A 57,671-nucleotide genomic window follows, 5' to 3' on the forward strand; every position below is an offset into this window, starting at 1 on the left:
CGCGACAGGACCTTGTCGATACCGTCAACCGTCATGCCCAACGCCTTGGCCAGCGATTCCCCCCGAAGGTTAGCCACATATTTTAAGGTGATTAACACCTGCATTTTCGAGGACAGGCGGGGGTGCGCGCAGGCAAACAGTAAGTACATTTTGCGATCATCGAAGATATCCTCGTTCGGCTCCGCACCCTCGTCAATCGCATCATCTTCTCCGAAAGGGTTTTTAAATGATTTATTCCTTTTAAGGAAATTGAGGGCATTGTTTCTGCTGACTTTATACACCCATCCTGCAGGATTATCCGGGATGCCTGTAAGTTCCCATGTGGATAGCGCCGAATAAAAAGCATCCTGTACCACGTCTTCGGCCGTTTCAAGGTTCAAATCCCTTGAAAACTGAAGCATGGCTTGTACCATCCTCCCAAAATGGGATTTGTACAATTTGTCAACTGCCTGTTGTTCTTCCTTCATTGCCTAATTCCCTTATATCTTTCACGCCCATGAGGGGACGGACTTCAATGGCCATATCCCCGCTTTGAACAAAGCTGCAGGTTTGCGCCAGAGATGTAGCATCCTGCAAATCGGTTGCCTCCATAAACATAATGCCGCTTATGCCTTCCTTCGCCTCAATGAACGGCCCGTCGGAAAGCACCTGGCTTTTGTTTACGTAGCACCCGCTGATCCGTAATGCATCGCCGGATATATAATTGCCCTTTTCAACCAGGGACTTCACCCATTTATCCATTTCACGAATGGCATTATACCGCTCTTCTTCGTTCCACTGCTTGAGCTTGCTTAGGTCCTCCCGGATAATGAATAGGAATTTTTCCATAATGTTTTGATTTACTTTGCATTAGTGGGATAGCCCGCCCCCGAGCCACCGAAAAAGCATTCAATGGATTTTATTTTTCCATTGCTGAAGGTATAATATTCAGTGTTGCGGATAACCTTGTTGTCGGTGGTAGTGCCAGTATAGAGGGCGAATGCATGGTCACCCTCCTGGACAATGGCAATGAAATCGAACTTTTTAATGAATTTCGACTGCGGCCAGCACCGCTGTTTGTACACGTCAAGGGGGATGTGGTCATCGGGGGCGGGACTCGTGAACGTAAACCCGTCCGCAAGCTGGCTGGAAGTGATGCTCCAATCTTTCTTTTCGTACCCCAAAAAGTAAGTCTTGATAATTTTTTCAGCATTTTGGGCTTTGCAGGCGACAGTCAGGCCACAAAGCATGAAGGCCAGAAACATCGATTTCATAAGCAATTTTATACTAAGACAACCGGGAACCGATTTTCCGTACAAAATGGTCAATTATTTTTTAGCAGCGACTCAACCCGCTGTAACCGCGCCTCCTGCTATGTAGAGCGCAATATTTCTTTAAATTCGTGCATAAAGCATAGCCTTATGCCAGAGCAATGGAATAACTTTTTTGTAATGGTTGGTGGCGGCGCGGCGGCACTTGCAGGTCTGATTTTCGTCGCGATGTCGATCAATCACGAGATCATTATCCGAAACACGACACACAAAAACCGGGCAATCAACATGCTGACGGGCTTCACTGCAATTTTCATGGCAAGCAGTTTTGGGCTTATTGGGAATCAATATCTTAGAATGCTCGGCTTTGAGTGGCTTGTTCTCTGGCTCATAGCAACCGTCATCTTCATCAGGGGCTATGTTGTAGCTATCAGATCGGGTATGAGTTCTATTGGACTGAAAATGCCGCGACTTGCAGGCGGCACAATATGTTACCTCGCTGAGGTTATAAGCGCAATTTTCCTTGTTCTCGGATATAGCTCAGGGCTTTACATCGCAGCTATCGCAATCATTGTTTTATTCGCCTTCCTCATTTCGGGAGCATGGCTCCTTATGATCGGCATCTACGAAGACCGGGCCAGGTGATGGCACCGGGACAAAAAGGAACCATCAAAAACCGTTTTGATCATTTATATTTTGCAGGAGCAAAACGAAAGTGTGCTCATCTACGCGTCCGCTTTTTTGAGAAAAGAACTTATTTAGCCGGGAGGATTCCGATGGGAGGGCCTTTTTGATCGCACGTACAGTTAAATTCAATTTTTTGAAAGTACTATCGCCGGGATAAATAATATAGTATTCATAAGAATCGGTATATCGGTCAAATCTCCTGCCCGTACCAAGATACCCTTCATCTCTGTAATCTGCCACAATGAATTTTGTAATTAATCGCTTGTATAAGGAGTAGCCCTTCTCCGATTTAACCAGCGACAGCAGAAAATGAGCCTGGCTGATCAAGGGAACCCGTTCAAAGCAGTAAATGGTGTTGCTGTCCACGAGGTAAAAACTACTGATCGAATCATGTGGATAGAACCAAGTTTTACTAACCCCATCGGTAGCGAAAAGCCGCTCATTCATCTTGTCATAATTGAAAAAAAGGCCATGCCCCTGTTCCGGCAATCGTTTATGATTTGTCAGCTCAAGCATCCCCCGAAGCCAGCCCAAGGCCAAATAAGGGCTTCCCTTGGCAGAATCTTTAGCGAAAAATATGGGCAAAATGCCTAAGTGATGGTTGGGATTAGAACCGATATTGTCGAGTTCGGTATATTGAGCATGCAGAACGGTAAAACATGCCAGCAACCCTATCACGATACAGATGATCCTCATGAAAAGAAAGTTACTAAAAATTTTGTTATTTTGCCTAATACGTATGGATCAACTTATCCTCACCAGGTCACAAGCGAGAAAGATCATCCTCCACGCGGCAGGGTTGTCCCGACCGGCGCAATTTGGAAAGGGTCGCGAGGGGGTCTACAAACTCATCGACCACCTTGGTTTTATCCAGCTCGATACGAATTATACCGTTGAGCGCGCACATCATCATGCCATCGCATCACGCGTACCGGACTACAAAACCGAATGGCTTGACGAACTGCAGGCGGATGGAAGGGTTTTTGAATTCTTCACCTCCGACTCGGGATACATGCCCATGCACGACTTCCGCTTTTCACTGCCCGTGAAGCAAGGCTTTTTAACCAGCAGAAAACCCCTGACACAGGCCGAGAGCAATCTCATGACCCGGGTTCTGGACAGGATTGCACGCGAAGGACCGCTGATGGTAAAGGATTTTGAAAACGATCGCCTGGAAGCAAGTGCAGGCTGGTGGGATTGGCGGCCGTCAAAGGTGGCGCTCGAGCGGCTGTACCTGGACGGAAGACTGATGACCACGCGAACAAAAGATTTCCAGAAAGTATACGATCTGCCAAAAAATCTGGTTCCGGATGATATCGATACGACAATGCCGACGCCGGAGGAATTTGCCAGGCATGTTATCCGGCGCGGATTGAGATCCCTGGGTATCGCCTACGTAAAAGAAATGGCGTGGCGCGCCCGGTACGCAAAGGGCCACTTGGTAAGAACCGAAGTGGAAAAGCTGGTAGAAGAAGGCGAGGTTTGCAAAGTTGCGATCGAGGGTCTTAAAACCGCCCCCCTCTACATGTTACCAGGCTATAAGAAAAAAAAGATCGAATTGTCCGATGACGCCTTTATTCTTTCACCGTTCGACACACTGAATGTCTTCCGGCATCGGTTAAGGGATTTTTTTGATTTCGACTACCAGATAGAGTGTTTTGTCCCCGAACCAAAGCGGAAATATGGCTATTTCTCATTGCCCGTATTGGTCGGTGACACGTTTGTCGCCAGGATGGATTCAAAGGCCGATCGAAAACAAAAGGTGCTAGTGGTCCACAATCTTCACTTCGAGCAGGTGAAAGGGAAAAATGATGCGATCGGCAAGATCACTGATGCCATAAAAGCATTTGCCGGATTCAATCAGTGCCGGGATATTATCATTAAAAAATCAAATAACAAGCAGCATCTCAACGCTATAAAGAATGCACTCTAAACTCCAGACCTATCTGCCCCTGGCCGTCCTCTTTTTACATTCTTTCATGAGCTGTTCCGGACAACAAGGAAACAGTAAAAAGGAAGAAATGGATAGCTTGATCAACCGGGAACTAAGAAATCAGGACAACGCCAAAACAGGGAACAAGCACCCCATGATACAGGTGATCACAGATCCAAAAGAGGTTGCCCGCCTGCGACAGGAGATCGAAGAAAAGATACATATCCAAAAAATAGCCGAACTCGAAGCGAAAAAAAAGAAGAGCCTGGCGGAAGCGTATAAAAGCGGCGACAAAACCGTGGTCCCGGCCATAGTAGAGATATTAAAGGGAAATGACAAACGCAAGAAGGGGCAATTGCTGGCCGGACTCTGCAAAAAATATGATGATCCTGAAGATTATTCCATAAAAGAGCAGCGTATCATCGATCTTATTTTGAAAGCGGTGGATGATCCCGTTTTTGAAAAAGAGGCCGTACAATTGGCAGGGATAAATGCCTTGCCGGGATATGAAGAGAAGTTCGAAGCCAGGCTGCTTTCCGGCAAATCCACCGATGCGGGGAGGATATTCTTTTGGCTCGGAAAGCAGGCCAAAAGTCATAAAGCGCTGGATTACGTCGCGATGCGGGTGAGGGAAAACAGTGTGACGCCGGAAGAATTGGATGGCCTCATCGCCGGGTTGGAAGGGTTCGGCGAGAAAGGCAGCCCCGAAGTAAGAAAAGCCGTAGCCGATATCGCCCTGGCAATCTACCGGAAAAAGCTGATATCGGACGAGAGGATCGAGGACTTAAAAAACTCGGCGATGACAAGCGATGCTGCCGAGGGCTTGCTGGCATGCCTTTTCGATTACGGAGACCAACAGGTTATCCCCATCGCGAAGGACATCTTAAACCGGCATATCCGTGTTGTTGGTCCTGTTAAAGCGTTGATCCGGCTGGAGGGTCCCCGGGACATCGAAATGGTCTACCAATACCTCAAAAGCGAAAATGATTTCTATACCGGGCTTGACCTTGTTGAAAGCATCGACAGGAAATATGTGGATGATAAAATGCTGAAAGCAGTATTGGTAGAGTTCGCCAAAAGAAACGACACGGCTGATCACGCCATTCAACGGATGGTCAGGAGTTTTGTCGATCTGAAGGCCGACGATCTTCTGAAGAACAGTTCGGCCATAATATCGAATGCGGATGTGGCCAGCCGGTTAAAGAAATATTATGAGCTGAGCCATTTTTCATCCGACCAGGTTATAGCCGATCTGGTCCGCAAAGAGCTCATCGGGAAAGCGCCTGACCCTACCAGCCTCCGTAAAGCAAGGGAGGACGCTTCCAACGATCCGGAGCAGTTTATCTTGGCGATATTGGAATCACAAAACCTGTACGTGAATTTCGACGCTGAAACTGATTTTGTACCCGTGGATTATGACAAGCTGTTGCAGCGCTTTGCCGAAAAGTGCGAAGGAAAATTAAAGGACATGACGGTGTGGATGGACGACGGATCAGATAAAGGCGGAGAAAACTTCAACTATGTCATAACCGTAGTCTACAAAGGCCAGGCATTCATAGCAAAACCCCAGGATGTGGGCGACTGGTATGATATCATGACAGTCAACGCCCTGTTGGATCATTTAATGGAAAGATCCGGTTCCCCAAAACGATTCAATTCTATCGAAACAGGGGATCAGACCGTCCAGTACGTCTTTGGCGTCCCGGCAGCCGTACAGGAAATTTTTAAGAAATATAAGATTTGACTTAAACTAATTAAAATTTGGCTTTTAAAAATTAAAAAAATATTATATTTTTATGGATATCCAATAAATATGAAAAACGACGCACGGGTTGTCGTGTATCTCCTTCTTATCGTTTTCCATTATTGCAACGCCCATGGACAGACCGTCTCGGGCACAGTCAATTCCTATTACCAGGTCACGGCGGTGAATACAGCCACCAATACGGTGACAGTGAGCAATGCTGCGGGACTCACCGCGGGCCAACGGGTGTTTCTTTACCAGGCAAAAGGTGCGGTTATCACTTCTACCAATACCTCCGGATATGGGGACATCACCACGCTCAACAATGCCGGGGGCTACGAACTCAATACCATCTGTTCGATCAGCGGAAACCAGGTCTGGCTGGTAAATACCATGGTCCACACTTATGACCCTACAGGACAGGTGCAGCTGGTCACCGTCCCCTCCTCTCCTTCCCTAACGGTCTCCGGCACGGTCACCGGCGCATCCTGGAATCCGGCCACCGGTACAGGAGGCATCGTCGCGCTGGAGGCTACCGGCACCATCAACCTGAATGCAGGTATCAACGTCAGCGGCCAGGGATTCCAGGGAGGCGCCCTGGTAAACTATGCTATTCCCCCTTACAACTGCGACTGGACTGTCACCGTGAGCGACTATTACTTTGGCTTGACGGCTTCCGGCTATTACAACGGCGGTAAGAAGGGCGAGGGGATTGCTGCCTATATCGTCAATGAGGAATATGGCCGCGGAAAGCTGGCCAATGGCGGTGGGGGCGGTGATAATGGCAATTCGGGCGGGGCTGGCGGCGGCAACTATGGCGTGGGTGGCGCGGGTGGACAACGCACAGGTGAATCCTTCTTCGACTGCCATGCCCAATACCCTGGCATCGGCGGCGCTGCCCTTTCCGCCTTGGGCTATAGCACCGCGGCCAACCGCATATTCTTTGGCGGTGGCGGCGGCAGCGGACAGGAGAACAACGGGGTGGGAGAACCCGGGGCGAATGGTGGCGGGATCATCTTTTTATCAGCCCCAACCATCGTAGGCGGTGGAGGGCAATTGCTGGCCTATGGCCTTCGACCCACCAACCCAACCAACACCGATCCCCTCCAGGCGGAAGGAGACGGCGGCGGAGGCGGAGGTGCTGGGGGAACCATCGTATTGAATGCCGCTACCATCACAGGATCGATCACAGCGCAAGCCTATGGGGGCCGCGGTTCGGACGCCAGCAACCTGGTGAATGACTGTACAGGCCCGGGAGGGGGTGGCGGTGGCGGGATCATCTGGGCGGCAGGAGGTGTTTTTCCCGCCGCCGTAAGCGCGACGGTAACAGGAGGAGCCAATGGCGTCGTCAGTTCGGGCAATAGCAAGCTCTCCTGCCAGGGAGCGTCCAACGGCGCCACCAGCGGAGCAGCGGGTCTGAGTCAAAGTGGCTATACACTCCCCGTTTCCGCCGGACCGGTATGTACGATCCTCGCATCCCCGGCCTTGCAATATCTCAACGCCAGTCGCGGGGACCAGGACGTCATCCTCACCTGGGGGCTCTCTTCATCGGCAGCAGCCACCGATATCCGCAGCTTTATCATCCAGCGATCGACTGACCTGGCCCACTTTGACTCCCTGGCGACCCTTCCATGCTCGCAGGCGGTGATAGACTATCAATATACCGATGCTGCAGTCAACATCGATGGAGCCGTGGCCTACCGGCTGGCGTGGAAGGATGACGCAGGAGATTGGTCGTATTCCCGCATCGTCGCCGTCCCCGGCATGCCAGGCCCGGATGCCGCGTCTATCCGTCTCTATCCCAATCCGGCCACAGACCACCTGACCATGACCGTTATTTCCAATTCAGGAGGAGATGCGGCTATCACGGTCTCCAATGCGCTGGGCCAATCCCTGTTAATCAAGCCGGTTACGCTTCACAGAGGCTTGAACACCATATCGGTCGCCCTCAATACACTGGCCCCGGCCACCTATTTCCTCGTCCTGGAATCGGCAGGAAGGCGCCTGGTGAAGCCTTTTCTAAAGAGGAATGAATAACGCACCAGCCATTAAAGTAACGTTCGTCGGGCAAATCGTCCCTTCGTCGGGTAGAAATGAATGTTGGACGAAAAGATTCTTTTCTGCGAGCTGTTTTTATCACCTTTGTATCAGCAGCAAAAGAAAATCCAAGTCCAGCAAAACCCAATCGTCCAATTCCGAAGCAATTATCCAAGACCCTTGAAAAAACCAGGCAACTTCCAAATCCAATAAAACCGAGAGAATCCAAACCCTAAGAAGCCTTCAGAACCCAAACCCTAAAGATCAACGTCCAGTCCAGGAAAACCAAGTTGATGATTCCCTGACAAAAGATCTTTGCCGCCCTGCTCACACAGGGCGGCTTTTTTTTTGCCCTACCCTTCCTTTGGATAAACAAATCCGGTTTCCTGCTCCACCATCTTTATCGGGCGGACCTCGATCCTTGCCGTCGACGTATAGACAAATTCCGGGTTGCCTTTTGCAATGGCGATGGCCTCATCGAGATCTTTGGCAACAATATGGTAGTAGCCGACAATCACTTCCTTTGTTTCGTTAAAAGGCCCATCTTTCCAGCTTCCCTTCGACCCTGAAATGATCTTTCCCTCTCTTACAAGCGGCTGCGCACCCTTGAGCTTTCCCTGCTTCATCAGGTCGTTGATGTAGACCATGCAGTCCTTGAGAAAACGCTGCGACTCTTCCGCAGAAAGTTGGGATTTGCTGTCCATTTGATTGTGGATCAGCAACATAAATTCTTTTTCCATTTTTGTATTTTTATTGTTTGGTTATATAGACAAACAGGAGTTCCGGCAGGGGACACGGTCTCAGCTTATTTTTTCCGTACAGGAAAGAAGCTTTCTTCTTAACAGATCGGTTTCCTTTTCCAGGGTCGAAAAGGATATCGCTTTTTCCAGGCAGTCCGCAGCGGCTGAAAAACGGTTCAGCTGCATGTAGAGATCGGCCCGGGTGGAGTAAAACAGGTGATATGACGAGAGGGTTGGATCCTCCTTCAGCGGCTCTAATGCCTGCAACGCCATTTCCGGGCCATCCACCTTCGAAAGCGCGATGGCCCTGTTCAACAGGACAACCGGGGAATGCTCTATCGTAATGAGGTTGTCGTAAAGCATAAGGATGCTCTTCCAGTCGGTGGAGGCATAGTCCGGAGCCACATTGTGCTGCGCAGAGATGGCCGCGAGCAACTGGTAAACGGAGAGGTGACCATCACGGGTCGACCGGTGTAAATACTCAATGCCTTTTGCGATGAAGGAATTATCCCAAAGCGACCGGTTCTGCTCTGCCATGGTCAATAGCCGGCCTTCCGCATCCTGTCTTGCCTTGAATCTCGAAGCGTTGCAATACATCAAAGCGAGCAGTGCGCAGACATCCGACTTATCCCGGATGGCGGGATGCTGTTCCATCATTCCCGCCAGCCTTATCGCTTCCACACAAAGGTCACAACGGATGATATCGTCTCCTTCGGAAGCACTGTATCCTTCATTGAACAACAGATAGATCGTTTCCAGCACCGTGCCCGTCCGCCGGTCTAATTCCAGTCCCGCCGGTACATCAAAGGCGATGCAGGCTTCCCTGATATGCTGTTTTGCTCTTGTCAGGCGCTTTTTTATATTCTCTTCCGTAGTGAGGAACGATCTGGCGATCTCGGGTACACTAAATCCGCAAAGCGTCTTTAGCGCAAGCGCAACCTGGGAATCTTTGGAAAGCGCGGGGTGGCAGCAGGTGAAGATCATGCGCAGCTGGTCGTCCAGTATCTCCTGTTCGGAAAAGAAAGATTCCAGGAGAGATTCGCTGGACGAATCGGATGATAGGTCATGCCTGGCCCCGGACACATATTTTCGTTGGTACTTCTGTCGTTGCAGGATGTTAAGCGCCTTATTGCGGGCCACCCGGAAAAGCCAGCCGGATGGGTTTGCGGGGATGCCCCTGTACTGCCATTGGCCGAGCGCCTCCGCAAGGGAATCCTGCACCACATCCTCGGCCAGATCGATATTGTCAACCCCAAAGATGCGCGTCAGGACGGCTACCAGTTTCCCGGACTCGTGCCGGAAAAGATGGTCCACGAGCTGGTGTATGGTTGGCTGGTCCACCGCGCCAAATATAAGACAGTTATTCCCGAAATTTCTGTATTTTGACTAATGGACACGCCTTATTATCTCGAACAATTCCAGAAGGCGGCGGCAGGCCTCGACCATCACGCGCTTCAGCAGAAACAGCTGGATGTCGAAACAGGCGTGTGGCTGCAATCCGTTGCCCTGAAGCTGCATAAGCCCACCTGGTCGGACAAGGCATCCAATGCGGCCATCTTCTTTTCCATATGGGTGAATGAGCAGGCGGAAAAAGGCCACCGGCTGCTCTACAACATCCATGCGCTGAAATTGCGGGAATGGAAGGGGTATTCCATCACCAGCAGGGCATTCGCCGCCGACTTCAGGGAAGCATTCAAGCCTTACGACCGGCATTGGCCAAATGTGAGCGTAGAATTTGGTCCCCAAACCCTGATGCAAGGCTGGATACCCACCGGGGGTGGGCTGCTGCAAGAGCCTATCCATCATCTGGCAGACAAATTCCTGGAAATCGATCATCTCATCGACAACCTGCTAATCTATTGGCTGACTCGCACTCCAACATAAAACTCAGCCGTATCGACGGCAAAATCCTTTTGGGTCATCCCTTGAATATCCATCGTCTGCTCTGCCGTGGTCGGGTAAATAAAGGCAAAGCTGTCTTTTGCAGTAGTCACTTTTATGGGCATGCGAAAATCCGACACATCCGCCTCCCACTTATATTTTACACGAAGCCGGTCGCCCTCCTGCTGAAAGGTAAGCGCCAGCACCGGGATAGCCGGATGACGGAGATATTGATCGAAGAACCAGGTATAATCTTTCCCCGTGACAGTATTAAAGACCCCGATGATGTCTTCGGTTCTCACCGGCTGATAGCGGAAGCGCTGCTGGATGGTGCGGAAAATGGTGAACCATAGGCTGTCGTTGCCGATGACATCCCGCAGTGTCGTCAGCAGCAGCGACCCCTTCAGGTACATGTCCCCCATATGAAAATTGTTGACATTATAAACGCCGATGATCGGTTCTTTGTTCCCCGGATGATCCTTGAACAGGTATTTCAATGCCGCCGGCCGGCCGTTTAAAGACTCGTCGTTAAGGACTTCTGCGTAGTCGGCGAATGACTCGTGTATCCACATGTCCGCAAAATCACTGCAACCAACACTGTTGCCCCACCATTCATGGGCGCTCTCATGCCACATCATCCTTCGCAGACCGCCATCATATCGATCGCTGTTGAAAGGGTCACGGAATGATCCGATGCTCACGGCACATTGATGTTCCATCGAGTAAATGGATTCCATCACCGTAAACCCGTCGCGGCGGAAAGGATAAGGCCCGAACTCCTTTTCATAGAGCCCCAGCATCCGCTTCGCATCGGCAAAAAGTTTTCGGGCGGAGTCCAGGTTATACGGCATACAATAGAAATGGAGGGGAATGCTGTCGGCGCCACTCACATAGGTATCCGAAAATGCCACATAGTCGCCGATATTGATCACGACGTCATAGGTAACGATGGGATAGTCGACATACCATTCGAACCGCGTCTGCCCCCCGGGAAGCTCCACCCTGCTAAGCAGCCTGCCGTTGGAGATGTCCATCAGCCCTCTTGGAACGGTAACGCTGATGCGCATACTGTCGGGCCTGTCGGAAAGATGGTCCTTGCAGGGCCAGAATACGCTGGCGCCGGTGCCCTGGGTGACGGATTCGATCCATATCTTCTTTTCGCGGTTCCAGACCCAGAAGATGCCGCCTTTCAGGACATCGATATCCGGCGCCAGCGGCATACCGGAATAAACGATCCGCAACTCATCGATACTGCCTTCAGCCACCGTTGCCGGAAGGTCGATAAACACCGCATTCTCTTCCCGGCTATACCCCACTTCCCTACCATGATAGAGGATGGAATCGATATGCAGGTTGGCATAAAGGTCTATTTGCATCCGCCTGAAGGACTGCACGGTCCGCCACCGGATGAGGTTGCTGCCGCGGATAGACTTCGTGTCAGGCAGCACCACCAGGTCGAGGTCGTAAAACAGCACATCATAACAGCTGCGCAGCGGGGTAAGCGCCCCCAGCAGGGTGTCCGCATGGGTAAAACCATTGGTGCGGTTGGAGACATGGGGCAGCGTGGACGAGATCTTCGGCAGGTCGACCGGGTAATTACCGCTGGAGACGAGACGCTCCGCCCGTCCTTCCCCATTGACGGCAAACGCAAGGTCATATTGTTTTCCTTTCCAGGTATACCGAAAACGGTTGTGCCCAAGGGGTGGCAAGGGCACCTCATCCTGGTCAGCAATATGGCCGAATAGCCGGCCCGCTTTTTCTGTGATATGAAATACCCGGTAAGGGTTGGGCTGTAATTGATAGTCCCCGGTAAGGCCCGCCAACCCGTCTTCTTTGGAACCAGGACTGCTGCTTTCACCGATGCGCACCCAGGTGAAAGGGGGAAATTTCTGATGCACGCGGCAAAGGACGGTGCGCCCGGTAGTATCCTTCAGGAATTCGAGCGTCGCTTTTGGCCTTACTCCTTTCAGCACAAAACTGGTGGACGAAACGGGAATCAGGGATAATCTCCCCTGGTTCATAACCTGTAGATGGAGTTGGTCCCCGTCACGCGAGACATGGAATTCAAAGGAAAAGTCGTCTTCTGAACGATAGATCCCTACCCGGTCGTCGGCGACAGGGGCAGCCTTTTGCGCAACCAGCGTTGGCATGGATACGAGCAGGAACAGACAGTGAAGGGCAAACGATCTCATGGCATTTATTTTTGCCACAAAACAAGCCGAATCGGAGCCCGTAGCCTATTCAATTCCGGATTTGATCAGGAGTTTGCCGTTTTTTCGAGGACTTTTTGCCCATATTCTTTTGGCGTAAGACCGGTGATGGATTTAAACGCCCGCTGAAACGTAGGCAGGGAGTTGAAACCGCATTCATACGCCAGGGCGGCGATGGTCAGTTCCCGGCTTTGCGGCTGCATCAGCCGCGCTTTGACGGCAGCGATGCGGTATTCGTTGACATATTCATTAAAGGCCTTTCCCAAATGCTGGTTGAGGATGGCGGAAAGGGTTTTGGGTGCTACGCCGCACCGCTGGGCCAGCAGGGCGAGACTAAGGTCGGGGTCGAGCCAGCATTTTTCTTCCTCCATGGCCTTTTTCAGAGCCAGGACGGCCTCTTCCACCGCTTTTGGAGCCAGCGCCGGCCGTGCTGCCGGATTTTTACCGGGTGCAGGCCGGTAGCTGATAAAATAGCCTTTTATGCCCAGCCAGTAGATCAGCAGGACAATAGGCAGGTAGAGGGGATACCAGTCGAAACGGTTGATGAGCGCATCACTATAACGAGGCAACTCGTAGGGAATAAGGAAGACCAGCCAGAGAATGCTAAAGGCGATAAAAACCCGCAGCAGTGTCTTTGGCCAGGCCGCCGCCGGCCCCCCCAAAGTCCCGCCAGCCGCCCCGGAAGCCGCCGTCTTCCCCACCCTTTTCAGATAACGCGCCGACACGCACAGATAGATCACCAGCGAAAGCCAGCGAGGGATATCGGCATATTGATCATAATAGTCCATAAAATCGCCAAAATGATAATTCCTCTGAGGCAAAAGCCCGGTGATGAGGCCAATAATAAACAACAGGGCCGCAACATGCTGGAAAAGGTCGACAACCACGGAATAAAAATGGACCCGGTATTTCCGGCTCATCCTAAACTCCGGCTCGACATACGACCGGATGTAGAAATAGAACAGCGGACCGATAGGCATCGCGATCACCAGGGGGATCAGCGCAGACAGCAGGTTGCCGATCGGAGTATTCAGCAGCGCGGGCTGTTCAAACAGGTAAAGGTTCAGACAGCAAAGGGCCAGCAAAAAGATAACAATAGCCAGCAAGCGCTTAGACTGGGCGCCCGCAGGGTCCCGCCGGCCGGATGAAACAAGCAATACGCTGACGATAAACCCCTGAAGGGCCCCCAATAGGATAAAGCTGCTGAAAATTCGGGTCATTCCACCTATTTTGTATCCAATTTACGGCTGGCCGTGCGATAAAAAAAAAAGTGACCGGCAGGCTGTAACCCTTTTGCCTTTCCGCAGTAATCTATATAGAAACCTAAAATTTTATCCCGGGTGCCGGAACTATCTGACGAAAAGATAATGCTGCTGGTAAAAGAAGGACATCTGTCCGAACTGACGGTATTGTTCGACCGGTACCACGTGGCCCTATACCGGTTCTTCTTCCATCTGACGGTCGACCGGGCCGCCAGTGAAGACCTGACGCAAAACCTATTCTACCGCGTCATCCGCTACCGGCAAAGCTATGAGCCCTCACAAGGCAGCTTCCGCAGCTGGATCTACCGGATGGCACGCAATGTCCATTTCGACTTTTGTAAACAGGAACAAAAGACCCCGGGCCGGCTGACAGACCCGGCAGAAACAGAAGACCAGATAGCCGATCGGCTAACAGGCTATACCGAAGAGCAGTATCTGCGACTGGAGGAAGTCCTGGCCCGATTGCCGGTCGAACAGCGGGAGATCCTGGTGCTCAGCCGCTACCAGGGTTTGAAATACGAAGAGATCTCCAGGATCAAGGACATCTCGGTAGCGGCTATAAAAGTACAGGTGTACCGGGCCCTCAAACAGCTCAGGACCCTTTATTTTAAACAACAGTAAGCAAGAATCATGAACTGTAAGGAAGTACAAGCGGCGATGATCGAATACCTGGACGGGGCATTACACCCTCCCGCCGCCGCACAGATAAAAGCGCACATCGACGCCTGCAGCGAATGCCGCCGGGAAGCGGAGGAATTACAGGTATTGCTTACGGCAATGAAGAATAACAACCAGGAAATGCCATCGCCGGCCTTGCGCGAAAATTTCAATACGATGTTGCAGTCCGAACTCAACATGGAGGCGATGGCCAACATCCTGCAAGATCGCGGGATAGCGGAAAAACCCCGCGCCAGGGTCGTCCCCCTCTCAAAAGCAGCCATCGCCGGCCGGGTTGCCGCTGCCATTATACTTGTAGCCGGCGGGGTAGCCATCGGGATGGCGATCAGGTCAGCGCCGGACACCGGCAATACCGCCGAGATCGCAAAGTTGCGGACAGAAGTAAATAAGATGGAGAAAGAGATGAAGGAAAAGGATATGCTGTCCCTCATCGACGACGAATCGGCCAGCCAGCGCATCAAGGCCGTGAGCTATGCCGAGCAGATGGCCAACCCCGATCAGCAGGTGATCGATGCCCTCTTCAATTCGCTCAATCACGACAAGAACGTCAACGTGCGACTCGCCGCCCTCTATAGTCTTTCCCGGTTTGCCGACAGACGCCCCGTCCGGGATTCCCTGGTATCTTCCCTGGGCATTCAGACCGAACCCATCATCCAGGTGGTGCTCATCAACCTGCTGGCGGAAAAAAGAGAGACAAAGGCCATCGCACCGATAAAGGAGATCATCATCAATAAGAAGACCCTCAAAGAAGTAAAAGACGCCGCGCAAAAAGGCCTCAAAGAGCTTTGAGCCGTGGCTCACTCGTCTATAATACAGTAAAATATAAAAAACATGAAAAAAATGAAGTATACCTTCCTCCTCGTCGCGTCCCTATGCACTGCCGGTATCCTCCGTGCGCAGGAATACAAGATCCCCGTAGAGAATACAAAAGACGCCAAGCTGATCCTCGATGACTTCACCGGCGAGCTGCCTATCGAAGGCTATAGCGGTAACGAGATCATCATCACCACCGGTCATCACTTCGAACAGAACGATCGCGCAAAAGGGCTCAAACCGATCTATGCCGCCGGCACGGATAATACGGGCGTCGGAGTCGCCATGGAAAAGAACGGAAATAAGGTCACGCTTCGTTGTCTGTTGTCTATCACCCAAAGTGCGGAATATAAAATAAGGGTTCCCGAGAATATGGCCCTGGAGATCACCCGGGATTGTCCCAAGGGTGGCGAGACGATTATCTCCAACATCAAGAACGAGGTCGAATTCAAGGGATGTCACGATATCTCACTCAAGAATGTCACGGGTCCCCTCGTCATCTCCACCATCAGCGGCAATGTGAATGTCGTCTTCACCGAGGTCGCCAAAGACAAGCCCATCTCCATATCCTCCGTCAGTGGTGAGGTGGACGTGACCCTGCCTGCCAAGACCCCCTTTAGCGTGGAAATGGGTACGGTCTCTGGCAATATGTACTCGGACTTCGAATTTCCCACCAACAACGATATGAAGCGCATCGGCGGTGGCAAGCTGCGGGCCGACTTCAACGGCGGCGGTACAGCGGTAAGGCTCAATGTCGTCAGCGGGAATATCTACCTGCGCAAAAGCTGATCCGTCCCCGGCGACACACTTTTGTCAACCAGAAAATAAACCAGATTATGAAGACCAGTATTCTCATCACACTGTTGACTCTTGCCCTGCTGCCCACGCAGGCGCAGAAGATCATCGAGAAGCATATTCCTTTTTCCCCCAATAACTTCGTCGCTATGAATTTCCAGATCTCGGATTCTATCCGTATCATCACCTGGAAGAAGAACGAAGTATATGTCAAAAGCTCCATCAACGTCAACGACAACCAGAACAACGACGACTACAACATGGTCTTTGACGAGACGGGCAATACGATCAATGTGTCGGGGAAGCTGGAGACGAAAAAGTTACAGCGGCACGGCAAGGATTCAGGCAACTGCTGCTGTTGTTACTGCAACTACAACAGCACGATCATCCATGAGGTATATATCCCGGAAAATGCCGGCTTCTCCGTAGAGACGATCAATGGCAATATCGTCATCACGGGTAATACCGCCGAGATAAAGGCGCGCAGCATCAGCGGGTTTATCGATCTGTCCATCGCCCCGGACAGGAAAGCCGAAGTAAAGATGCACACCATCAGCGGGACGATGTACAGCAACATCGAATTAACCTCCACCAGCCGGCGGGTCAGACAGGTAGGCGGCGGCTCGGTGAGAGCCGATCTCAACGGTGGCGGAAAGCCCATAGATCTGGAGACGATAAGTGGAAATATCTTCTTCAGAAAAGAAAGTTAATCCGTCAGCTCTTATATTTTGAATGGTTGAAGGGTCGATCCGGTACAGCGGACCGGCCCTTTTTACGATCTCGGGCCCTTACCCTTTTTTTTATTTTTCGTTTGCATTTCACTAAGGTAATTTTCGAGCGCGTCAAACCGGGCGCTCCAGAATTGCCGGTACTGATCCACCCAATCCGAGATCTCGTGCAATTTCTCCAGCCGCGCCTCATAATAGCGTTCGCGGCCCTGCTGTTTTATGACGATGAGCCCGCACTCCCTGAGTATCTTCACGTGTTTGTAGATCGCGGTACGACTGACATCGAAATTACCCGCAACGGCATTGACATTTAGCGACTGGTGGGCGATCATGCCGATGATCTCCCGGCGGGTGGGGTCGGCTATGGCCTGGAATACATCTCTGCGCATACCAAAGGAAACCTTTTGGTTGCAAATTAAAGGATGCAACCCGCATTAACAAATTTTTCCCGGCCGCAGACGGCAAAGCACGGTAGCGTATCTTTGCCCGATGGATTATTTCAAGAACCTGACCACCCTCTTGAAAACAGAGCAGTCGGAAGACCGCCGTTTGTATGAAGAGCTCGCGCGGTCTACGACAGTAGCCCAGCGCCGGGAGGCCGGCCTGGCCTGGTTTCCCGTCGTCATCCGTGACACTGAGCTGGGTCGTGGCGACTACCTGACGGTAGAGGTAGAACGGACGACGAACCAGGACCTTCCCCATCAGCTGCGCTTTGGCGCCCAGGCGGCGCTCTTCTCCAATCACGATGCGGAAACCCATCGGGTGGAAGGAACCATCTCCTTCCAGGGCGGCAACCGCTTACGGCTGACCCTACGCACCGACGAATTACCCGACTGGTCGCGTGACGGCAGACTCGGTATCGACCTGTTGTTTGACGACAACAGCTATACTGAAATGTTTAGCGCCCTGCGGCACGCTGCCACCACTATAGAAAAGGCGGAGGAGGGACGGCTTATCCGCGTCCTCACCGGGCAGCAGGCGCCGGGCTTTGCGACCAGTGTGCTCCCCTACCCCACCGGCAACCCGACCCAGGCGTCCTACCGTCAACCCAACGGCACGGCCCCGACGACCGCCCTCAACCCTTCACAGCAAGCCGCGGTGGACAAAATTCTCGCCGCGGAAGACCTGGCCATCGTCCACGGACCTCCCGGCACGGGCAAGACGACCACGCTGGTGCAGGCCATATGCGCGCTCGTCGGCCGCGACAAAGGACCGGTGCTCGTCGTCGCACCCAGCAATACAGCTGTCGATCTCCTGAGCGAAAAATTGTCGGACAGCGGTTTGAACGTCCTGCGGGTCGGCAATCCGGCCAAAGTGTCGGAGCAGCTGCAATCGCTGACGCTGGACAGCAGGATGGCGGAACACACTGCGGTGAAGGAGATAAAACGGTTAAAAAAGAAAGCCGCGGAGTTCAGGGATATGGCGCACAAATACAAACGCAATTTCGGCCAGGCAGAGCGTGAGCAACGCAAGGCGCTGTTCGACGAAGCGCGCAAAATCCTCAGAGAGGTCGAAAGCATGGAGCAATATATCATTGATGATATCCTGACCCGGGCGCAGGTAGTTACCGCCACCCTGGTAGGCGCCAATCACTATACTGTCCGTAGTCTGCGGTATCGTACGGCCGTTATCGACGAGGCGGGTCAGGCCCTTGAGCCTGCCTGCTGGATCCCGGTGCTTAAAGCGCAGCGGCTTATTCTCGCGGGCGACCACTGCCAGCTGCCGCCGACGATAAAGTCGGAAGAAGCAGCCCGGGGCCAGGAGGCCCTCAACAACGGGAAGGACGGCGGTCTTGCCGTCACCCTGCTGGAAAAACTGGTGAACCGCTATCCCGAAGCCGTCGTCCTGCTGGAGGAACAATACCGGATGCATACGCGGATCATGGGTTATTCATCGGAAGTGTTCTACCAGCAGCGGCTAAGAGCGCACCCTACCGTTGCCGGTCACACGTTGTTTCCGGGCGACGCCCCTCTCTCCTTTATCGACACCGCGGGCTGTGGTTTTGAAGAAAGGTCCGAAGGCACGGGTATGACCAATCCCGAAGAAGGGGCCTTCCTCGTCCGGCATGCCACACAGCTGATAAAGGAACTATCCACCCACTATACCATCGACGACTTCCCTGCCCTTGCCGTCATCTCCCCCTATCGTAACCAGGTGCAGTTGTTGCAAGACCTTGTACGGCAAGCCGATGGACTGAAAGCCTATGCGGACAAGATCGCGGTGAATACCATCGACAGCTTCCAGGGACAGGAGCGCGATATCGTCTACATCGGGATGACCAGGAGCAACCCCGATAACAGGATCGGTTTCCTCTCGGAGATCCGCCGGATGAATGTGGCGATGACAAGAGCGCGCAAGAAACTGGTCGTCATCGGCGACAGCGCCACCCTGTCCCGCCTGCCCTTCTATGCGGGCTTCATCGCCTATGCCGAACGGCTGGAGGCCTACCAAAGCGCCTGGGAATTTGCCGAATGGTGAGCCGCGAACTCCCTCGATGCAACGCTTTCTTTACCGGCCTTGTCATAGGCAAAACCTTTCTCTATGCGATTATACTCCTTATTCGCAGGCCTGATCCTGGTAACCGTAGCCGCCTGTCATAAAACAAGCCATAACTCCGTCACCTTGTATGGAAAATGGCAATGGGTAGAGACAGACTGGACCTTTGGCGCAGACCATGGGATCATTCATCCCGGCAGGGACTCGATCGTGGTGCTTTTATTCCAACCTCCTGCATCCTGGTCAGCAGTGCTTGACGGCACGCTCTTGGAAAACGGACCCTACACCTCCACCACTTATTGTACGATGAGCCCGCTAGGCGGATGCGACACCATCATCACCTTTTCCAGCAGGACGCCCTCTCCCGAAGATTATCGTTTTTATATAGGAGGGCGATATTTCACCTCCATCCACAACGACACGCTGGCGCTGACATACGACCCAACGGTGATCACCCCTGCCGGAGCCTCCACCACCCTTAAATTTATTCCTTCCCCTTAAGCAAGAGTGAGCTGCCGGGTCCTGCTGCGCCGGGAAAACTTTTAAGCAGCGCCTCATATTTTGTCCGGGCGATGACAAGCCTTCCGCTCAGAAGGCTAAAGACCTCCCGGTGCTGGTCAGTCGGCCGGAAATCCGAGCCGCCGGAGATACTCTCCTTCGAAATGGTGAGAAATCGTTCGAGCAGCTGGGCCGGATTGCGGAAGATATCCTGGCGGGCGCCCGTCTGGTGCACATCATGCAGGAGCCCTTCCACTTCATACAATTGCTTCTCCCAGGCCATCAGCTTTGCCTTCTGCTTCCTGTCGGCCATCCTGGCGCCGATGGAATCAGCCTTGCTACGCAGTATCTCAAGCGTGTCGATCATGTGCAAGGTGCTTTGTATCGACTGGAAGATCTGCACGCCAAACGTATATTGTTCCCGGATATCTTCTTCTGTCCCGGCCGTATGCGGGTCTCTGAGCACCTCTACCGGCTGCCGCCATTCCTTGTTACCCACCCTGAGCACTATGGTATACGTTCCGGGCAACACTTTTGCAGTGGGCAGGCCGGCGCCAATGTCAAGGTCATAGATCACCATGGCCCGCTCGCCGTTGGAGTCCAGCTTTACCCAGTCGGCAGCTGCAGGTCGGGTACGTAAGGGCGGCAGGACATAGGGCTGAAGACCAAGATCCCACCATACGCGGTTGATGCCGCGGTGTTTCGTGCCCTGCATCTGCTGCACCGTATTGCCCGCCGCATCCAGCACGAGGACCTTCACCGTATCCTTGACATCCGTCCTCAGGTAGTAGTTGATATCGGCGCCATAAGGCGGGTTCTGCCCGGAGGTGGCCGAACGCTCGCCGTGAATGCCAGGCTTCGGCCTGAACCGATACGCTTTCCTCATCGGGAAAAGCCAGGCCTCGGAGGCCTGCACCTGTTCGCTAAAATCCCGGACAGGTGTGACATCGTCCAGGATATAAAAGCCCCGCCCATATGTTCCCAGTACCAGGTCTTTGAAATTCTGCTGGATGGCAATGCCATAGATGGGCACAGGCGGCAGGTTATTCTTCAGATGAACCCAATTGACGCCGTCATCAGGAGAGAAATACAATCCATTGTCAGTACCGGCCCAAAGCAGGCCTTTTTTGCCCGGGTCTTCCTTTATCTGGTGGACAAAAGACGAATTGCTTTTCGGAAAGCTGCCACTGATGAGCTTCCAGGTCTTTCCAAGATCCGTCGTCTTATAGATATACGGGCTGAAGTCGCCGATGAATTGGGCATCGACGGAGATATACGCAGTCCCCTCATCAAAGTTGGAGGGATCGATCGCTCGAATGGTAGCCCATTTGGGCAGACCAGGGATATTAGCGGTGACATTCTCCCAATGCTTGCCCTCATCACGCGTAACATAGACGAGCCCGTCGTTGCTGCCCGTCCAGAGAAGGCCTTCCTTCAACGGGGATTCGGCAATAACATACAGCGTGCAGCCGTCAAAGGTAAACAGGTTGTCGGTGCTGATACCGCCGGAGCTTTGCTGGTGCGACTTGTCATTGGTCGTAAGATCCGGGCTGATCACCGTCCAGGTCTGCCCCCCATCGGAGGTTACATGCACATACTGGCTGCCGATGTATACTTTGTGGCCGTATCTGGAGACGGCCATCGGGAAATTCCAATGCCAGCGATAGCGCATTTCTGCCGGAGGGTAACCATATCCTGCTTCGGGCCAGGCCCGTACATCTCTGACATCTCCCGTGCGGAGGTCGGTACGGTCGAGGCCGCCATCATAACAGCCCGACCAGATGATATTGTTATCTAACGGATCGGGCTGTGCGAAGCCGCTCTCACAGCCGCCGACCGAGGTCCACAGTCCTGTAGGGATACCCCCCAGCAGGCTGTTGCTTGGCCCGCGGTAGCTGTAGCCATCCTGCCGGTTGCCATATACGAAATAAGGTATCAGGTTGTCTACCGCGACATGGTATAGCTGGGCGATGGGCAGGTTGACGTTCTCCCAGGTCTTCCCGCCATTGTAGGTCATATTCATACAGCCGTCGTGGGCGACCATGGCGCGGCTGGGGTCCTTGGGGTCGAACCACATGTCATGGGTGTCACCTCCGGGACGATAGTCCCCATTCTCGCCCGTGCCGTTGAAGGACTTGCCCCCATTCTTCGACTCCATCACGGTGACGCAAATCGTAAAGACGTTGTTCGGGTCTCCTGTCGAGACCCGAACACGCGTATAATAGCTTGCGCGCTGAGCCATCGAATGACTAGTGAACATCTTCTTCCAGGAAGCACCGGCGTCCTCACTACGATAGAGCGCGGGGTCCTTATCCTCGATCAATGCATAGACGATATTGGGATTGCGATAGGACACGTCTACCGATGTCTTGCCGACAGGATGGGTAGCGCCGCCGGGCAGTCCGTTGCCGAGACGGGTCCAGGTTTTGCCGCCATCGGTGGTTTTAAAGATGCCACTACCCGGGCCACCACTGTTGAGCTGCCAGGTATTGAACGTGATCTGCCACATCGCCGCATACAAAGTAGTGGGATGCTGCGGATCGATGGAAAGATCGGAGCAGCCGGTGTAGGTGTCGACAAAAAGCACCCGTTCCCAGGTCTTGCCGCCATCTTTTGTTTTATAGACACCCCTTTCCTGTTGCGGCGCATGGGTATTGCCCAGTGCGGCGACATAGACGATGTTGGTATCCGAAGGGTCGACGATGACGCGGCTGATCCTCCCCGTTGCCTGTAATCCCATGTTGACCCAGCTGCGTCCCGCATTGATAGATTTATACACCCCGTTGCCCATCGCTTCGGCGGGCCGGATGAGAAAAGTTTCTCCGGTGCCGGCCCATACCTGCTGCGGATTTGAGGGCGCCACCGCCAGGGCCCCGATGGAGGAATTGTCGGTGCTGTCGAAGATGGGCCGCCATGTGACACCCGCATCTTCTGTTTTAAATATGCCGCCCGAGGCAGCACCCACATACGCTACATTTCTGTCACCAGGCACCCCGGCAACGGCAATGGCCCGGTTGCCATCGGGACCTATAAACCGGAAATGCAACTGCCGGAAGAGGCTGCTGTCAAAGGACTGCGCCGGCGCCTGTATTACGGTGACGCCCACCAGCAGTAGAGCAAGCGCTTTTTTTCTCATAGCACGCCGGTAGTGCCTCCACCGAACCACCGTCGCCACCAACAATACCAGTCCGCAAAGCTCCGAAACCAGCTTCTCCCCATCCAGCCAGTCCACCGGCCGGTCTTTGAGTTCCGGGTCCATCACGATGCCATGGATGACAAAGAGCAGCGCCGTGCCATAGGAGATGAGATGGATATTCTTCCACGCCCGGAATCCTAACCGGTTCTTCACCACTTTCTGCGTGGTGATGATGACGACAATCAGCGCATAAAGCGCAACCGAGCCAAGCATGGTCCAGAAGGCCTGGTGCGGCGCGTCGACAGGAAAGAAGATCGTAAGCACCCGGTATTTCAGCGTCTCGTCGGGCAGCAGCAAAATGGGATGCGCCAACGCCAGGACGAGGGCCACATAGGCCGTCCAGTTATGAAGCTGGTCGAGACTGATTTTTTTTATCCAGCCCGGCAGCCGCTTCCAAAGCGGACTGCGGCGATACGCCGTGCTGAGCAGGATGCCCAGCAGCAGGTTAAAGGTCAAAACGCAGGTTGCGATGAGTCCAAGGGTCGAAGAGAGGTCGAGCCAGTTGTTCTCGTTTTCCATATGGCTTACGGATTGCCTTGAGTGGATGATGGGTTTTCCTTTGCGCTGATCACCGGTATCTGCCGCTCATAGATCATCTTGTTCAGCGCCGGCAGACCGGTCTGCACCACCTGCTGCAACCGTGCAAGCTGCCCGTCGGCCTCGGCGCGCAGGACAGCAAAAACATCCCGGGCCTGTTTGCTGGGTACGGCGTTGCCGCCGGCAGCAAAGCCATACACCCCAGAGATCTTGTCGTTGATGCGGATGGGATAATTGAGCATATCTTGTCCACTCTTCGATTTGGTCTGATACAGGGCTTCCTCGATAGACGTCAGTTCATGGATCATGCTGTCTGCCAATTTCCGCACCGGTTTGGCCGTACTGTCGAGGCGGCCGTCGAGCTCCTGTAATTGCGTCCGCAGATCGCGGATGCGAAGGATGGCTTTCTGCACCTCGTTGTACTTATCGCGCACTTCCAGCAGGAACCCCACCTGTGTATCGTAATCGGCTTCTGTCATGGAATAATTCGGATCTGCTTTGATGCTGAAAGCCACCTCCGTCGAATCCTTATCATACCGGAAACGGGCCGAATACTTCCCCGGTGCGGCCTTCGGGCTGCCAGCCCCGCCGGTCCAAAGCAACATTCCTGTGATCTTCTCCGCCGGCGCGTACTGCATGTCCCATACAAAACTGTTCATCCCCGAATTGCATTCCAGGCGCGTATCGGCGTCTTTCGACCGGGTGGTGAAGGTTCGGATAGGCTTGTGCTGTTTATCGAATATCGTAATGGCGACATTTGGTGAATCCGGGGCATCTTTCAACCAGTAATAAAAGACTACCCCATTGGGCGGATTGCTACCGGCATTGTGGATGACGATGTCCCGGTTGCGCCCTCTCCCGCCACCAGGTGTCCGGAAAGCAGTATCGACGTCGAAGACGTGCAGATGCTGCCCGGCAACATCGGCCGAATGCTGCTGTACAAGACCGAGGTCGTCCAGCGCCCAGAAGGCGCGGCCCTGCGTGGCGACGATGAGATCGTTATCCTTGATGGTAAGATCGGTGATAGGCACAACAGGCAGATTGAGTTGGAAAGGCGACCAGTTTTCGCCGCCATCATAGCTGATGTACATTCCGTATTCAGTGCCCGCATAAAGAAGTCCTGGCCGGCGATGGTCGGCCCGCACGACCCGGACAAAATGCATCGGTGCAATGCCCTTTGTTATCCCCTTCCAGGTCTTACCGTAGTCTTCGGTCTTGAAGATATACGGCGTATAATCATCCAGGCGGAAGCGGGTGCCTACCACATAGGCAGTCCCTTTTTGAAAGGGGTCCGTTTCGATGCAGTTCCACAGGGTCCACTTGCCTGCACCTGGTGGCGTTACCTGGTCCCAATGGTCTCCTCCATCCCGGCTTACATGCACCAACCCATCATCACTGCCCGTCCACAGCAGATCCTTTTCCAGGGGAGACTCGGTAGCAGTAAAGATAGTACAGTAATATTCGGCGGAGGTATTGTCTTTAGTGATCGGGCCGCCGCTGGGTCCCTGTTTCGATTTATCGTTTGTCGTCAGATCGGGGCTTATTGCCGTCCAGCTCTGTCCTTCGTTTTCCGTAACGAACAAGTGGTTGCCGGCTGCATAGAGGCGATGCGGATTATGAGGGGAAAAGAAAATGGGATAGTTCCACTGAAACCGGTATTTGAGCGAATCGGCTCCGGAGCCCGTGGGGTTATCCGGCCACACGTCGATGGCGCGGTTCTCGCCTGTATGATGATTGAGGCGGCCCAGGAAACCGTCATAATTGCCACCGTACACGATGTCCGGGTTCAGGGGGTCGGCAACGATATAGCCGCTTTCAAAGCCCGCCGTCGGCTCCCAGTCGCTTTCGGTGATGGCCGGTCCGAATGTCCTGCTCTTGATACGCAGGCTGGAGTTATCCTGCTGGGCCCCTAGAATATGATAAGGAAAGGCGTTATCGGTAGAGACACGGTATATCTGGGCGGTGGGTTGATTGTCGAGCGAGCTCCAGTCGCCGCCGGCATTATAGCTCACCTGCGCGCCGCCATCATCGGCGAGGATGAGGCGATGGCCGTCCGTGGGGTCGATCCAGAGATCATGATGGTCACTATGAGGTGAGGGAACATGGGTAAAGGTCTTGCCGCCGTCGGGGCTGCGCATGAATTCCACGTTGAGGACATAAACGGTATTCTCGTTGGTAGGGTCGACATAGACCCGATTGTAATACCAGGCCCGCTGACGGATATCGTTTTCACTATTGATCTTGGCCCAGGTATCGCCCTTGTCGGCGCTGACAAAGAGCCCGCCCTGCGCATTCTCGATCATCGCATATACTTTATCGGGATTGGAGGCGGCCACCGCGACGTTGACAACACCCCAGATGCCCTTTGGCAGCCCCTTGCGCGTGGACAGGTTGGTCCAGGTGTCACCGCCATCGGTGCTTTTATACAGGCCACTGCCATCTCCCCCACTCTCCATGCTATAGGGCGTGCGCCGGACATGCCACATGCCGGCATACAATACCGAAGGGTTGCCCGGTTCCATGACGACATCCGAACAGCCGGTGCCATCGTTGACAAAGAGTACCCGCCGCCAGGTCTTGCCGCCATCCGTTGTCTTGTAAACACCCCTTTCGGTGTTGGGACCGAAGAGATGGCCCATCACGGCCACCCAAATAATATCGGGATCCTTCGGGTGGACAACGATCCGGGCGATGTGGCGGCTGTCTTTCAGACCAAGGTTTCGCCAGCTTCTGCCACCATTGTCACTGCGCCAGATGCCGCCAAGGTTTTCAGAGACGTTGTTGCGCAAAGTGGACTCGCCTTCGCCGGCATAGACGATGCTTTCATCGGAAGGAGCCACGGCTACGGCGCCAACGCCGCCGCCAAACCAGCCGTCGGAGACATTCTTCCAGTTGCTGCCGCCGTCGATGGTCTTCCAGAGACCGCCGCCGGTAGCCCCGAAATAGAAGGTATGCTTGTTGGTAAGGCTGCCGGACACGGCATCGGCGCGGCCGCCCCGGAATGGACCAATGAGCCGGTATTTCAGCGGGGCGTAAAAGGCCGAGTCGGATGTAGCCGTTGCCGGTGATACGGCCTTTTTCTGCGCAAGAAGAAAGGCCGGCAATACGAGTGCAAGAACAGTCAGTCGGAAAGTCATAATACGATGTTTAAAGTGAGGGCATCTTTTTGTAATGCGACCAGCGCTTTCCCGGCCGCAACCGCTGCCTTGGCAGTCTCGTCCAGGGCGGTTTGTACCTCTTCGGTAGGCTCCATATCGGCCTCTTCCAGGATGCCGAAAAGGGTCGAATAATCATTTGCCAATTGCGAATAGCTCTTTGGCTCGCTTTCTATTGGCGGGGGCCCCATCCTGCCCCTGCGGCCAAGACCTTCGAGGCCCGCGGCCCCGGCAGCCAGCTTCTGCAGAGCCGTCAGCCGGTCACCTGTCGCAGCCGCCATGGCTGTCTCGATATGCGACCGCAACCGACGGAGTTTTTCGATGGCCATCATAGCGCGCAGTCTTCCATTATACGCTTTCAAAGCAAGCGTGTGCTGCAGGGCGAGAGCCGCAGGCGGTGTCTTCACCCGCGGGTCCATCCGCACCGTCAGCTGCTGGATATAGTGCTTGCCATTTACCGTGAGTATCAGGCTATATACACCGGGCATCACCCAGGGGGAAGTGGCTACAGGCGCTGTATTTTGATAGACGGCGCTGATCGGGTAGGACGCCGGCACATTCAATGGTTGGTAGTGCAGGTCCCAAAGAAAGCGATGGGGTCCGGCCTGCGCCGATAACAGTTGCTGTGGCCTGATCCAATAAGTAGGGATATTGACATCCGGAATGGCATATAACGTGTCGGCGCTGGAATAATGCCTGACGACCCTACCGGTTGCATCGGTGATATCGAGCGTTACCGGCGAAGCAGCATCGGTCTTAAGATAGTAATCAATGATCGCGCCATCAGGCGGATTTTCTCCGGCAGGCTCCTCCTGTGGCAGCGGCGTATCTGTATTCATGTCCCAGCGGACCCGGATGGCCGGTTCGGGTTTGTACAGCACAACGTCCGCGGTGACGGAAGCCAGCTGGCGCAACGGGGCAATATCATCCAGTATCCAGAACGACCGCCCATGTGTCCCTACGACAACATCGGCATCCTTAAAGACCAGGTCGCGTATGGACGTTGCCGGCATATTCAACCGCAGCGATTGCCAATGAGCGCCATCATCGAAGGAGACATAAACGCAGCTTTCGGAGCCCGCCAGCAACAGCCCTTTATGATGCGGGTCTTCTCTTACCACATTGATAGGATCATCGGGCAGACCGTCCGTAATAGCCGTCCATGTATGGCCGCCATCATGGGTCTTGTAGATATGCGGATGCATGTCATCCAGGCGAATACCATTTACAGCAGCATAGGCCGTGGCAGCGTCGGAATGTCCCGCGTCAATGAGGGATATCTTCGCCCAGTCGGGGATACCCGGCGGCGTGACGTTGTTCCAGGTCTTTCCACCGTCGCGGGTGACATGAATAAGGCCATCATCGGTGCCCGCCCAGATAGTGAGGCCATCCACCGGTGAAGGCGCCACCGTATAGATGACGCCCCTGCGGGGCATCTTCTTTACTGCGTCGGTGTTGTAAATGCCCACACTGGGTGGGGTATTCCAGGTGGCGCGGCTGAGGTCGGGACTGATCACCTGCCAGGAATGCCCGCCGTTGCTTGTTTTGAAGAGCACGTTACCCGCGAAAAAAAGCGTATGCGGGTCGGTGGGGGAAAACAGCACCGGGGCCGTACGGAGAAACCGGTACTTCCCACTGCGCACTGCCTCTGGCGCAATATTCTGCACCTGCCCCGTGCGCTTGTCATAACGCGTGATCTTGCCGCCATAGATGATATTCGGGTCCAGCGGGTCAGCCGCCACATAGCCATATTCTTCCACGCCTACGGGATGCCATTCCCTGAAGGTTACCCCCCCATCATTGCCCCGGGAAGCGATCCCCACCGAGCCACTCTCCTGCTGACCACCATAGACATTATAAGGAAAGGCATTGTCCGTACTTACATGATAGAACTGGGCCGTAGGCTGGTTGTACCAGGAAGAGAAGGTCTGGCCGCCATTGACGGTGACGATGGCGCCCTGGTCGCTGGCGATGAGCAAGATCTCCGGATGGTCGGGATTGATCCAGAGGCGGTGATAGTCGTCACCACCCGGCGCACCGCGAAAAGCATTCCAGGACATCCCGCCATCCATGGATTTCCAGACGACGACATCGGCCGTATAGACGATATCCTTGTTCTTGGGGTCGGCCTTCACTTCGGCAAAATCCTCGCCACGGCCCCAGAACCGCTGGTCGCTGTTCATTTTTTTCCAGGATTCACCGGCGTCATCGCTGCGATAGATGCCGCCATAATCACCGCCTGCTGCAACGGTGGCGTATAACCGGGAGGGGTCGGAAGAGGCTATGCAGAAGCCGATTCGACTAAGTCCCTGAGCTGGTGTCGGCAGCCCCTGGGTCAGCTGCCGCCAGGTGGCGCCGCCATCCGAAGATTTAAACAGACCACTATTAGGACCGGTCCAGGCCCCGTTCTCCCAGGGCCCCTGGCGTCCCGCCCACAGGTCGGCGTAGACGACCTGTGGATTGACGGCGTCGATCGTCACCTGTACAGCTCCTGTATTCTCGTCCTTATATAAGACCTGCTCCCAGTGCTGCCCGCCGTCGGTGCTGCGATAAACACCTCGTTCGGGGTTGGGACCATACGGATGACCGAGAACAGCCACAAACACCCGGTTGGGATCATGCGGATCAATGGCCAGTCCACCCATTTGCTGACCCTCACCGAGGCCAAGATGCGTCCAGGTCTTGCCGGCATCGACAGACTTGTAAACCCCATCCCCAACCGACAGATCGGGCCGTTGGATCCCTTCACCGCTGGCCACATACACGATGTTGGGGTCGGAGGGCGCCACGGCCACATCCCCGATGGACCCGCTAGGCTGACCATCGAATATGGGTGCCCATGTCCTTCCAAGATCGGTAGTCTTCCATACACCGCCATTGTTGACGCCGATGTAAAAGACGTTCGGTTGCTGCGGAACACCGCAACCGCCCACCGTACGACCGCCCCGATGCGGACCGATCATCCGCCAGCGGAGATTGCTGAATAACGCAGCATCAGGTGTCTGTGCAGAAGAGCAGAGGGTAGCCAGAACAAAAAAGAAGGATAAATACCGCCATCGGCGGCAGATAAGCAGTTTTTTCATGTGTAGACGTTGAAGGAGGGCAGAAATTACGACATAATAGCTTTTCCGCCGAAACCGCCCATCACTTTTTATCGTCGGTGAGTTTCTATCATCTCCACGATGGCCCTGCGGCCAAAATATTGCGCCCAGCTGAGGGCCGTGCCACGATAGGCCTTATCCTTCAGATGCAGATCGGGAGCGGCGGAAAGGGCCATCCGCGCCAGCTCCTCATCGTTTCGTTCGGCAGCGAAGTGCAGCAAGGTCTTGTCCCATTCCCCATACAGGTGATTCACCGAGGCTGGGTCTTTTGCCAGCAGCTGACGCGCCCTGTCCTTCCAGTTCATATCCCAGGCATCCAGCACCGTGAATCCGGCGCCACAGCTCACCAGCCATTCACCCGCGGCCGGCTGTTGGCAATGTACGGCCAACTGCATCAGGGTCATCCCATTGGCGAGCGGCCTGTTCAGCCCGGCGGGGCTGACCAATGGCCGCAGCCGCTTCAGTGCTTCACTGTCGCCGCGGCCCACCGCTTCGGCAACTATTACTTCCTGTGGTGACGGCGGATGAGCCAATAGCCGGTCGGTGATCAGCCACCAGGTTTGACCTTCCCCCACCGTCACAAATCCCAGCTGTTCGTAGGTGCGCCGGCCCGCATCGGTTGAATTCAGGACGGCGTAGCGATAGCCTCTTTCCCGCGCATAGTGACAGGCCGCGAGCGTCACCGCCTTGCCAATGCCGATATGCCGGGCGCGGGGCACAACCCCGACATGATAGATACCGGCGGCGCCATGTGGTCCCGTGCTAAGGAACACGACGCTGTGGGCAACCACCTTTCCCTTCCATCGGGCGATGAAGCGGGTCCACTGCCCGGGCAGTTCGGCATTTTGGGGTGAAGGCACGATCACCTGCGCATAAGGCAGGTCTTTGATCCCATCGAGGGAAAGCGTATTGTCTATGACGATGCTAAGCTCTTTTGGCGTGGGATGATGGGTCTGCACCCGAAGAAGGTCAAGCCCCATCCAGCGGGGACGCCAGCCGGGTTGAAAACCACGGGCCAGCAACAGCACGCCCAGATCGGCAGGCTGTGGCGGGTCCAACGACCAGCAACCAGCGCCTTTTGGCGGATGCCGTAAGTAAAAAGTGATCAGTTCGTCCAGTTGTTTTCCTGCCTGGTCAGGCTGTAGCCGGGGGAATGGAATCATAGAGGGACTATGCGCCGACCCGCTGGTCCAGATAAGCTCACCGGCAGAAACGATGCTGCCGCCAAGCGTTATGGCCTCTTGTTTGAATAAGGTGGTATGGTTGATGGCAGCCGCTTCTTCCAATTGTCGCGGGCTGGCCTCGTCTTGCAAGAGCATGGGATGACTAAAGTGTTCTTGCGGCAAAGGTAAACAGTTCTCTCAGCAATTCCGGTGGAAGCGAAGAAGGTATTGCATCGACCATCACCGTTTGCTCCACGGAAGCAGCAGGAGCCTTCAGCTGCTCCATACACTTGTTGCGCACGGCAAGATAGAGAAGGGCCTTCACCTTTTTGACGCTGTCCACCTCCTTCCGTTTGCTCCAAAGCAGAAAAAAAGCCTCGATCGTCATTTTGCGGGCAAGAAGCCGGTGCTGCAACAGCATCTGCGAAAAGGAAAAAAGCTCGGGATAATACTCGAAAAAGAGGACTTTAAACGCCTCAGGAAAACCATGGCGCAAATACCGGATACTAAAATCCCTTTCCCCTGCTTCTCTCTCGGTGATCATACGGAAGCGGCTTGATTTAAGAATTAATTTAAGAGATGATCGTCCCAGTAAGGATTGCTATTGCCATCGCCGAAGTTGCCTGTCCAGGGCAGATAACATTCGGAATAATAATTTTCGATAGCCAGGCCTACGGCTTCGGTCAACCCCGTCGACTCTTTCTCGATGTCCGCCCAGATGTCTTTCTTGTTATAGACAAGCGCCATGGATTCGACCTCCCCTTCAGGGAAACTGACGAGGAAGATCACCACGGTATTGACAAGAATGGGCTTGACAACAAGCGGGCTCCACCGGCCTTCGAAGAAATACTCTACTTCGAAGGTCTTTTCGAACGGAAGATGCTCCTGGATGGAGGAAGCGTATGGGATATTCTTTAACCTGTTGAGTTTTAATCGAAAACCTGACATAGTTATACAATTAAGGCATTACCATTTGTTCGGTTAGAAACTAAGGACAGACAGGTCATTGGTTAAAACACGATGTGCTTAACAGGATATGGTGGGAACAGGAGTGAAATTAATAGGTTTACGACTTCGCAATGTAGAATTAATTCTACAGGCGGTTGTTTTTTAATATTGAATTTAGCATTATTGTTCACTTTAGGAGTAAACACTTACCTGACAATGCAGGCCTGTTCTATACAAATATGCAACCACAAATATTATTGGCAGATGATCACAGCATGATTCGAAAAGGTCTGAAGCTATTATTGCAATTGCACCTCGGGTTTTCCGAAGTGTCCGAAGTGGTAAGTTGTAACGAGCTGATGAAAGAGCTGGGCAAAAAGAAATACTCCCATCTGGTATTGGACATTATTTTGTCCGATGGGAGCACACTGGAGATCCTGCCGAATATCCGCAAGCTCTACCCCGATCTCCGCATCATGGTCTTTTCCATGCAGCCCGCCGAGGTCTATGGCAAAGCCTTACGGCAATACGGCATCGAACACTATCTGCCAAAGACCACCCCCGAAGAAGAAACCATCCGTCTTCTGCGGCGTTTCTTGCTCAACGAACAGACTTCCCGGGATAGTCTTGACGTACGCTATCCCAACAACCCGTTTTCGGCCCTGGCCCCCCGTGAGCTGGAGATACTCCATTATGTGCTGAAGGGAATGGGCACAAAAGAGATTGCCGAGACGCTCAACATAAAAATGAACACGGTCTCCACCGTCAAGAACCGCATCTTCGAGAAAACCCTCACGACAAACCTGAAAGAATTGATAGAATTGGCTACCTTGTATAATGTTAATTATTAAGATAACTGGTTTATCTTTTTGGCTGTGCAGTGTTTGCCTTTTCCTATCGGCCCAGTCTAATTATCATATTCAACGTTTTTCCACCGACAACGGTCTTCCCTCCAACGGCATCAAGGGGCTGCAATGGGATGAAAACACCGGTTTCCTCTGGATCGCTACGGAGGCCGGGATGGTCCGTTACAACGGCGCCGATTTCCAGGTCTTTAATAAGGCCACCTCACCGGAAATGTACTCCGAGCGCATGCTTTTCCTGCTCCGCACACGGGATGGCCGCATCTATACATCGGATGAAGCCGGCGATATTTTCTTTGTCATGCAGAACAAGCTGCAGTTCGTCGGCCAGGTAAAGGTGGATACCCGTCCTTCCTCCTTTAAACTGACCGGCCTGGCCGCATCCGGCCGGTTGTTCAGACAGTCGTCCCAGCAGCCGCCAGCCAATTTCGGGTTCGATTGGTTCAACGAACAGCTGGTGCCGCTGGACGAAAACAGGCTCCTGTTGACCCATATCGGCCCGGATAGCATCAGCATATTCGATTACCGCGCCGGCCGGCCGGTTCCTGCCTTCCTTACTTCAGCAGAAAAGGGGTCCAGGCTGTTCTATCTCGATCACCACCTCTTCGTATTTCATCCCATCCATGGCTTCTGCCGGATGGATCCTGACACGCCGCGAAAAATTCCCGTTGCCCTGGAGGGGTGGTCGACCCTTTCGGGCAAACCCATCCTTGTTTGGGACAACGGGATGCTTAACCCGCTGCTGATAAGCGGCAGCAACGTATGGACCCTTCACTATACAGGCGAAAAATTACAGTCCCGGCTCATTTGCACCGCCCTGCCACGGGATGCGCTGCTCTCCTATCTGAAATACGACAGCGCCAGCGGCCTGCTTTTCGTGGGGACACAATCCAAGGGCATTATCATCATCCGGAAGAACGAGGTAAGGGCAGTGAAAAAAGCCGTTACGGTGCCCGAACAACCAACGGCCTATTACAGCCAGGTAGCCTTCCCCGCAGCCTCCCTGCTCACCGGAAGGGGTGATGTCCTGGGCGGCGCTCCGAATGGCCCGGCCGTGCGTGCGTTTCCAGGAGAATTCAGCAACTTCGTCCTTATGGACTCCGACAGCACCTTCTGGTACAGTTATGGAGACACCATTCACAGCTTCTCCTTCCGGACACACCGGTCGATGACTGTGCCGGCAGAACCCGGCGCCATCACCAACGGTTTTACCTGGTCGGAAGGCAAGCTCTACGTCGCCAATGCCATCGGCGTGGGCGTGCTGAGTGCCGGAAAGATCGATTACCAATACCGGTACCCGCAATCCAACATCAACAGTAATGTCCCCTTTTCCATGGTGGAGATGAGCCCGGGCTGCTTAGCGATAGCTACCTGCAACGGTTTGTTCCGCTACCACGTCGCGGGCCACCGCCTGGACACCCTATGGCGCATACCCGGTATTTGTGCGCGCGCCTTGTGGAAATACAAAGGTTATCTCTTTGTCGGAACCTATGGCCGCGGCATCTGGCTTTACCGGGATGGGGTCTTCCGGGAGATTCCGCTGGACAAGAAAAGCTATCTGCTCTACGCACATTGCTTCATCCCCGACAAACTGGGCTATTGCTGGATAAGTACCAACCATGGGCTCTTCCGGGCGCGGCCGGATGATATGACGGCGGCCTTTGACAAGAACTCCTTTGAAAAGGAGGACCAGGACATCTATTATCATTATTATGGCCGCGAAGACGGAATGGACATCACCGAGCTCAACGGGGGATGCACGCCATGTGCGCTGGCGTTGAATGACACGACGCTATCCTTCCCCTCGATGGATGGATTGGTATGGGTCGATCCCGAGAGGCCCATCCCGACAATACCGGATGGCGCCATCTATATCGACGCTTTCATGGCCGACAGCCAGCGGGTCAACATCACCAGTCTCGTAAGACCGCTGCTTTCCGCCAATACCCGCGATCTGAGCTTTAACCTCGCCTTTCCCGCCTGGGCCAACAGGGAAAATCTCCATATCGAATACAAATTAGACCCCTGGTCCAAAGATTGGGAAAAGCTCGACGGGAGCCATGGCCCGGAATTGCACTTCAGTAACCTGCCCTATGGTGACTACCGGTTACTGGTCCGTAAGACCGGCGGATTCGACAACGCCAACGTCGCCCTTGCCGTCAGCAGCTTCTATATCCGGCCGCATTGGTATCAACAACCCTGGAGCTGGCTGCTCAACATCTGTCTGCTGAGCGCTCTCGTCATAGCCCTTGTCCGCTGGCGGACCCGGCGATTCCAGATAAGACAGCACAACCTGGAAACACAGATCGCTGAAAAGACCCGCGAGCTGCAGGTGAAGAACGAAGAGCTCGAAAAGACCGATCTTATCAAGACCAGGCTCATCTCGATCATCAGTCACGACCTGGTGACCCCGTTGCGCTTCCTGCATCTGACCGGGAAGAACCTCATCGAAAAAAAAGAAGAGCTCACCGAGGGACTGCTCCATGAGGCCATTGCCGAGATGGCCAGCACCTCCAAAGAGCTGGAACTGCTCTCCACCAATATCCTCAACTGGATAAAATACCGCAATGAAGACCGGCGTCTTGCCAAGGAAAGCTTCGACCTCTATGAACTGGTGACCCAGTTGTGTGGCATTTTCAATGCCCTGGCCCGGCAAAAACATCTCCGTATTATCAATGGGGTCGACGCAGGCCTCGTCCTTTATCAGTATATCGAACCGGTGAAGATCGTTTTGTACAATCTGATCCTCAACGGGATCAATTTTACAACAGAAGGCTATATCCGCATCTGCAGCATTCGCGACCGGGAAGGCGTTGCCTTACAGATACAGGACACCGGGGTCGGGATGACACAAGACCAGATAAATAATGTCCTGGCCGACCAGATCATCATTTCCTCCGCTAATGTCGACAATCGAAAAGGCAACGGCCTGGGATATCTTATCATCAAAGACCTGATGAAGATCATCCGCGGAAACCTGAGTATTCGCAGCGAGAAGGAAAAAGGAACAACCGTAACGGTGTGGATACCCACCTAAGCAGACCCCGGGGTCCACTACGCATAGCCATCACAATAACGTATAGATAAGCAACACGGCCGCCGCAATGCCTATCAGAAAACAGATGAGCAGCGCTATGCCGCCCTTTAAGGAGATGGAAAATGGCCGGCGTTCTTTATCAGCTTTATCCATGAATGATCGAAGAGTTGTCCAGATACTGGGCTGTCGGGTGATAGATGAACAAACAGCTTCCTCCTTTCACGGCATGAATGATCCGGGCGCTCATCTCGATGGGCAGGGCCGGGCATCCCAGGCTGGTGCCAAGATTGCCGTACTCCTGCATATACGGCTCGCCGACATAGGAGGCCCCATGCAGCACGATATTCCTTTTCAAGGCCTTGTCATTGTAACCGGGATCAACCCCATCGAGCCGGAGAGAAAGACCATTGCGGCCAACATAGGTCCTTTCGGTAATATAGAACCCCAGGCTGCTTTTATAGGAATCCTCATCATTGGAGAAGGTGGAAGCAAATTCGTCACCGGAATTCTGCCCATGGGCGACATAAGTGCGGTAAAGCAGTTTTTTATGCTGAACGTCGATAACGTACATTCTTTTGCTGCGGGATGACTGGCTGAAATCACAAATGGACAGCACCGATCGCTTGTGAATGGCGCCCTTTTTCAGCAGGTTATGATACCCACGCCACGCGTATTCGAATGCCTTCTGATCCAACCCCGTTTCTTGCAGGTTCATGGCCGTATAGATCATCGCCGCCTGGTTGATCACCCTCCGGAGTTCGGCAGATATAGTAGTTGTTTTCGCTACTTCGGTCGTTCTTGCCACCTCAGTCGCTCTTATAGCCTCGACTTTTGTCGCCACTAGAGACGAAGTGGATTCCGCCTTCAGACCGGTGAAAGACTCCGGCATCGGGGCTATAGCGGTGGTGTTGGCGATGGCCGCAGTTACTTTCCCCACGCTCAGGGCCATCGGCGAAGCAACAAAAGCCTTCTCTTTGGGGAAGGCGCGCATCGCCACAACGGTTGGATGGTCTACATATCGTTTGATGACGGTAGCAGTAAAAAAGGACAGGGGCTTCTTTTTATCGTTCAGAAAGCTATCGCCACCGTCGTATTTGGTGTTGCCGTTTATCATGGCCGGCGCAGTCAGTATCATGGAAGATAAGGTAACCTTGAATAGGAGGTTGGTTAACAAGCGCATTGGATTTGGATTTAAGATAGGGTTAAGGATTGAATCATTCTCTCAAGGGCCGATCCGAAAACTCCGTCTTTCGACCAGGCCATTATCCCGGTATAAGTCATACCTGAACAAACCCGCATGGCAGAAATTGTACTTCTCGATGATCAACAGCGGATCACGGATCTGGCGTATCTCGAACAACAGCTCATCCTTGTCATCAAAGAACCTCACCTTATAACGCCCCAGGGCGTCTGCCGGTACGGTGATGACGATATCTCCGTTCTTCTCGCGACGTATAATGCCCGAAGGCACATACTCCAGGGCCGTATCCCTTTTGTATAACGTCTTTTCGGGGAGATTAGGTGTGTCGGAAGGGAAGGAATAAAAATAATTCCGGGCAGGAGCACCAGGGAGGTGCACCGGAATAAAAAAGAAGAGGAGAACGATGCCGGGAAAAAGCGCTTTTCCCGGTTGGGTCAACGGATAAAACATTGATCTACAGGTTTATCAGGGTCGGATCAACCTACGCGGTAACCGTGGGACCATCCTAGTCGGTACCCGTGGGCCGGTTGTTGCGCAACCCCCGGCTTTCCGGCAGCGGTTTCTCTTGCGGCTCTTCCAGTTTGTTGCCCTTCATAGGGATCACCGGATTGGTAATATCCTGAACTTTTGCCTCCAACAGGCAATATTCGCGTTGATTCTCCAACAGTTCGGCATGGGCCTGAACCATTTCCCGCTCGAGCTCGATGATCTTGCGTTGTTTACGGCTAATTTGTTTGCTCCTGGGCAGATAGCCCGCTATGACTGCGGCGACAAGCGCCAGGATAAAAACATAAATGTTGAGTGTTACGTCGAAAGTAGGCATAAAGGATCATTTTAATTCAAAATGAGATACCCGAAATGATCTGCACTTTTGCTAACCTCGACCATACATTAAGAGAGTACACTGGCTTTCAGTGCCTGAAGGGTAAAAGGTGCTCATAGAATACCGAATTTTTTTGTCCTATAAAAGTACCTTGCCGGGATACCGGCATTTACTCATTCACTAAAAAACACCCACTAAATGAGACAAATAGCCAGATAATCATGTGCTTATAAGAGGTTGTCCCTATCCTCTCCACCCCTTTTCCCCTGCTTTGGCAATCGTATTATTTCTGTTATATTTAATCTTCAAGGTTAAGGCACGATAAACATGTTTATCAGGTTTTTATTTTTTATTCTCCTATCTCTTGCTGTAATACCTGTCCTGTCTCAGCCCGACGTGGTCGATGGCTATTCGGTGCAGCATTTTACCGACGAAAACGGATTACCCCAAAACAGTATCAACGATCTCCTCTTTGATAAAGACGGTTATCTATGGCTGGCTACACAGGTAGGGTTGGTACGTTTTAATGGCAGCGCTTTCAAATTATTCTATCCGGATGATAAGCCGTTACTGGAATCCAATGTTGTCTACCTGGGAAAGAACGACGAGGGTGTCATCTATTTTCAGACAGTCGATCGCAACCTTTATCGTTACGCCGGTAACAACAGCCAATTCCTCAGCCCCGTCAATTCTCCGGCAACCCAACGCCCCTTGTTGTTGAATGCACAAAAACAGGTGTTCGACTTCACCCGGTTTCTACAGGATGCCCGGCCTGCCGGCGAGACCTTACGTCGCAGGAGCCTGTTCCAACAGCTCTTTGCCCACCCGGAGAATTTTTTTGTGGCGGATTCCGATCGGGTTTATCTCATCGATGAGGATAGCCTTTATTATTATGACGGCAGCCTTCTCCATCTGCTGTCGGCTTCCGAAGGGCGCGCAGCCCAATGTCTCCTCTACGACCGGCGGCTGTATGTCCTCCACCACGATTCAGTGACGGCCGTCTATGACAACGGCAACAAAATACACGGACCTGCGCGCATCGAAGGTGACAAAATAGAAGGGAAAGCAATTATGAGGGACCCCGACCCCGCGGTCTATGCTGCCCGGCTATTTTCGTGTGGCCGGATGAATCACCTGCTTGTTGATCATCGTTTGTACCGCCTTTCCCCCGAACCAAACGGGCACATCCGGGCGAAGTTGCTCGTCAACCTGGACTTCATCTCCAACATCTCCTCCATAGAATACAATTCCGGTCTCGATCTGCTGCTGATCTCCACCGATACCGAAGGCTTTTATTTTCTCCGCAGGAATCATTTCCGCATCAGTGGCTGGCCCGTGGAAATGCAGCATCAGCTATCCCGGCATCTGTTTGGGCCCATGGCCCTGCATGACGACAGGGAAATTTTCACTGATAAATTCATTTTTACACCTGCCGGCGCGTGGTCCCCGGTGCAGCGCAGTGGCCTTACGGGGCAACATTGTCTCTTCATCGATAAAAAAGAAACCATCTGGACTGCCCGCAATGACACGCCGTGGAAGCTGACTACCGCCATGGTTCCGGTAGCAACGATGCCACCCCTGGATGCCGGCATCGTAGATTATGCGGAAGATGACAACGGCAGCCTCTATTGTCTCACCAAGCGGTCGCTATGGCGGCTGGAATCCGGCATATTCCGGCGGCTATATACCTCCGCTTCACAGGATAGCCAACGGCACAACGAAGCCATGGCCTTCGCCGGCGGTCACCGGTTGTACATCGGGACTACGAATGGGCTCATCGGGTACGACCCGGCGATCAATGAGGCGTATGTTATCCCTGAATTATCCGGCGCGCATGTCCGGGCCATCCACCGCTGCCGCGACGGATCGATCCTTGTCGGAACATATGGCGAAGGATATTATTATTTTTTCAACGGGCGTTTCTACCGGATGCCGATGGATAAGAACGGTTTTCTGATCACGGCGCACTGCTTTCTCGAAGACCGCCGGGGATATATCTGGATCCCCTGCAACAAAGGCTTGTTCAAGGTTCCCAAGGCCGATATGGAGGCCTGGTGCAAAGGCGAAAATGATCAGCTTTTTTATTATTATTACGGCCGGCAGGACGGGTTGCAAACAAATGAATTTAACGGTGGATTCAACGCTTGTGGCGTAATAACGTCTGAAGGATTCGTCTCGCTTTTGTCCATGAAAGGGATGGTCTGTTTCTACACAGACTCCCTTCAAACCGATTTTCCGCATGGCGCCATCGATATGGCCGATCTCGAAATAGACGGCAAATCCGCACCGCGCACCGATACCATCGGTTTGTCAGCGGGCTACAACAGTCTCGTCCTGGCGATCTCCAGCCCCTATCTTGGCAACCGCAACAATCTCTATCTTCAATATCATCTGTCAGGATTCAACGATGAATGGAAACAGCTGCCCGAAGACGGGACTCTCAACCTGAGCCGCCTCGCGCCCGGGAACTATACCCTGCGGGTGAGGCAGGTAAACGGCTTTGGTAAGAATAATTATCAATACCGGCAGTGGAGCATCGTCGTGCCGCCCTATTTCTACCGCACCACCTGGTTTCTGAGCCTGGTGGGACTCGTCGTATTGGTGTTGCTCATCCTGTTGGTGCAGCTACGGATAAAGCTGGTGGAAAAGAAACAGAAATTACAACATTCCGAACAGGCGCTGCTGAAGACCAATAGACAAAGGGAAAAGCTCATCTCCCTCGTCATCCATGACCTGCGGTCGCCCTTGCGTTTCCTGACGACGCTGGCCGGCGACCTGCATGACAACCAGGCTAGTCTCTCGACGGAGGATGTGAAGGATCGTACCTATTGGATAAAAAAGGGGGCGCAGGATGTTTACCATTTCTCCGAAGACTTCCTGCTCTGGGTAACCAGTCAAAAGGATAATTTCAACCTTCGCAACCAGCTTTTCTTTGTGCGCCCCCTCTTGCAGGAGGTCTACGATTTCTACCTCGAGCAGGTGTTGCAAAAAGGCAACCGGCTCACCTATGAAGCCGATGAACAGCTGCAGCTCTATTCCGATCCCCACCTGGTGCTCACCATCATCCGCAATCTGACGGACAATGCCAATAAGTATACCAGCCAGGGCGAAATTCGCATCACCGCCAGGCAGGAAAGGGACGATGTGCTCATCCTGGTCGCCGACACCGGCCTGGGCATGAGTCCGCAACAGGCTGCCGCCTTCATGGGGGAAAGCAACCTGGATAATGTCAAAAGCGGAAGCCAATTAGGCCACCAATTCATCGTCGATCTGACCCGGCGGTTGAATGGGACGCTTTTTGTCGAGACGGGGGAAAAGACGGGCACAACGGTGACGCTGCGCATCCCGATAGGGCTGCCTGCCGATGCCACAGTCAGCTGATCAGGCGAGGCTGTCAATCTGCTTTTTGTACTTACCCGGGGTGATCTGATACACCTTCTTGAAAGCAAGGATATAGTTACTGATGCTGGAATAACCTATTTCATATGCGATCTGGCTGATAGACTTCGCGTTGTCTGCGATCATTTCCTTGGATTTCTCTATTCGCTTATTCCGGATATACTCGGATATGGTCATGCCATGAATCGACTTGAAAAGGAAGTTGAGCCGGTGATAGCTGGTATAGGTCTTTTTCAGAATAGAATCCACCGTAAAGGTGTCCGAACAATAGTATTCCGAGATATACGATTCCACTTCCCGGATGAGGCTCAGGTCATCTTCATTGTCGATGTCGGAGACAGGGTTGACACCCAGCAGGCTCCGGTGGCGATTGCAGAGAAAATATTCCAACAGGCCCAGCGCGCAGTTCTGCATATTAAGCAGGTGTTGCCGCTTTTCGGGCAGGGCGATCAGTGCGGACGAGAGCAGGGACAACTGTCTTCTACCCAGCCGGCAGGTGATGATATTGGATTCTTCCTCCAGCATCTGGTCGATCTTGACAAACTGGGGATTGTTGCCAAGGAAGAATTTGATCCATTCGGCAGGGATGAACAGGACAAGGGCAGTGAAGGAAATGGCGCCGGCTGAACGGAAAACCATCGGCCGGCCGGCAACGCTCATCAGCCCCAGGCCGGGACTGGCCGGCTGTTCCCGGTTCTCAGGCTGGAGACCCGGTTTGATGCGTAAGTCGCCTTTGTGATTGATAAAGGTGAGGGTAAATCCTTTTTCGGAAAAGTCGGGAAGGGCAAGGTCCAATTTTTCTGTCGATTCCTTTACCACGGCGGACCGGAGGCCCACCGGAAGGGACAACACCTGCCAATGCAAAGCCCTATCGGTTTTTTGCTGGTCAGGATCCTGGGATTTCATAGTCATGCATTTCTGGGGTTAGAGTTAAGGGTCAGGTATTTGCTTAATGGGGGTTTAGATAATGCCAGGGCGAGAACCCGTACTCCTTCTTAAAAGCCAGCGTGAAATGGGAAGGATTGGAATAACCGATCTCGGTAGCTACCACCTTTACCGGCACCTTATTGTCCAACAGCTTCCGGGCGTGCTCCAATTTATTCTTCTGGTAATATCCAAAGAGGGTCTCGCCGTAGTATTTCTTGAATTTGGTCTTAAGACTGGTGGGGCTCATCGCCGAAATGCGGGACAGTTTCTCGATGCCGGGGAACTCCTTTTTATAATGCAGACATAAATGCTGTTCGACCCGGGAAAGACTGTGAGTATCCTGGAGACTGAGAGCATTCCCATCCCTGCTGAGCTTGTCCATCACAAAAAATTGCTGGAGAAGATATTCGATGAGCACCGAAATATTGCGAATGGTGAACAGCTCCCGGAAAGGGTGTTGCACGATCTCCGTCATGAAGTCGTTCAGAAGGAGACGGTATTTAAACGTGATAGGCCAGGTAAGCGTTACCGGGCCATCGGGAGATTGCAGGATAGTAGCTATAGTGCCGGCATCGAAATCTTTGATCAGGTGGTCCAGGCTGGCCTTGCGGACCCGGACGATAAGCGAACGGATGATCCTGTCCTTGGGAAAGACAAAAGTTCTGCCCTTTGCCGCATCGGCAATGGACACGGCTGAGTGCCCTCTTTCGTTGCTAACACCCAGTTGGTTGACAGCCATGTCATTATCTCCTTTACCGGGGATCTCTATTTCATCAAAACCTAAGATATAGGAAGCAGCTTCGGGGGAAGGGAGGAAGCGGATGGTCAGGTCTTCCGTCAGCATGGAAACATTGATTGCCAACACCTCTACGCCGGTGGCGATACCTGCGACGGTGGCAAAGCCTTTACCTGTTTTTCCAGAAAAATAAAGCACCGAATCGGATACGATACAAGATTTGTCTTCTGCGATCACCTCAAAACATTTCAGAAAGGATTCTGAATTTTCAAGAGATACATAGCTCATTGCGTAAGTTTTAATCGCCTGTCAATAGCAACTTCCTCCTACTACTAATCACCGACAAGGTATACAATTAGCCCTTCTCGCTGTTATAGTAAAAGCATGAATTGACGGTAGTTTTTTTACTATACATGCACCGGTAAAAATACTTAGTTATACCAATCGAAGGTCTTTTTACGTTATAAAAATGTATCGATCGGTTATCCAAAGTAAGAATTTTTGGAAAAATTTACTATCGGATCCGATTTATGCATAAAATCCATACCCAGCTATGAACAATTCTACAAAAAAGGACGGCCCGGATACCGACCTGCGTTCTTTACTAAAAAACCAGCACAAAAAGGTATACTCCATCTGCCGCCTTTTTGCCCACAATTACAAAGAACACCAACATCTTTTTGCTAGCATCATTGCTGCCGCTTCCCAGAACATCCGGTCGCGTAAGGCCAACAGCGAGGACAAACAGACCATGCTGCTGAGAGCCTGCATCAATATGGCAGCGCTGCATTCCATCAGCCTTGAAATGGAACCCGCCGCCGACCGGACCATACAATTTAAATCTCCTGATTATCAGCGCTGTATAAGTCAATTCCGGGAGACAATGGGGTCTGTTTCCGATATTGACAAGTTTCGGCTCTTTATGGAATTTGAAAAGGTATCGCCTGAGGAAATGAACGGCCTCACCGGCATCGACATCAGCAAACGGACCGCCCCCGCAAAAAAGGAAAGTGAAACTGCCCGCAAGAACTTCATTCCCTACTTAAAGGAAAAACTGATATGGAGCTAAAGAAGTTGCTGCAGCAATGGAACAGTTTCCCCGAGCTTTCCATGGAAGAAAGACCTGTCCTGTCCTCCGACCTGGAAAAGATCGTTGTGAAGAATCCTTTGTCTAATGCCTTCTATCTGAAGAAAAAGCTCACCGTACGCATAGCCATTATCTTCGTATTATGGCTGGTGAACAGCTGGCAGTTTCGCCATCAGTGGCTGGCGGATGGCAACGAACTCTATCCCCAGGGATTGCTTTTCATTCTCCTAACCTATTCGCTGTATTTTCATATCCGGCTGCTGCTCTTCGCCGACTACCCTACCCTGCTTGCCCTGCCGCTGCTTAATTTTTTAGGCAAGCTGGAAACGATCCTGGACAAGTATATCCTGTCGTTCCGGCTGGTGAGCGCCATCGCCGGGTTCTACCTGCTCTTCGGGGTGGAATGGTTACTGTCCCGGCTCAGCACCGGTGCCTATAAGACCCTCAGCAATAATGATTGGTATAAATGGCTGATCCTGATCTTTCTCTCCGTATCTTTCTATATCCTCCTGCTCCATACCATCATTCCCCGATACCTGAAAGTGCTAAACACGGTGAAAAAGTACAAGGAAGGCATCAACGCCAAGGCGCCCGTGAAATAAAAAGAACGAAACCTTTTTTTGTGACTTCCCAATATAACTAATATCCTCTATATTTGGGTCAGTTTCCCTTAATACAAGAACATGCAGAATATCTTAATCGCAGATGATCACTCCATCGTCAGGGCCGGCCTAAAACTTTTAATCAACAGCTGTATCAAGGATGTTGCTATCGATGAGGCCGAAGACGGTGAAGCTGTTATCAAAAAAATGAAATCAGCGCATTTCGATCTGCTGATCTTGGATATCAATATGCCGCACACCGAATCCTTCAGTCTGACGGCCTATCTCCTGAAAGAATATCCGGGTTTGAAGATCATCATCTTCACGATGAACCAGGAAGTCTTTTTTGCTAAAAGGTTTTTGAAGATCGGAGCGCACGGTTACCTCAACAAATACTCGAAAGAGTCGGAGATAAAATACGCCATTCAGAAGGTGTTGGGCGGAAAGCGCTACATTAGCGACAATCTGGCCGAGATACTTTCCGGCGAATTGACCAAGAAATTAAAGGATAACCCCTTTGAAGACTTGTCCGACCGGGAATTCGAAGTGGTGCTGCAAATGCTGAAAGGCAGTTCGGTCTCCGAGATCGCCAATACCCTCAGCCTCCACAAATCCACTGTAGGCACGCACAAAACGCGTATTTTAGACAAATTGAAGATATCCAACACTGTGGAGCTGATCAACCTGGCGCGGCTCTACGAAATCATATAGGCTAAAGTCTAAAGATCGAAGAATTTCTCCAGCGCCTTCCTCACTCCGTCGTTGTTGTTAGTATCGGTCACATAATCAGCGATGGCCTTGATGTCATCCGGAGCATTGCCCATAGCTACCCCCTTGCCGGCAAATTGGATCATTTCGATGTCGTTGTAATTATCCCCCATGGCGACGATCTCCGTAGGGGCGATGCCGAGCCGCTCGCTGACAAAACGGACGCCGTTGGATTTTGAGCCGCGGGTATCCATTACTTCGAGATAGGTAGCCTTGGAAGGATAGATGTTCAACCGCCCGTTGTAGAGCGATCGCAGGTGCTGCTGGATAATCGCTATATTCGCGGGTTCGCTCATCACCATCATCTTGTTGGGGCCTATTTTCCGGGCCGACCATCCTTCGACCAGCCGGCCAATGGGACCAACTTCGATGGGCACATCCATGATCTTTTGTTCGTGATCGGTCCACGCATCCTTCACTTCCGAATACCATTCCCGTTGCAGATAGTAAGCGATGGTGGCCTTGAAAGGTCTCACCTGCTCGGTCACTTGTGTGGTCGTTTCCAGCGGGATCATCGCCTGGAAGACGGGTTGTCCGTTCTCAACGATATAGCTGCCGTTCAAAGTGATCACCGGCGTATGCACAGGCAGATCGAGTCGGCGGAAGGTGGGCACGACGGCATTGAGGGGCCGCGCCGAAACGAGGATCACCGGAATGCCTTTGGCCGTAAGGGTTTTGATGGTTTTGATCGTCTCTTCACTAACAGAATGGTCAGACCTCAGCAGAGTGCCGTCCATGTCGAGGAATACAGCTTTATACATTCGTACACACAATTTGGCCGCAAGATAAGCCTCATCAACCTTATACTCTTATGTAAATTTTCTTTTTATCGAGGATTTTTCCCACCGTCCAGCAGATCATCATATACGACAGGGCAAAGAGCAAAGAGCCGATAGCGCCAGGGAACAGGGCCTGGTAAACCACTTTGTTGATCCAGTCAAAAACGCTCTGGCCCGCTGCTGCCGGAGTGATGAACAGGACGGTGGCAAGCAATTCTGACAGCAGGTAAATAAACAGCGGGTTCTTTCCGAAGACGGTAAAGAACGAGCCCCAGGCCTTTTTCCCCTTGAATTCGACGACATAGATGAGGAAAGACAACAACACCAGGTCGAGCCCCACGGTCAGAAAGACATAGCTGCTTGTCCAGAGCTTTTTGTTCACCGGAAACCAGAAGTTCCAGGCATAGGCGACAAACAAACATCCGAATCCCCAAAGCAGCAGCTGGGCCAGCCCCTCATACGTCTTTCCCTTACGGGCCACAAAGACACCGGTGAAATACCCGGCGATGACATTGACGATGGCGGGCAGGGTGCTGAGCAATCCTTCCGGGTCGAAAGCGATGCCTTCCCCATGATACATATGGTCCTCTCCGAGTATAAATTTGTCAAGCCGGTAGCCGGCATTGCCCGTCATGCTGAAAGGGTCCTCCCCCGGGACCGGAAATAGCAGGAGGATGATCCAATATCCTATCAGCAGCAAAGCCGAAATGACCACCACCGTGCGCGGCTTGCAATAATAGATCAGCAGGGAGGCGATGCCATAGCAAAGGGCAATCCGTTGCAGTACACCCATGATGCGGGTGTGGGAAATAGGACGCAGTCCCCAGCTGCCATCCGGCATGTGGCCGAAAAAGGGGAACCAGTACATCAGATACCCCAGTAAAAAGATCAGGAGGGTGCGCTTGATGATCTTCCCCAAAACGGCGCCCTGGGACATCGTCTCGAATTTCTTCATGGCAAAGCTCATGGCATTGCCGACGGCGAACAGAAAGGATGGGAATACGAGGTCGGTCGGGGTGAAACCGTGCCAGCGCGCATGCTCCAGGGGAGAAAAGGGAATGGCCCCACTACCGGGCGTATTAACGATGATCATGAAGCAAACCGTCATCCCCCTGAAAATATCGAGAGCGAGCGAACGGTTGGAGGCAGTTGTTTGAGTCATATTGCTACTAAAAGGAGGGAAAATAGGTTATTTTCGCCTGCTAAAGAACTATTTTCCCCTTTTTCGACCGATTTTTAATTTTGGGTCTCCGTCTTTCCGTCGCGTCCTCGTTCACGTTGGAAGGACGGCTGGAACATTTCGAGCATCGACTACCTCGGTATTGGCTATGAAATCGCCGATTCTTTTACCCTTGTTATTGGAGATCATTACTATAAAGGCCAGAAAAACACAGCATACGGATTCAACCAAGTCGAATAAATGCCTTTTTATTACATCCGTCAGGGTCAAACGAGAACCGTCTGACTTTATAACCTTCAATCGCATCACCTTCTTGCCGATCGTTTGTCCTCGGAAATATTCCATGACAATGTAATAGCCGTAATAGGAAACGATAAATGCCAGAATAGCAACAGGACCATGTACGACTTCCTCCCCTGCAGCTTTCTTATGTTTAAATATCTGGAAATAAACGTCAAACAAAGCAGTTCCAAAAAAGAAATCAATAACGTAGGCGGCGCCGCGCTTCATTATCATATTTTAATATTTTTGGTGAGTGATTCCGTCCTCTTAAATGTCATAGCTCTACGGCTTTGCTGTTGCGTCGTTGTATTTGTTGATTGCGCGGGAATATTTCTTTTTCTTCAGCAGGCTTTCCGCCTTTTCATTGTCTTTGACGATGGCTTCCAGGCTCTCAGCGGTAAGCCTGATCATAGGGCCCTCGCCCTGCCGGATATACAACAGAAACTCATCGTCGATTTCATCCTCCGCCAATGCAGCGTACGCACTTAGAGGGCCCTGAATGGCCGGGAAGAGCCAGCAACTATCCGCCGGCAGACCTTTATATTCCGTTACGCCGGATTTGTCCAGCCGCGAAATGGAAAGGGTTTGGGTGGGATAGATGCGTTTGGTACGCCCCGAGTCCGAACGCTTTACAGACCTGTCCGTATACACAAGGAAGCGCGACGTCGAGTCGGCTTCGATCTTTGCGGTGATCAGCAGCGACGTGCTGTCTTTCAGCAGAACCATAAAGCGATGTTTCTGGCTTACCGTTCCATAATACCCATAGTTATTGTACATCGAGAAAGGCGAAAAGATCCTGGGGGTTTGGGGGGTGTAGTGATAATTGGGCATGGACATGTGCTGGGCCCGGCCAAACAGGAAAAGGGTGCAGAACAATGGAAGGAGGATGTTTTTCATTTGAGAGGGGTTATTTTTTGCGAAATGATCATCGGTACAAACAATAGAATGGCCAGCAAATAAGACACATTGCAAATGAGCTTGATTATTTTATTAGCCCCATTCTCGTCACGGCTGTAAAATTTGAAGAAACGAAGGGCTGCCATGCTTTTAAAATTCATAGCCAGTAAATCTTCTCCATTACTCAGTTCTAAATAAAAATGGGTTAAAAATTTTATTAAGAAGAGTAAATCAACAACCACGACTAATCCATTATTCATTTGAGAAGCTATTCTATGAGCAATTTCAACATATGGGAACCATATTGGCCATTAATGAATATTTTCAACCTTCCAATCACCGCCTTTTTCCTTTACCACGTAAACTTCCAAATCCCTGAATTTTTTGCTTCCCTTTACGATCAGGCTTATGTCGGCAGACCCTTCCTCACCACCCTGATCGGAAGAAACCTCCATACCCCCGGAGTAGGTAAACCCAAACCCCCGGATATCCCCCATTTCCCGTTTCAGGGAATCATTGGTCAATATATAATTCTTGGCGGTCCGCACCGCATCAGAATTGTTCATGACAATATTGATTATTACTATAAGAACAATCGCCAGCAGCGATAGCCCTACGCCTATTTTTTCCCCAATGGCCTTCCTGCCTGTTTCTCTTTTTACTTTAATCCTTTTGACCAGTAAAAGTGCAAGACCGATGATAAAAACAACCCAACCAAAAGTGTCACTCTCCCAAAAGAAATCGACATGTAAAGGCCGGCAAAGAAAGCCATAGGCGATTACAATAATTCCGATAAACAGCATTAACCTTATGAATTTAGACATAAATCGATATTTAACTACTTACTCTGCAGCCATTTATCCTTCCATTCGGCCGGCCACCGGTGATCGTTTCGGATCATATCGGGTATATATTTGTCGATGATCACTCCTTCATAACCCCTTTTAATTTCCTTGATGTAGTTGTCCGGATTAGTCATTTGGTAACGAAACAATATGCCCATGCCAACAACTAAAAGAATCATCCACACCCGCTTGTACTTAGAAAAAATGTGTTTCATCTGCATTGTTCCATGTTTCATTTGGGTGAATGATCATTCGGCCCACCTGTTATCCATTCATAATATTCAAATCCCCGGTATTTCGGGGAGTGAAAAGTATCCCCCTTATCTATGAAGTCAAATACCATATACCGGCTCGTATCGAGATGAATCTCATAGTTGTCATTTTTTATCGGAAATTCAAACTTTAGATCCCGACCATCATTGGGTAGCCAATTGACCTGTAAAGCCATTTGTGAATTGGGATGAGTTTTTACATAATTGGTGTCAGGCAGAGACGACGAAGTCCATTTTCCGGGAATAATGTACATTTCATTGTTGTCCATAAACACTTTGGGATAAAACACTGTCAGCGTTTTACCATCGTTGCCCAGGCTATGCAAATAGACCCAGTGCGGTTTTGCTGTGATCAAAGCATATACATAGCATCCACCAAACATCAAAACAAGGGCGGCAACTATAAACAGCCATATTTTCATGGTACGAACATCGATTATAGGTTATAGTTAGGGTAATATAATGCATCGAACTTAGGAAATATACGGATAAAGTAAAAGCACTTCATCGTCAATTTTTTGCATCGCACCACAAAGTCCGATACTATGCAGACAGATTACTGCACGGCCATAAGAGAAAACGACGCGGCTATCAGTAAATCGAGCACGACGAATAAATCTAGCCCTGCCGCCGAAAAAAAAGGTATAAATAAAATATCTGCACCTTTTCCGCGTTTTATGATGGACCCTCAGGCAGCAACAACCTCTACAAATCCATTCCGAAGAAGTTGATAACCAAAACGTTACATACCACGCGCCTTTCCCTTTTTCTTTTTCCCTTATTACTCCTGCTGCTGACTGTGCATGCCCAGAAGGGAAAGAAGCTGCCTCCCGGGGGTGTTCATTTCAGGAATGGCCTTCTCAAAGCTCAAAGGAATATCGCCAATGGCACCCTACGCAGGGATTCGCTGCGTGCGGCCCATTTCAACGGTCAATATTATGTTCTGGTCCAGTTCGACCTGTTGCCGGATTCCCTCCACCGTGCGGAGATGGCCGGCGCCGGTGTGCGGCTCTTCGATTATGTAGCCGACAGGACTTATCTCGCGGAAGTCCGGGAAAGTTTTGCAACGGATGAATTGAAGCGATATGCGGTAAGCGGCATTTTCCGGTTGCCTTCCGCCTTCAAAATCTCCCAACGCCTTCGTGATAACTTACAGGAATATCTCCACGACCCCGACAAACTGGTCGCCGTGGGTTATTTCGGCAACATCCCGATCGAGGAGGTGCATAAAGGGATCACCGCCACGGGAGCCGTTATCGAGCCGGCAAAGCTGAAGCCCCCCCGCGTGCTTTTTGTAAGGGTGCCGGATGCCACGGTTCTGCAAAGACTATCCGACCTACCCTATGTCAGCTTCCTGGCCTCCCAGCCCATGAAACCAAGGATATTGAATTATAACAACCGGGGCGCCCATGGCGCAGATGCGCTTGGAGCCACTTCCGGCAGACATCTCCTGGGCGACGGGGTGGTCGTGGGCGTCGGTGACGACTCCGACCCTTCCACCCATATCGACTTCAAAGGCCGGCTAATCGAACGCAACTCCCAAGCCGCCAACTTTCATGGGACCCATGTCTCGGGTACGGTTGGCGGCGGCGGCATCGTTAACCCGATGTACCAGGGCATGGCGCCGCGCTCCACTATCATCAGCCAGTTCTTCGACGATATCCTGCACAATGCCTCCACCTATGTCAACGACTACGACATGGTGCTGACCAGCAATTCCTACACCTACTATCCCGGCGGCTGTTTGTATGAAGGGGAATACGACCCGCTCGCTTACTATGTCGACGGGCTTTCCTGGCAATACCCATACCTCCTGCATAGCTTTGCTTCCGGCAATGACGGCTCCAGTACCTGTAGTCCTTACCCCCTGCAATACGGTACCATCAAATCAGGCTACCAGTCGTCAAAGAATACGCTGGTGGTAGGCAACATCGATGATTATAACAACTATATCATCAACAATGGCTCGAGTTGCGGGCCCACGCTCGACGGCCGGGTGAAACCGGAGATCGTCGCGGGCGGCTCGGCCATTACTTCGACCGTTCCCAATAACAGTTATGCCCAGGGATGGGGTACGAGCATGGCCTGTCCCACCGTCGCCGGTACCATCGCGCTGCTCGAAGAGCGTTATCGTCAATTGTATGGCAGCGACGCACCCGCTCCCCTGCTAAAGGCGCTGGTCTGTAATACGGCGACCGACCTGGGCAATCCCGGTCCGGACTTTGTGTTCGGCTATGGTTCGATCAACGGCCTTGCCGCCGTGAAGGCGATGGAAGGCGGGCAATTCGGTTTCAATTCGATAAGCAATGGCGGCAACCTCAGCTTCGGCCTGCCGGTGCCCTCTGGCCTGGCGCAACTGCGGGTCATGCTCTATTGGGCAGACTATCCGGCAGCGCCCTATTCCGCAACCGCCCTTGTAAATAATCTCGATCTGACGGTGACGGATCCCACTTCTACCCTGCATCATCCGCTTGTCCTGAATCCCGCCCCGGCCCATGTCAAAGACAATGCCGTGGAAGGAGTGGACAGCATCAACAATATCGAACAGGTGGTGATCAACCACCCCACCGGTGGGACCTACAACCTCGCCATCAACGGAACCAGCGTCCCCTATGGGCCACAGCCCTTCGTCATCGTCTACCAGTTCGTCCAGCCTACACTGACCCTGGAATATCCGGTTGGCAACGAGACCTGGGTTCCCCTGTACAACGAATATATCCGCTGGGACGCCAACGACGGAAGTTCAAACACTTTTACCATCGATTATAGCATCGACAACGGCACTACCTGGACCACCATCAACAATGCAGTGCCTTCCACCAGCCGGTTGTATAAATGGAACACCCCAAGCGTAGTGACCAACCAGGCCCTTATCCGTGTCACCCGTAACGGCACCGGCGTCAGCGACCAGAGCACCTATCCGTTTACCATTCTCGGGCAACCGTTTGTCAATGTCACCAACCCCTGTCAGGGCTATGCGCAGTTGAGCTGGGCCGCTATCCCATCGGCGACAAGCTATGACATCCTGCAGCTCATCGGCGATACGATGGTCAAAGTCGGCAACACCAGCAGTACAAGCTACCTGCTGGGCAATCTCAGCCGGGACAGCACCTACTGGCTGGGAGTAAGGGCCGTCAGCGGCACCTTTTCGGGCCGGCGGTCGATTTCCGTGCAAGTCTCTCCTTCCGGCGGAGCCTGTTCCCTCAGCGCCCTGGACAACGACTATACCGTGGATTCGCTCATCGGCCTCACTACCGGCCGGCTCTTCACTTCCACGCAACTTACCGCCACCACTCCTATCCAGGTGGAGGTTAAGAACCTGGGTACCATTCCTTCGGGTTCACACTTCACCATGTCTTACAGCATCAATGGGGGTACTCCCGTCAGCGAGACGAATACCAATGTCATTGCTGCCAACGGCGGAACATCGAATTATACGTTCACCCATACCGCCGACTTTTCGGCGCCCGGAACATACACCCTGCAGGTGTGGGTATCTTATCCCGGCGACCCGCAATTGGGCAACGATACCCTGACCACAGTGATCAGTCAGCTGACCAATGCCCCCATCACCCTCAGCTATTCCTTCACCGAGGGTTTTGAATCGGCTGCAGCAGGCACTTATACTAATCCCACGCGGGGATTCACCGGGCTCGACCGCTGCGACTTCTTCGCCAGCAACACCAATGGCCGGGCAAGGACATTCGTCAACACCGGGTTTGCCCGCACGGGCAACCGCTGCGCAACGCTTGACCAGGCGCATGCCGCAACGGTGACCGCCGCCGACAGCCTGATCATGACCTTCAACCTGTCCAGTTACACCACAAGCGACCAGGTCTGGCTGGATTTCTATTACCGCAACCAGGGTAACGACACCGGCTTCAGCGCCAATAAGGTCTGGATCCGGGGGAATGACCAGGCAGCCTGGCTGCCCGCCTATATCCTGGACACCAGTATCAGCAACATCGGCATCTACCAGCCATCGGCGCATATCGACATCACGGGAATGCTGAAGAAAGCCACACCCGTCCAGGCGTTGGGCAGCAGCTTCCAGGTCAAATTTGGCGAACAAGGCTATACTTCCACCAATGATGTCGTCACCGACGGAACGCTGGACAACGGCTATATCTTCGACGACATCACCCTTACCAGGGGCGTGAACGATATCGGGGTCCGTGCGCTTGTTACCCCCGATCCTATCAATGAGTGCGCCCTATCGGCCACAACCGCCATAAGCGTCCGGGTAAGAAACTATAGCAATCTCACCGCCACCAATATTCCGGTGACCTACTCGATCAACGGCACAACGGTGAGCGAGACCATCCCGTCCATCAACGCGGGCGATTCCATCGTCTATACCTTTACCCACACCGCAGATATGTCCGCTTATCAGGCGTATACCATCACTGCCTGGGTGCACTACCCCGGGGATACCTATTCGCTAAACGACACCCTGCCTACCCTGATCATCCGGACCTCGCCGCTGATCTCCACCTTCCCCTACCTGGAAGGGTTCGAGAGCAGTGACGGCAACTGGTACACCGGCGGCATCAACAGCAGCTGGCAATGGGGCGCGCCGCAGAAGACGATCATCAACAAAGCCGCCAACGGATCAAATTGCTGGGTCACCAGCCTCACCGGAGACTATAAAAACAACGAGCTGTCCTATCTCTATTCACCGTGTTTCGACCTGAGCAGTCTCACCAGCCCTGTCTTCTCCTTTAGCCATATCTTTCGGACGGAAGACGACTGTGACTGCGATTACCACTGGGCAGAGTATACCACCGATGGGGTCAACTGGATAAAGCTGGGCAGTGTCGGCTCAGGTACCAACTGGTATGACGACAGCCTCAAACAGTCCTGGCAGAAATCCTATACCAAATGGCATGTCAGCAGCTATGATGTTCCGGTGAATGCGCCCAAGGTACGGTTCCGCATCGTGATGAGCAGCGACCCCGCCACTACCTATGAAGGGATTGGTGTCGACGATGTCCATGTCTTCGACAAGGCTTCCGTTTACAAAGGCGCCGATGACAGCCTCGCCCTGCCCGTCAGCGGCAGCAGCTGGATCAATTTCGACATTGGCGGCCATCGCGTCGCATCCATTAATCCCAACGGTCAGAACCTCGGCCTCACCAACGTAAAGGTCTTCTTCAACAATACAGCATCCGTCCGTCACGATTCGACCCAATACTTCCTCGACAGAGATCTGGTGATCCAGCCCGCCAACCAGCCCGACAGCAATGTCGGCATCCGGTATTACTTCCTGGACAGCGAAGCGGTCAAGCTCATCAACGCCACGGGTTGTCCCGCCTGCAAGACCATCCCCGACGCCTATCAATCCGGCGTCACGCAATTCAGCAGCCCCTACCCGGCAGAAGAGGACAGCACGTTGTTCAACGACAGCGTCGGGGTCTTCCAATTCCATGCGCCGCATGCACAAGTCAGCATCATCCCCAACGACAACGGCTATTATGCAGAATACCAGGTCAACGGGTTCTCCGAATTCTGGATCAACAGCAGCAAACCGACGGATAGCGCCAAACCTCCCGTCATGACCCTGTCCTTCACCGCGGTGAATTCCGGTGGTGATGGCCTGCTGCAATGGAGCACCACCGAAGCCTATGGCATCATCAGGTTTGTCATCGAAAAGAGTACCGACAGCATCCATTTCACCGCCCTCGACTCCGTCGCCGCAGCGGGAAATGGCGCCGGCCTTCATAGCTACCAATATACGGATACCCACCTGGACACCGGGACCAACTATTACCGGCTAAGGGAAGTGAACCAGAATGGCAGCTATACCTATTCCCCCGTCCGAAGCGTCCAGGGCCCCTCGGGCGGTGTCGTCATCTACCCCAATCCCGTGCCTCATGCGCTGATCCACATCAATACTGCGGCTAATGCCCGACGCGTCCGGCTGATCGACGTTGCCGGCAAGGTTATCCTCGAGGAAGAGCTCAAAGGCACCCTCAATACCCTGCATGTCGGCAGTGTGGCAACGGGCATTTACTTCCTCCAGGTGGACACCGATTCCGGGGTCACACTACAAAAAATCTTAATAAAATAAAAAAATTAGCGCGGGATAGTGATTTTTTATGTATATGTCCTATCTTTGTCCACAACAATGGTAGACAATAACATGACAACGCATTCATTCTGCACTCTGTATCTCTCCTTCGCTTCCAACAACAAGTCTTGTTGTTGCTGTTGTTGTTGATCCCCAGACATCTACCACCACCGCCTGCACAGGCATTTCAGAATCAACCACCACCACCGGATCATGAAATTAACGACAGATACAACAAATTTGCCCACCCAAATACTCTACTCAATTAGTGGATTAATAGACGGGCTCGAAATAGGGGATGCGCTCACGGCACTGACCGCCCGTTTTCCCGGGCAGGTATGTTTCTCGACGAGTTTTAGCATTGAAGACCAGGTGATTGCCGATCATATTCTTTCCGCGGAGTTGCCGGTGTCCATCTTTACGCTGGACACGGGCCGCCTCTTTGCAGAAACCTATTCCGTATGGAGCGCCACTAATGAGAAATATGGCGCCAGAGTTCAGGCGTATTACCCCGACAGACAGCTGCTCGAGCGCTATCTGAATGAAAAAGGGCCGAATGCCTTTTATGAGTCGGTCGATAATCGCAAGGAATGCTGTTATATTCGTAAAGTGGAGCCGTTGAAAAGGGCGCTGCAGGGTCAGGCAGTATGGGTAACCGGGCTGCGCGCAGAACACTCGCCCGAACGGAAAGACCACCAGATTCTCGAATGGGACGAAGGCAACCGCATCCTCAAGTACAATCCTTTGTTACTTTGGAATACGGCGGCTGTCAGGGAGTATATCGATAAGCATAATGTCCCATACAATCCCCTTCACGACAGAGGTTTTGTCAGCATCGGCTGTCAGCCTTGCACCCGCGCCATAAAACCCGGTGAGGATTTCCGGGCCGGGAGATGGTGGTGGGAAGATAATAGTAAAAAAGAATGCGGTCTGCACACCGCGTCATAAGATATAGATATTTATGAGCAACGAAGCGAAATACCGATTAGACTATCTCGACCAGCTGGAATCCGAGTCCATCCATATCTTCCGTGAAGTGGCGGGACAATTCGAGCGCCCGGCCCTGTTGTTCAGCGGCGGAAAGGACTCCATTACCCTGGTTCACCTGGCACTAAAGGCCTTCCGTCCTGGCAAATTCCCCTTTCCCCTGGTGCATATCGACACCGGGCATAACTTCCCCGAAGCGTTGACCTTCCGGGATGAGCTGGCAGACCGCATCGGCGAGAAACTCATCGTCCGGAAGGTGGAGGACACCATCGTCAAGCGGCAGCTGACAGAGCCCCGAGGCAAGTTCGCCAGCCGCAACGCCTTACAGACCTTTACCCTTCTCGACACAATCGAGGAATTTGGCTTCGATGCCTGCATCGGCGGCGCCCGCCGTGACGAAGAGAAAGCAAGGGCGAAAGAACGGATCTTCTCCGTTCGCGATGAGTTTGGCGGCTGGGACCCCAAACGTCAGCGGCCCGAACTCTGGAACATCTACAACGGCCGTATCCGTAAGGGTGAGAACGTCCGGGTATTCCCCATCAGCAACTGGACAGAACTGGATATCTGGAACTATATCCGGCGGGAGAACATCGCCCTGCCATCCATCTATTTCGCTCACGAACGGGAAGTCATCGATTACGAAGGCCAGTGGGTAGCCGTGTCTCCTTTTATCAGGCTGGATGCTTCTGACACAGTCCAGCGTCGAAAGGTGCGCTATCGTACCGTTGGCGATATGACCTGTACCGCGGCCGTGGAATCCTCCGCTTCGGCGATCGACGATATCATCCGGGAGATTACGGCCACGCGCACCAGCGAACGCGGCGAGACCCGCATCGATGACAAAGTTTCGGAAGCCGCCATGGAAGACAGGAAGAAGAACGGTTACTTTTAAAAAACAACTACAATGGACTTACTCCGATTTATAACAGCAGGTAGTGTAGACGACGGGAAAAGCACACTCATCGGCCGGCTCCTGTACGACAGCAAGAGCATCCTGGCCGATCAATTAGCCGCGCTCGAACAGCAGAGCAAGAACAAAGAGGACGGCGAGATCGACCTGGCGC

General features: G+C 52.7%; 50 protein-coding genes (2 of these 50 cut by a window edge). 21 read left to right on the forward strand and 29 right to left on the reverse strand.

Annotated features, from left to right (window positions below; all coding sequences use genetic code 11):
- The 3 genes in view from IEY39_RS03600 to IEY39_RS03610 are tightly spaced (at most 11 nt apart) and all read right to left on the reverse strand, a layout consistent with a single transcriptional unit that may run on beyond the window.
- Positions 1 to 467, reverse strand: partial view of an RNA polymerase sigma factor gene (locus IEY39_RS03600; RefSeq protein WP_308423203.1) — the 5' portion only. It extends 757 nt beyond the left edge of the window; the window shows 467 of its 1,224 coding nt (coding positions 1–467); it begins with the start codon at positions 465 to 467; its stop codon lies beyond the left edge, outside the window.
- Positions 442 to 828 carry a YciI family protein gene (locus tag IEY39_RS03605; RefSeq protein ID WP_188928611.1) on the reverse strand — a complete coding sequence of 129 codons (387 nt, stop codon included), beginning with the start codon at positions 826 to 828 and terminating at the stop codon, positions 442 to 444. The genes IEY39_RS03600 and IEY39_RS03605 overlap by 26 nt, the downstream gene beginning before the upstream one ends.
- Before the next feature lie 11 nt (positions 829 to 839).
- Positions 840 to 1,253 carry a nuclear transport factor 2 family protein gene (locus IEY39_RS03610; RefSeq protein ID WP_188928613.1) on the reverse strand — a complete coding sequence of 138 codons (414 nt, stop codon included), beginning with the start codon at positions 1,251 to 1,253 and terminating at the stop codon, positions 840 to 842.
- 147 nt (positions 1,254 to 1,400) lie between these two features.
- Between IEY39_RS03610 and IEY39_RS03615 the strand changes: the two genes are divergently transcribed.
- Positions 1,401 to 1,895 (forward strand): hypothetical protein, encoded by a 495-nt coding sequence (locus IEY39_RS03615; protein WP_188928615.1) that lies wholly within the window; start codon positions 1,401 to 1,403, stop codon positions 1,893 to 1,895.
- A 24-nt stretch (positions 1,896 to 1,919) separates the two neighbouring features.
- Here the strand turns inward: IEY39_RS03615 and IEY39_RS03620 are convergent, their stop codons facing one another.
- Positions 1,920 to 2,633: a hypothetical protein gene (locus IEY39_RS03620; RefSeq protein WP_188928617.1), complete on the reverse strand. Its 714-nt coding sequence runs from the start codon at positions 2,631 to 2,633 to the stop codon at positions 1,920 to 1,922.
- Positions 2,634 to 2,676: 43 nt separating this feature from the next.
- Between IEY39_RS03620 and IEY39_RS03625 the strand changes: the two genes are divergently transcribed.
- The 3 genes from IEY39_RS03625 to IEY39_RS30045 all read left to right on the forward strand — a co-directional run bounded on the left by IEY39_RS03625 (position 2,677) and on the right by IEY39_RS30045 (position 7,651).
- Positions 2,677 to 3,870 (forward strand): winged helix-turn-helix domain-containing protein, encoded by a 1,194-nt coding sequence (locus tag IEY39_RS03625; protein ID WP_188928619.1) that lies wholly within the window; start codon positions 2,677 to 2,679, stop codon positions 3,868 to 3,870.
- The gene (locus IEY39_RS03630) at positions 3,860 to 5,614 is read left to right on the forward strand and encodes a hypothetical protein (protein ID WP_188928621.1); all 1,755 of its coding nucleotides are present in this window, start codon (positions 3,860 to 3,862) and stop codon (positions 5,612 to 5,614) included. Before IEY39_RS03625 ends, IEY39_RS03630 begins: the two co-directional genes overlap by 11 nt.
- 69 nt (positions 5,615 to 5,683) lie before the next feature.
- Complete coding sequence (locus IEY39_RS30045; RefSeq protein ID WP_188928623.1) at positions 5,684 to 7,651, forward strand: T9SS type A sorting domain-containing protein; 1,968 nt, start codon at positions 5,684 to 5,686, stop codon at positions 7,649 to 7,651.
- A gap of 353 nt (positions 7,652 to 8,004) precedes the next feature.
- Here the strand turns inward: IEY39_RS30045 and IEY39_RS03640 are convergent, their stop codons facing one another.
- Positions 8,005 to 8,391 (reverse strand): YciI family protein, encoded by a 387-nt coding sequence (locus tag IEY39_RS03640; RefSeq protein WP_188928624.1) that lies wholly within the window; start codon positions 8,389 to 8,391, stop codon positions 8,005 to 8,007.
- 60 nt (positions 8,392 to 8,451) lie between these two features.
- Positions 8,452 to 9,732: an RNA polymerase sigma factor gene (locus IEY39_RS03645; RefSeq protein WP_188928626.1), complete on the reverse strand. Its 1,281-nt coding sequence runs from the start codon at positions 9,730 to 9,732 to the stop codon at positions 8,452 to 8,454.
- Positions 9,733 to 9,780: 48 nt separating this feature from the next.
- Between IEY39_RS03645 and IEY39_RS03650 the strand changes: the two genes are divergently transcribed.
- Positions 9,781 to 10,275 carry a hypothetical protein gene (locus tag IEY39_RS03650; protein ID WP_188928628.1) on the forward strand — a complete coding sequence of 165 codons (495 nt, stop codon included), beginning with the start codon at positions 9,781 to 9,783 and terminating at the stop codon, positions 10,273 to 10,275.
- On the opposite strand, the gene IEY39_RS03655 is transcribed toward IEY39_RS03650, so the two are convergent.
- Both IEY39_RS03655 and IEY39_RS03660 read right to left on the reverse strand, forming a co-directional pair.
- Positions 10,248 to 12,464 carry a M1 family metallopeptidase gene (locus IEY39_RS03655; RefSeq protein ID WP_188928630.1) on the reverse strand — a complete coding sequence of 739 codons (2,217 nt, stop codon included), beginning with the start codon at positions 12,462 to 12,464 and terminating at the stop codon, positions 10,248 to 10,250. The two genes, IEY39_RS03650 and IEY39_RS03655, sit on opposite strands and share 28 nt — an antisense overlap.
- A gap of 65 nt (positions 12,465 to 12,529) precedes the next feature.
- A complete protein-coding gene (locus IEY39_RS03660; protein ID WP_188928632.1) occupies positions 12,530 to 13,702 on the reverse strand; it encodes a helix-turn-helix domain-containing protein in 1,173 nt (390 codons plus the stop codon).
- A gap of 120 nt (positions 13,703 to 13,822) precedes the next feature.
- On the opposite strand from IEY39_RS03660, the gene IEY39_RS03665 reads away from it, so the two are divergent.
- From IEY39_RS03665 to IEY39_RS03680, 4 genes are read left to right on the forward strand one after another with little or no spacing between them, the layout of a single operon-like run.
- Positions 13,823 to 14,365, forward strand: a complete 543-nt coding sequence (locus IEY39_RS03665) for an RNA polymerase sigma factor (RefSeq protein ID WP_188928634.1) — start codon at positions 13,823 to 13,825, stop codon at positions 14,363 to 14,365.
- Between the two features lie 9 nt (positions 14,366 to 14,374).
- On the forward strand, positions 14,375 to 15,211 hold the full coding sequence (locus tag IEY39_RS03670) for an anti-sigma factor family protein (protein ID WP_188928636.1): 837 nt from the start codon (positions 14,375 to 14,377) through the stop codon (positions 15,209 to 15,211).
- Between the two features lie 42 nt (positions 15,212 to 15,253).
- Positions 15,254 to 16,024 (forward strand): DUF4097 family beta strand repeat-containing protein, encoded by a 771-nt coding sequence (locus IEY39_RS03675; protein ID WP_188928637.1) that lies wholly within the window; start codon positions 15,254 to 15,256, stop codon positions 16,022 to 16,024.
- 47 nt (positions 16,025 to 16,071) lie between these two features.
- Positions 16,072 to 16,740 carry a DUF4097 family beta strand repeat-containing protein gene (locus tag IEY39_RS03680; RefSeq protein ID WP_188928639.1) on the forward strand — a complete coding sequence of 223 codons (669 nt, stop codon included), beginning with the start codon at positions 16,072 to 16,074 and terminating at the stop codon, positions 16,738 to 16,740.
- Positions 16,741 to 16,802: 62 nt separating this feature from the next.
- Here the strand turns inward: IEY39_RS03680 and IEY39_RS03685 are convergent, their stop codons facing one another.
- Entirely contained in the window at positions 16,803 to 17,147 is a 345-nt protein-coding gene (locus IEY39_RS03685; RefSeq protein ID WP_188928641.1) for an ArsR/SmtB family transcription factor, read from the reverse strand.
- A 100-nt stretch (positions 17,148 to 17,247) separates the two neighbouring features.
- Between IEY39_RS03685 and IEY39_RS03690 the strand changes: the two genes are divergently transcribed.
- Entirely contained in the window at positions 17,248 to 19,236 is a 1,989-nt protein-coding gene (locus tag IEY39_RS03690; RefSeq protein WP_188928643.1) for an AAA domain-containing protein, read from the forward strand.
- A 63-nt stretch (positions 19,237 to 19,299) separates the two neighbouring features.
- Positions 19,300 to 19,755, forward strand: a complete 456-nt coding sequence (locus IEY39_RS03695; protein ID WP_188928645.1) for a hypothetical protein — start codon at positions 19,300 to 19,302, stop codon at positions 19,753 to 19,755.
- On the opposite strand, the gene IEY39_RS03700 is transcribed toward IEY39_RS03695, so the two are convergent.
- From IEY39_RS03700 to IEY39_RS03725, 6 genes are all read right to left on the reverse strand, one after another.
- Positions 19,739 to 23,467, reverse strand: a complete 3,729-nt coding sequence (locus IEY39_RS03700) for a ferric reductase-like transmembrane domain-containing protein (protein WP_188928653.1) — start codon at positions 23,465 to 23,467, stop codon at positions 19,739 to 19,741. The genes IEY39_RS03695 and IEY39_RS03700 overlap by 17 nt on opposite strands.
- Before the next feature lie 5 nt (positions 23,468 to 23,472).
- Complete coding sequence (locus IEY39_RS03705; protein WP_188928655.1) at positions 23,473 to 26,622, reverse strand: WD40/YVTN/BNR-like repeat-containing protein; 3,150 nt, start codon at positions 26,620 to 26,622, stop codon at positions 23,473 to 23,475.
- Positions 26,619 to 29,723, reverse strand: a complete 3,105-nt coding sequence (locus IEY39_RS03710; RefSeq protein WP_229688752.1) for a beta propeller repeat protein — start codon at positions 29,721 to 29,723, stop codon at positions 26,619 to 26,621. Before IEY39_RS03710 ends, IEY39_RS03705 begins: the two co-directional genes overlap by 4 nt.
- Before the next feature lie 68 nt (positions 29,724 to 29,791).
- Entirely contained in the window at positions 29,792 to 31,087 is a 1,296-nt protein-coding gene (locus IEY39_RS03715; protein ID WP_229688753.1) for a GNAT family N-acetyltransferase, read from the reverse strand.
- Complete coding sequence (locus IEY39_RS03720) at positions 31,068 to 31,448, reverse strand: sigma-70 family RNA polymerase sigma factor (protein ID WP_188928657.1); 381 nt, start codon at positions 31,446 to 31,448, stop codon at positions 31,068 to 31,070. The genes IEY39_RS03715 and IEY39_RS03720 overlap by 20 nt, the downstream gene beginning before the upstream one ends.
- A 23-nt stretch (positions 31,449 to 31,471) precedes the next feature.
- Entirely contained in the window at positions 31,472 to 31,852 is a 381-nt protein-coding gene (locus IEY39_RS03725; protein ID WP_188928658.1) for a hypothetical protein, read from the reverse strand.
- Between the two features lie 239 nt (positions 31,853 to 32,091).
- Here IEY39_RS03725 and IEY39_RS03730 point away from each other — a divergent pair, with 239 nt between their 5' ends.
- Entirely contained in the window at positions 32,092 to 32,703 is a 612-nt protein-coding gene (locus IEY39_RS03730; RefSeq protein ID WP_229688754.1) for a response regulator transcription factor, read from the forward strand.
- Positions 32,690 to 35,752: a sensor histidine kinase gene (locus IEY39_RS03735; RefSeq protein ID WP_188928661.1), complete on the forward strand. Its 3,063-nt coding sequence runs from the start codon at positions 32,690 to 32,692 to the stop codon at positions 35,750 to 35,752. Before IEY39_RS03730 ends, IEY39_RS03735 begins: the two co-directional genes overlap by 14 nt.
- 30 nt (positions 35,753 to 35,782) lie before the next feature.
- Here the strand turns inward: IEY39_RS03735 and IEY39_RS30050 are convergent, their stop codons facing one another.
- From IEY39_RS30050 to IEY39_RS03750, 4 genes are read right to left on the reverse strand one after another with little or no spacing between them, the layout of a single operon-like run.
- The gene (locus IEY39_RS30050; protein WP_262892844.1) at positions 35,783 to 35,905 is read right to left on the reverse strand and encodes a hypothetical protein; all 123 of its coding nucleotides are present in this window, start codon (positions 35,903 to 35,905) and stop codon (positions 35,783 to 35,785) included.
- The gene (locus tag IEY39_RS03740) at positions 35,898 to 36,932 is read right to left on the reverse strand and encodes a murein L,D-transpeptidase catalytic domain family protein (protein WP_188928663.1); all 1,035 of its coding nucleotides are present in this window, start codon (positions 36,930 to 36,932) and stop codon (positions 35,898 to 35,900) included. The genes IEY39_RS30050 and IEY39_RS03740 overlap by 8 nt, the downstream gene beginning before the upstream one ends.
- A gap of 42 nt (positions 36,933 to 36,974) precedes the next feature.
- Entirely contained in the window at positions 36,975 to 37,403 is a 429-nt protein-coding gene (locus tag IEY39_RS03745; RefSeq protein WP_188928665.1) for a hypothetical protein, read from the reverse strand.
- A gap of 55 nt (positions 37,404 to 37,458) precedes the next feature.
- Positions 37,459 to 37,776 carry a hypothetical protein gene (locus tag IEY39_RS03750; RefSeq protein WP_188928667.1) on the reverse strand — a complete coding sequence of 106 codons (318 nt, stop codon included), beginning with the start codon at positions 37,774 to 37,776 and terminating at the stop codon, positions 37,459 to 37,461.
- 327 nt (positions 37,777 to 38,103) lie between these two features.
- On the opposite strand from IEY39_RS03750, the gene IEY39_RS03755 reads away from it, so the two are divergent.
- Positions 38,104 to 41,157 carry a sensor histidine kinase gene (locus tag IEY39_RS03755; RefSeq protein ID WP_188928669.1) on the forward strand — a complete coding sequence of 1,018 codons (3,054 nt, stop codon included), beginning with the start codon at positions 38,104 to 38,106 and terminating at the stop codon, positions 41,155 to 41,157.
- Here the strand turns inward: IEY39_RS03755 and IEY39_RS03760 are convergent, their stop codons facing one another.
- Together IEY39_RS03760 and IEY39_RS03765 are read right to left on the reverse strand one after the other, a co-directional pair.
- Positions 41,158 to 42,081: a helix-turn-helix domain-containing protein gene (locus IEY39_RS03760; RefSeq protein WP_188928671.1), complete on the reverse strand. Its 924-nt coding sequence runs from the start codon at positions 42,079 to 42,081 to the stop codon at positions 41,158 to 41,160.
- Positions 42,082 to 42,124: 43 nt separating this feature from the next.
- On the reverse strand, positions 42,125 to 43,126 hold the full coding sequence (locus tag IEY39_RS03765; RefSeq protein ID WP_188928673.1) for a helix-turn-helix domain-containing protein: 1,002 nt from the start codon (positions 43,124 to 43,126) through the stop codon (positions 42,125 to 42,127).
- Positions 43,127 to 43,391: 265 nt separating this feature from the next.
- On the opposite strand from IEY39_RS03765, the gene IEY39_RS03770 reads away from it, so the two are divergent.
- The 3 genes from IEY39_RS03770 (at position 43,392) to IEY39_RS03780 (ending at position 45,238) form a co-directional block, all read left to right on the forward strand.
- The gene (locus tag IEY39_RS03770) at positions 43,392 to 43,907 is read left to right on the forward strand and encodes a hypothetical protein (protein ID WP_188928675.1); all 516 of its coding nucleotides are present in this window, start codon (positions 43,392 to 43,394) and stop codon (positions 43,905 to 43,907) included.
- On the forward strand, positions 43,898 to 44,527 hold the full coding sequence (locus tag IEY39_RS03775; RefSeq protein ID WP_188928677.1) for a hypothetical protein: 630 nt from the start codon (positions 43,898 to 43,900) through the stop codon (positions 44,525 to 44,527). The genes IEY39_RS03770 and IEY39_RS03775 overlap by 10 nt, the downstream gene beginning before the upstream one ends.
- Positions 44,528 to 44,608: 81 nt before the next feature.
- Positions 44,609 to 45,238: a response regulator gene (locus tag IEY39_RS03780; protein ID WP_188928679.1), complete on the forward strand. Its 630-nt coding sequence runs from the start codon at positions 44,609 to 44,611 to the stop codon at positions 45,236 to 45,238.
- An 8-nt stretch (positions 45,239 to 45,246) separates the two neighbouring features.
- Here the strand turns inward: IEY39_RS03780 and IEY39_RS03785 are convergent, their stop codons facing one another.
- The 8 genes from IEY39_RS03785 to IEY39_RS03820 all read right to left on the reverse strand — a co-directional run bounded on the left by IEY39_RS03785 (position 45,247) and on the right by IEY39_RS03820 (position 49,972).
- Positions 45,247 to 46,056 carry a Cof-type HAD-IIB family hydrolase gene (locus IEY39_RS03785; protein WP_188928681.1) on the reverse strand — a complete coding sequence of 270 codons (810 nt, stop codon included), beginning with the start codon at positions 46,054 to 46,056 and terminating at the stop codon, positions 45,247 to 45,249.
- 40 nt (positions 46,057 to 46,096) lie between these two features.
- The gene (locus tag IEY39_RS03790) at positions 46,097 to 47,236 is read right to left on the reverse strand and encodes an acyltransferase family protein (RefSeq protein WP_188928684.1); all 1,140 of its coding nucleotides are present in this window, start codon (positions 47,234 to 47,236) and stop codon (positions 46,097 to 46,099) included.
- Positions 47,237 to 47,347: 111 nt separating this feature from the next.
- Positions 47,348 to 47,764 (reverse strand): RDD family protein, encoded by a 417-nt coding sequence (locus IEY39_RS03795; protein WP_188928686.1) that lies wholly within the window; start codon positions 47,762 to 47,764, stop codon positions 47,348 to 47,350.
- Positions 47,765 to 47,818: 54 nt separating this feature from the next.
- Entirely contained in the window at positions 47,819 to 48,433 is a 615-nt protein-coding gene (locus IEY39_RS03800; protein WP_188928688.1) for a hypothetical protein, read from the reverse strand.
- Positions 48,430 to 48,693, reverse strand: coding sequence for a hypothetical protein (locus IEY39_RS03805; RefSeq protein ID WP_188928689.1), 264 nt, complete (start codon positions 48,691 to 48,693; stop codon positions 48,430 to 48,432). Before IEY39_RS03805 ends, IEY39_RS03800 begins: the two co-directional genes overlap by 4 nt.
- A 51-nt stretch (positions 48,694 to 48,744) precedes the next feature.
- Positions 48,745 to 49,257, reverse strand: coding sequence for a hypothetical protein (locus IEY39_RS03810; protein WP_188928691.1), 513 nt, complete (start codon positions 49,255 to 49,257; stop codon positions 48,745 to 48,747).
- 14 nt (positions 49,258 to 49,271) lie between these two features.
- Complete coding sequence (locus IEY39_RS03815) at positions 49,272 to 49,412, reverse strand: hypothetical protein (RefSeq protein WP_188928693.1); 141 nt, start codon at positions 49,410 to 49,412, stop codon at positions 49,272 to 49,274.
- Positions 49,413 to 49,510: 98 nt separating this feature from the next.
- The gene (locus tag IEY39_RS03820) at positions 49,511 to 49,972 is read right to left on the reverse strand and encodes a hypothetical protein (RefSeq protein WP_188928695.1); all 462 of its coding nucleotides are present in this window, start codon (positions 49,970 to 49,972) and stop codon (positions 49,511 to 49,513) included.
- Between the two features lie 305 nt (positions 49,973 to 50,277).
- Between IEY39_RS03820 and IEY39_RS03825 the strand changes: the two genes are divergently transcribed.
- The 4 genes from IEY39_RS03825 to IEY39_RS03840 all read left to right on the forward strand — a co-directional run.
- Entirely contained in the window at positions 50,278 to 55,620 is a 5,343-nt protein-coding gene (locus IEY39_RS03825; RefSeq protein ID WP_188928697.1) for a S8 family serine peptidase, read from the forward strand.
- 213 nt (positions 55,621 to 55,833) lie between these two features.
- Positions 55,834 to 56,568, forward strand: a complete 735-nt coding sequence (locus IEY39_RS03830; RefSeq protein WP_188928699.1) for a phosphoadenylyl-sulfate reductase — start codon at positions 55,834 to 55,836, stop codon at positions 56,566 to 56,568.
- Between the two features lie 13 nt (positions 56,569 to 56,581).
- Entirely contained in the window at positions 56,582 to 57,499 is a 918-nt protein-coding gene (cysD, locus tag IEY39_RS03835; RefSeq protein WP_188928701.1) for a sulfate adenylyltransferase subunit CysD, read from the forward strand.
- A gap of 12 nt (positions 57,500 to 57,511) precedes the next feature.
- Positions 57,512 to 57,671 carry the beginning of a sulfate adenylyltransferase subunit 1 gene (locus IEY39_RS03840; RefSeq protein ID WP_188928703.1) on the forward strand. The gene runs 1,082 nt beyond the window's last position, so the window shows 160 of its 1,242 coding nt (coding positions 1–160); the start codon lies at positions 57,512 to 57,514; its stop codon lies beyond the right edge, outside the window.

The organism is Puia dinghuensis (assembly GCF_014642875.1).
Lineage (GTDB): Bacteria > Bacteroidota > Bacteroidia > Chitinophagales > Chitinophagaceae > Puia > Puia dinghuensis.

Excerpts from the sequence above, each read along its gene's own strand:
- IEY39_RS03695 (WP_188928645.1), top strand. The coding sequence starts at position 19,300 with ATGCGATTATACTCCTTATTCGCAGGCCTGATCCTGGTAACCGTAGCC.
- IEY39_RS03660 (WP_188928632.1), bottom strand. The coding sequence starts at position 13,702 with ATGACCCGAATTTTCAGCAGCTTTATCCTATTGGGGGCCCTTCAGGGG.
- IEY39_RS03655 (WP_188928630.1), bottom strand. The coding sequence starts at position 12,464 with ATGAGATCGTTTGCCCTTCACTGTCTGTTCCTGCTCGTATCCATGCCA.
- IEY39_RS03790 (WP_188928684.1), bottom strand. The coding sequence starts at position 47,236 with ATGACTCAAACAACTGCCTCCAACCGTTCGCTCGCTCTCGATATTTTC.
- IEY39_RS03650 (WP_188928628.1), top strand. The coding sequence starts at position 9,781 with ATGGACACGCCTTATTATCTCGAACAATTCCAGAAGGCGGCGGCAGGC.
- IEY39_RS03730 (WP_229688754.1), top strand. The coding sequence starts at position 32,092 with ATGCAACCACAAATATTATTGGCAGATGATCACAGCATGATTCGAAAA.
- IEY39_RS03805 (WP_188928689.1), bottom strand. The coding sequence starts at position 48,693 with ATGAATAATGGATTAGTCGTGGTTGTTGATTTACTCTTCTTAATAAAA.
- IEY39_RS03765 (WP_188928673.1), bottom strand. The coding sequence starts at position 43,126 with ATGAGCTATGTATCTCTTGAAAATTCAGAATCCTTTCTGAAATGTTTT.
- IEY39_RS03685 (WP_188928641.1), bottom strand. The coding sequence starts at position 17,147 with ATGCGCAGAGATGTATTCCAGGCCATAGCCGACCCCACCCGCCGGGAG.
- IEY39_RS03700 (WP_188928653.1), bottom strand. The coding sequence starts at position 23,467 with ATGGAAAACGAGAACAACTGGCTCGACCTCTCTTCGACCCTTGGACTC.
- IEY39_RS03615 (WP_188928615.1), top strand. The coding sequence starts at position 1,401 with ATGCCAGAGCAATGGAATAACTTTTTTGTAATGGTTGGTGGCGGCGCG.
- IEY39_RS03630 (WP_188928621.1), top strand. The coding sequence starts at position 3,860 with ATGCACTCTAAACTCCAGACCTATCTGCCCCTGGCCGTCCTCTTTTTA.
- IEY39_RS03675 (WP_188928637.1), top strand. The coding sequence starts at position 15,254 with ATGAAAAAAATGAAGTATACCTTCCTCCTCGTCGCGTCCCTATGCACT.
- IEY39_RS03775 (WP_188928677.1), top strand. The coding sequence starts at position 43,898 with ATGGAGCTAAAGAAGTTGCTGCAGCAATGGAACAGTTTCCCCGAGCTT.
- IEY39_RS03735 (WP_188928661.1), top strand. The coding sequence starts at position 32,690 with ATGTTAATTATTAAGATAACTGGTTTATCTTTTTGGCTGTGCAGTGTT.
- IEY39_RS03605 (WP_188928611.1), bottom strand. The coding sequence starts at position 828 with ATGGAAAAATTCCTATTCATTATCCGGGAGGACCTAAGCAAGCTCAAG.
- IEY39_RS03710 (WP_229688752.1), bottom strand. The coding sequence starts at position 29,723 with ATGAAAAAACTGCTTATCTGCCGCCGATGGCGGTATTTATCCTTCTTT.
- IEY39_RS30050 (WP_262892844.1), bottom strand. The coding sequence starts at position 35,905 with ATGGATAAAGCTGATAAAGAACGCCGGCCATTTTCCATCTCCTTAAAG.
- IEY39_RS03740 (WP_188928663.1), bottom strand. The coding sequence starts at position 36,932 with ATGCGCTTGTTAACCAACCTCCTATTCAAGGTTACCTTATCTTCCATG.
- IEY39_RS03780 (WP_188928679.1), top strand. The coding sequence starts at position 44,609 with ATGCAGAATATCTTAATCGCAGATGATCACTCCATCGTCAGGGCCGGC.
- IEY39_RS03750 (WP_188928667.1), bottom strand. The coding sequence starts at position 37,776 with ATGCCTACTTTCGACGTAACACTCAACATTTATGTTTTTATCCTGGCG.
- IEY39_RS03625 (WP_188928619.1), top strand. The coding sequence starts at position 2,677 with ATGGATCAACTTATCCTCACCAGGTCACAAGCGAGAAAGATCATCCTC.
- IEY39_RS03820 (WP_188928695.1), bottom strand. The coding sequence starts at position 49,972 with ATGAAAATATGGCTGTTTATAGTTGCCGCCCTTGTTTTGATGTTTGGT.
- IEY39_RS03720 (WP_188928657.1), bottom strand. The coding sequence starts at position 31,448 with ATGATCACCGAGAGAGAAGCAGGGGAAAGGGATTTTAGTATCCGGTAT.
- IEY39_RS03770 (WP_188928675.1), top strand. The coding sequence starts at position 43,392 with ATGAACAATTCTACAAAAAAGGACGGCCCGGATACCGACCTGCGTTCT.
- IEY39_RS03755 (WP_188928669.1), top strand. The coding sequence starts at position 38,104 with ATGTTTATCAGGTTTTTATTTTTTATTCTCCTATCTCTTGCTGTAATA.
- IEY39_RS03680 (WP_188928639.1), top strand. The coding sequence starts at position 16,072 with ATGAAGACCAGTATTCTCATCACACTGTTGACTCTTGCCCTGCTGCCC.
- IEY39_RS03800 (WP_188928688.1), bottom strand. The coding sequence starts at position 48,433 with ATGAAAAACATCCTCCTTCCATTGTTCTGCACCCTTTTCCTGTTTGGC.
- IEY39_RS03690 (WP_188928643.1), top strand. The coding sequence starts at position 17,248 with ATGGATTATTTCAAGAACCTGACCACCCTCTTGAAAACAGAGCAGTCG.
- IEY39_RS03795 (WP_188928686.1), bottom strand. The coding sequence starts at position 47,764 with ATGAAGCGCGGCGCCGCCTACGTTATTGATTTCTTTTTTGGAACTGCT.
- IEY39_RS03810 (WP_188928691.1), bottom strand. The coding sequence starts at position 49,257 with ATGTCTAAATTCATAAGGTTAATGCTGTTTATCGGAATTATTGTAATC.
- IEY39_RS03640 (WP_188928624.1), bottom strand. The coding sequence starts at position 8,391 with ATGGAAAAAGAATTTATGTTGCTGATCCACAATCAAATGGACAGCAAA.
- IEY39_RS03610 (WP_188928613.1), bottom strand. The coding sequence starts at position 1,253 with ATGAAATCGATGTTTCTGGCCTTCATGCTTTGTGGCCTGACTGTCGCC.
- IEY39_RS03785 (WP_188928681.1), bottom strand. The coding sequence starts at position 46,056 with ATGTATAAAGCTGTATTCCTCGACATGGACGGCACTCTGCTGAGGTCT.
- IEY39_RS03705 (WP_188928655.1), bottom strand. The coding sequence starts at position 26,622 with ATGACTTTCCGACTGACTGTTCTTGCACTCGTATTGCCGGCCTTTCTT.
- IEY39_RS03745 (WP_188928665.1), bottom strand. The coding sequence starts at position 37,403 with ATGTTTTATCCGTTGACCCAACCGGGAAAAGCGCTTTTTCCCGGCATC.
- IEY39_RS03815 (WP_188928693.1), bottom strand. The coding sequence starts at position 49,412 with ATGACTAATCCGGACAACTACATCAAGGAAATTAAAAGGGGTTATGAA.
- IEY39_RS30045 (WP_188928623.1), top strand. The coding sequence starts at position 5,684 with ATGAAAAACGACGCACGGGTTGTCGTGTATCTCCTTCTTATCGTTTTC.
- cysD (WP_188928701.1), top strand. The coding sequence starts at position 56,582 with ATGAGCAACGAAGCGAAATACCGATTAGACTATCTCGACCAGCTGGAA.
- IEY39_RS03760 (WP_188928671.1), bottom strand. The coding sequence starts at position 42,081 with ATGAAATCCCAGGATCCTGACCAGCAAAAAACCGATAGGGCTTTGCAT.
- IEY39_RS03670 (WP_188928636.1), top strand. The coding sequence starts at position 14,375 with ATGAACTGTAAGGAAGTACAAGCGGCGATGATCGAATACCTGGACGGG.
- IEY39_RS03620 (WP_188928617.1), bottom strand. The coding sequence starts at position 2,633 with ATGAGGATCATCTGTATCGTGATAGGGTTGCTGGCATGTTTTACCGTT.
- IEY39_RS03830 (WP_188928699.1), top strand. The coding sequence starts at position 55,834 with ATGAAATTAACGACAGATACAACAAATTTGCCCACCCAAATACTCTAC.
- IEY39_RS03725 (WP_188928658.1), bottom strand. The coding sequence starts at position 31,852 with ATGTCAGGTTTTCGATTAAAACTCAACAGGTTAAAGAATATCCCATAC.